The sequence below is a fragment of the Shewanella sp. SM32 genome (assembly GCF_025654235.1).
Taxonomy (GTDB): domain Bacteria; phylum Pseudomonadota; class Gammaproteobacteria; order Enterobacterales; family Shewanellaceae; genus Shewanella; species Shewanella oncorhynchi.
The window spans coordinates 1-46,442 of the sequence record NZ_JAKKRO010000037.1 but is presented as its reverse complement, the minus strand read 5'-3'; the positions used below and the strand labels follow the sequence as shown (position 1 = coordinate 46,442).

Genomic DNA, 46,442 nt, shown 5'->3' with positions numbered 1-46,442 from the left:
TTCGCGGTTTACTCAAGCGGCGTCAGGCCAAGACCGAACCTTTAGATATAGTGCCAGTGGTGAAAGAAGCTTTAGCTCTGTTGCGGCGCGAGCTAGACCGCGCCAATGTGCAAGTGAATGTGCGAGTGCAGGGTGAGCCCTTTGAACTGATGGGCGATAGCGTTGGTTTAAGCCAAATGTGGGTCAATTTAGTAAAAAATAGCTTAGATGCGTTAGAAACCTGCGGCGATAATCGTGTGCGTCAATTATGGATCGATATCTATTATCATCCAAATGAAATCAAAGTGTTAGTTATTGATAATGGCGAAGGGCTACAGGGGCAGGCGAGTGAGTTGATGGCATCTTTTGCCTCAACCAAAGATGCGGGATTAGGGCTTGGCTTAGCCATCTGTAAGGATGTGGTCACCCGCCATCACGGCAGCATTCAAATCGAAAACTGTCAGCAATCCACGCAAGCGTTACTCCCTTGGCAACAGGGCTGTGTGGTGACAGTCGTTCTTCCCAAGGAATAGGGTTATACACTTATGAGTAACCCTTAATGTGCGCATTAGCCCGGAGCATCCGACAGCTTTTATTGGTTAGCGGTTAATATTAATAAAAGCATCATTTTCATAATAATATTTTGCTGCACTAATTAATTCATTTAACCCAGCTTCAGAATTTTGTTGCAGCAAATTACTCTTAATACTTTGCAAATCTGACACACTTAAGAAGCTTTTATAACCAATAGATGTTGGGTAAATTGGTTCATCATCAATACCACGATCTTCTTCTGTGTCATCGTCAAGTACAAGACATAATATCGAGTCATTAATTTCTTTATTAGAAGGTATATATACATCCCACTTCCAATCTAAAGATTCAATTTTATCCAACATGTTCTTGAGAGTTAATTCTAAACGCATTACGCACCTTTTGTGATACAGCGAGTCATTCCCGCGCCTTATTTGCGGTTAGTTTTGGGATGGAAAAGCCTTCGCTTGATCTCTGATCCACTTCATTCATAACTGTAGATATTTACCAAAATATTCATCGACAGTTTTATGGCAGTATTTATCTTCACCTCGCCAATACTCAGCGAACACCCAGTCATTTTTGCCTTTAGAAGGGCGATTGTAGCTCCTTGGTCGTAACACTCCAATACTGGCTAAAATCTCTATTAATACCTGCCTTTCTGCTTTACTGGACTTTACGACCTTAGCCAATCTTTTTTCAAGGGCACTGGGATAATCAGTAGGTTCCGAACTTTCGATAGTGTTTAATATTTCTTTGAAACAATTTAAGTCTTCATCAGTTGGGTCAGGGATATCCGTATTTATAAATTGGTTTAAGTCAAAATATGTATATAAAATATCGCCATGACGGACACCACCCCATTTGATACGCTCGAAATTCAATACGTTTATATCTGTGTTGTTATAGTTGTGACTACCCCTTATCCCGTATTTGCAGTCTCGGCATACACCGCAGGTGTAGGAGTGTGAAGTTGGTTTTCCGTCGGAATATGAAGTGCCGGATATAACGGGTGTATATTTATGCTCTGGGATATTTTTGGCAATTGAATAGGATGATAAAGAAGATCTTAAGTCTAAGCGGCGAGTTGTCAGGCTACTTAAAAAACCTTTAGCAATTTGTGCTCTGGATATTATTTTTACTACTTTTGCAATGGTATCTATGCAGTCATCGTGAGAAATCGAAATCGGATCAAACATCAATCCTTGTGACTTTGCGTACTCAAAATCTCCATCAGATAAGAGTCTATCTTTTGAGTCTATCCATCCATTCTTCCAGTAGGTGGAGAATAATATTTTCTTCGCTTTCTTATCCATATTTGAATTTATGCTTTCACTTAACGTTTGAGTATTAATGTGTAGCGTTGTTTGCGAGACATAAATCACTTGTTCGACTTGGCTACTACGACGATGTTAATTGGTGTGAATGATGCTATAGGAATTTGTTTTGACAGGGTAGTGGTTTTTATACAACTTTGGTGGTAATTGCTTGATATCGTTTTAGCTTTATCATTACGTTTGCATTATTAGTGACGTTGATTTCGAGTATTCTGGCCTTACATTTTGGTTGACACAGGTACTACATCATCTCAACGACATTAAACCTATAAGGCATATTTACTTTTAGTTTTCTATCATCTAGCAACGACTTGATGGTGGTTATTTTCTTCACATGACCACTTGTTTATCGTGGTTTTCTATTAGGATACTTTGGACGTTTGTAATTTAGGGCAGTGGATAGTTTTGGGAGAACTGGCTGAGCTTTTCTACTAAAAACTCTATGGTGCGACGGATCTTATGGCTGGGATAATCGGTTTGTAGGTATACCAATTGCAGTGGGATCGGCGGGGCTATTTTATCGGCTAGCACTAAGTGGAGTCTGCCTTCGGTCACATCTTGCGCCACATCGAGCCAACTCTTATAGGCAATTCCACGACCTGAGAGTGCCCAGTCGCGGATCACTGCGCCATCGTTACAGAAACGTTGGCCTCTGACTTCGATTTCAACGGGCGCGCCGTTATGACTTAACTTCCATTTCTGCCACGGCTCACCGCCGCGATTTAAGATCAGTACTGCGTGTTGGCTCAGTTCATTTAGCGTGCTTGGTGTGCCGTGTTGTGCCAGATAAGCGGGTGAGGCGACCAGTACCCTTGGGGTCATGGCGAGCTGACGCCTTTTAAGGTTTGAGTCGTCAAGTTGGCCATAGCGCAAAGCCAAATGGATATTTTGGTCGATTAAGTCTGTCATATGATCGCCAAAATACAGCTGCACTGTCAGTTCTGGGGCGCAGTCCATTAATTCATCGAGCCAAGCACGGATCTGGCTGCGACCAATATCCGAAGGTAAGGCGAGGCGTACTTCGCCCTTAAGCTCACCCCTGTGTTCGGCTAAATTGGCGCTGGCGGTTTCGAGAATCGCCAGTGCGGGTTTCGCAGAATCGAGAAAAATCCGCCCTTCTTCTGTGAGCTGTAAGCGCCGCGTCGAGCGAGCAAATAGCTGACATCCTAGCTTTTTCTCTAATCTTTGCAGCGCGGCACTTGCCGCTGCCGGCGTCATGCCTATTTCTTTACTGGCTGCCGAGAGACTTTCTAAGGCTGCGATACGCAGCGCTAATTGCAGATCGTTTAAATGATACATATCAAATTATTTTTGAAAATGATTTTAATAATAGCCTGATTATCAATATAGATTAACTAATGCACAATTGCACCACTGATGTTTCATCTTAATTTCTGGTTCGGAGTGTGTATGAGTCTATTCATGTCTTACAAATTAGCGTCACTGGCATTAAACAATCGCATTGTGATGGCCCCTATGACTCGGGCGCGTACTACGCAGCCAGGCAATATTCCTAATGATCTGATGGCGCAATATTATGCCCAGCGCGCCTCGGCGGGGTTAATCATCACAGAAGCGACACAAATATCCGATGACAGTCAAGGCTATTCATTTACGCCGGGCGTGTATACCGCGGAGCAAATTGAGGGCTGGAAAAAAGTCACCGCGGCAGTGCATCAGGCTGGTGGTAAAATCTTCAATCAAATTTGGCATGTTGGCCGTGTATCGCACCCGATTTTTCAGCAGGGTAATGCCCCGATTGCGCCATCAGCTATTGCGCCCGTTGGCACTAAAGTATGGATTGTGGATGAAGCGCATCCTGAAGGGCAAATGGTGGATTGCCCAGAACCTAAGGCTATGGTGCAAGCGGATATCGACCGCGTTGTGGCCGATTTTGCACAGGCGGGAGTGAATGCGGTTGCGGCGGGTTTTGATGGCATCGAAATTCACGGTGGCAATGGTTATCTAATTGACCAGTTTTTACGCACCAATTCAAACCACAGAACTGATGCCTACGGCGGTACTCAGGAAAATCGCATTCGTTTTTTACTCGAAATTGTCCAAGCCGTGAGTGCGAAAATTGGTGCCAATAAAGTCGGGGGTCGCCTCGCCCCTTACGTGACGTTTAAAGATATGGCGTGTCCTGAAATTGTAGACACTATTCTGTTAGCTGCTAAGCATTTATCGGCATTGGGCGTGGCATATTTACATCTTTCAGAGGCTGATTGGGATGATGCGCCGCAGGTGCCAGAGTCCTTTAGAGTCGAGCTGCGTAAAGTCTTTAAGGGCAGCATTATTGTTGCGGGTCGCTATGATGTGGCGCGTGCCAATGAAGTGATTGATAACGGTTATGCGGACTTAGTTGCCTTCGGTCGACCTTTTATTGCAAATCCTGATTTGCCTTACCGTTTAATGCATCAATTGCCTTTATCTGCATTCGACAAAGGGCCCTTGTTTGGCGGTAGTGCAGCGGGTTATACAGATTATCCTACACACAACGAAGCATTGAGAGCCGTCATCCGCTCCGCTGACGATGAGGTGGCATAATGGATCGGGTTAACACTTTGTATGTTCAGCGCTTACCCGCTTGGCTCAGTTTAAGTCTATGGTTTTCAGGCTTTATAGGTATCGCTATTGTGGGTTTTAGCTTAGCAAGTCTGAGCATGGATGCGTTAGCCGCTCAAGGGGCAACAACACAGGATAGTGCTAAAGTGCGAGCGGCGTTAGTGCCAAAAGTGGCGGCAATGGAAACGATTTCTGATCAATCACCGCAGGCACAAGCTATCGCCCGCGCCGCTTTGTTATATGCCAGTTTTTGGCACACGGGCGATGCAAGTTTTGCCCACGGCGCATTGGCGACTGGTTTTATCGACCGTACTCTGCCCGCTGGCCGCGCACAGGGAATCACGGGTCCACTCGAAGCCTCAAAGGCATTTAGGGCAGCGGTCCCCGATCTCTCTGTTTCAGTTGAGCATTTGCTAGTCGTTGGCGATCGTGCAGTGGTGCGTCTGCGTTTTAATGGCCGCTTCACTGGTGTCTTTGGTGAGCAAAAAGGCCAAGGGCAGAAAATCGATTTTCGTGCTGTTGACATGTATCGAGTACGGGATGGTTTCATCACAGATAACTGGCACCTCGAAGATTATCAAACGCTATTTTCTCAATTAGCTGCAGGGACTCAATCATGAATCAACGTCGACGATTTTTAATGGCAGGTGGCGCCATCGCTGCTGGGTTCGGCCTAAGCCAAACGGCGCTTGCTATTGGTTTACCATCATTAGATACCTTAGAAAATGACTCCAAAAGTTCAGGTGGCAGTGGTATGAACAAAATATTTTGGCCAAGTGGTGAGCAGTTAGTGATTTCAATCTCAATGCAGTTTGAAGCAGGTGCTCAAGATAAAAATGCCGAAGGGCCGTTTCCGCCGATAGAAAAGGGCTATCCAGATACCATCACCCCGACTTGGTACGACTACGGTATGAACGAAGGCATTCCAAGGCTGCTGCGCTTGTGGCGTAAGCACAATATCAAGGTGACTTCTCACATGGTTGGGCGCGCCGCTGAGCTACATCCTCAACTTGCCAAACAAGTTGCAGATGAGGGGCATGAGATTTCGGGCCACGGACAAACGTGGACGCCACAATACAGCATGTCGCCAGCAGAGGAACGCGCCTCCTATGTGGCGAGTATTGAGACGCTGCAAAGGATCACAGGTCAGCGCCCCTTAGGTTTTAATGCCTTTTGGATGCGCCACAGCACTCAAACCCTCAATATTTTGCAGGACTTAGGTTTTATTTATCACATTGATGACCTATCGCGGGACGAACCTTCAATTATCCCAGTAGGAAATAAGCCTTTTGCGGTTGTGCCTTACACTTTACGTAACAATGATATCGGACGTTTTGGTGGCAACACTGCTATGACGGCCACGGCCTTTTTGCAGGAACTAAAGGATGAGTTCGATATGCTCTATCAAGAAGGTTCGACGCAGCGACGGATGATGTCGATCAGTGTGCACGACCGTATTGGTGGCGCTCCTGGACTTGTGACCGCTTTAGATAAGTTTATTCAGTTCGCTAAAGGTCACACTAACGTAGGCTTTATGCGTAAAGATGCCATTGCTAAATGGGCGCTGGCGCAAAAGGACACACCGACCAATCCTGCAAGAACATTTTAGCCTGCTGTAGCTTTGTTAGAAGAGGTTTGAATGGTTAACAAAAAGCGCGTTGTTTAACGCGTTTTTTGTTTTTGGGAACCCTTATTACTGCGAGTCGGAAGCGATTAACGCATGGCCAACATGGCCCAAGTTCGGCGACCTTGCTCCAGAATTATCCCCACGGCAAGTCCCGCAGCGGCGTTGATAGCGAGGCAAGTCACCGCGGTTGATAAAATCACAAAGATACAGAAGGGCTTACCATCGATTAAGCGTTTCGACCATGCTAATTGCAGCCCCGCAGTGGTCAGTAAACTGCCGAGGATTGCCATAGGAATAAGGCTTAATAGCCAAGCGATATTAGTACCCCAGCATAGGGCTATCATTAAGCATGTACTGCCAAAAATTAACGGCGCCAGATAAGTGCGAGCACCAAAATGGTATTGCACCGCAAGTCCGCCCGCACCGTGGCACATGGCCGAGGCACCAAAGGGCGCGAGCAATAAGTTGGCAAGACCTGAGCTAATGGCGAAGTTTTTGGGTGTGAGTTTGGCGGCATCTTCAGGGAATTTCTCCTGTGCCATTACAGACGTGGCAATGACCGCATTGGTTAAAGTTAATGCCAGTTGTGGCAAAACCAACAAAAGGGCGGCAGAGGTCCATTCAACTGATGTCGGCCAAGCCAATTGAAATGGCGCTGTCACTGCTTGAATATCAAAGTTAGTGGCTAAATTAGTTTGTGTACTTGCTTGCCAAATCATCCCCGCTGCTATGACTAAGGGCATGGCAAGGTAGCGCAGCGGCAAAAATTTACTGATAAATAACAGTACAAATGCCCCCACGCCAACCAGCCAAAATTCACTCATCATCTTAGTGCCCATCCACATCAGTTGCAGACCTATGGCGAGTTGAATGCCAACACTCACAGCTTGTGATAACTGTTTGGCTAACCAAGTGATGGCGCCGCTAAAGGCGAGAATTAACAGGATAATGCCCATTAACATGGCGCTTGCCTGCAACATGCCTGGGGTTAAGCCCTGAGCGATCACCAGTGCAGCGATGACTTTCATCGGTTGTACCGGAATCGGGCGACGGTAAAACAGCGCGCTGAGAATAGCGAATAGACCAAACCCCAAAAATATCCCTTGGGGCGAAAATTGATTGAGGGCAATTAGCCCTAGCACTAAAGGTAAAAAAGTGCCTAAGTCGGCAAAAGCGCCACTGGTTTCACCGAGTAAACGGTTGAATGAAGGATTGGATACTGTTTGGGAAATTTTGCCCGAGGTCATACTGATTGCCGTAATTGAACACACTATGACTACGCAAAATAAATGCCATAAAAATCAGATGATTTGGGGGGTAAACGGAGTCAAACTACCGTATTGAGTCACTCAATGAGACAAACTGGGGCAAGGCCGAAGAATGGCTGAGTCTAATTGTCTTTTTGGGTGAGAGTAACAAGATAATAAAAAAAGAGAGCTTAGTAAAAACTAAGATCTCAAAGGGTATTACCGGGAACTCGATTTGGTTCATCAGTTGTGTTCACTTCGATGCCTTACTAAAAGTAAGATATCTGTGATGCTCAAATCAGTGAACGATTCAATCAAGGCTGTTTGTGTTTTGGCCCTTGTTTATTTTTCATCGGGTCACCTTGATAACCTAGGGCTTGCCAATCGAGTCTTGTGCCTTTGTTATGGCAGTCGTTACAATTTAATGCTTGCTCCTTTGGTGACACCATATGGTTTATCCGCCACCACATTTCAGTGGCTGCAAAGTCATATTCACCACTATATTTGATACCTTTCTCAAGCATAGTCGTGTTCGCTTCCATTCCTAGTTTTGCCGCTAAGTTCCAATCAAACTCGCTCCAGAATCCCCCATTGCCATAGGTTTTCGGTGTGATAAAAATATTGAGTTTTTTATCGTAAATCTGTTTACCCGTGTGCACCTTGAAAGGATAGATTTTTGCTTTGGCATCATTTATATCCCCAATGGGATAGGTCAATTTAGTGACTGTACTCGGATCCATTTTATCTCCTGCCATATAAGCATTGGCTGTGCCGTTGTACCAAGCGTATTGGGGTTTGACCATTTTTTCCCAAACAAAATCTCCTTTTTTCTTTTGGTAGGTATGCTTACCGTATTGGTCGAGTGCTTCTTTTTTATCATCTCCAGCCGTTGACCAGTCCCAGCGCATTTTTGTCGGTTCGTTTTTAGCAAAATACGGAATATGACAGGTTTGACAGGCAACTGCCGCTGTATGAGTATTGAGTTTTTTGTTCGCGTGCGGTGCTGATTCGTGGCAGTTTTCACAGCCAATATGGTCGACACCACCGGGTGAAACCCCCATAGCATTACCTGAGATCATGTGTTTCTCAGTGGTGTGGCAGTTCTGACATTGAAAGTCATTACCGTCGCTATCCATATGCACATCCGTCGCTTTGTCTGGATAAGACATGGATGAGTCTAAGTCCCCATGTTTTACCGCGTCACCACCGCCACCATAGAAGTGGCAACTACCGCAGTTATCCCGTACAGGTTCGCCAACGTTTTGAGCTATTTTAGTCAGATCGAGTTTTGCCATAGGTTCACCTGCGCCAGCGGGATCTTTAACATAAGTTCCTGTGGTGTCGTGACAAACTAGGCAGTCGACTTTGGTTTTATCTTTAAAGTCAAAGTTACTGTCTTTCCAACCATAACCCGCGTGACAACTGGTACAGCGGGGTTCATTACTGGAAATGGCAACGCAGAAGTTATTAATGCTGTTTTTCTTACCTCTTACGACTGTCCTACCGGGAAGTTTTTGTTCTAACTCCCAAGTCCAGTGGGAGGTTTTCATCACGTCAGTCGCTTGATTTTCATGGCAGACTAAACATTGTGTGGTCACCTGTGAGCCAGTGGTAAACGGGCCTTTAAGTGCCTCTTTATGGGGATTAGCGGCGTAGGCATTTAATGTCATGCCCGCTAAGGCAATGAGGATGAGCTTATTCATTTTGTACTCCCGCCCTCGATGTAACCGAGGGCTGATCGTTGTTATCAATGACGGATTAGAAGTTGATGGTGAGTGAGGCGTTGACATCAAACGCGGTATCAACCACTGGCAACATGGAATAAGCAGAGCCAGCTAGCACATCGTCGATTTTTTGTGGAGCACCCACAGGTGTACCGCTGCCTGTGTACTCGTAGTCGTAATAGAGGCCAGCAAGTTTGATAAACATTTTGGGGTTAATATCAAAGATGTAATAGGCTTCTGCTACATGTCCTCGGGTAGCTAACTTACTACCAATAGGGTCATCCTGTGCTTGGGTAAAAGGCGTCCAATATTCGGAGCCGTAGTTATATTCCAGACCCAATTTGCCGTAGGGAGCAGGAATTTGTACGCCGACATAAATACCATAACCGTCTTTGGCTTCGGTATCGTCACTGGTTTTTGGCACCATAATAATCTCAGTACCAGTGCTGTTTAGCTCGGCTTCAAATATGGCATCGGATAACATGCCGCCAAACATGCCGGCGTTACCGTTAGGCTCGGCGCGAGTCCAGCCAAATGATGCAAACCATTTGATATCGTTTGCCTCTTCGCGCGCAAAACCAATTCCTCCTAGATACATGTCGCCGATAGCCCCGCTGGGTTGTACTCGGGTAACAAAGTTAAAGTTGTCGAACTTTTGCATATCTTGATACATGGTGGGGGCAAAAATCCCTGCCAGTTGGGTAGGGAAGGCCATGGTGCCTTTAAAGCCGTCGTTCACGTCTTTGGCGCCAAACAGGGTGAACTGGAGGAAGTTGGTGCCATCGTTGATCGCATCGATATTAAAGCCACCAAGGTGAGTATCCTTGGTGACAATATCACCAAACATTTCGCCATTTCCCCATTGTGATTCAAATCCTTGGCCGTAACAGAAACGGACGACTTGGCCTTCGATACCTGTGATTTCGCCTAGGTTGTAGCCTAAGGTGGCGCCATCGAAGTTGAAGTTAACTAAATGTCCTGAAGGTGTGCCGCCACGCATTTCATTCTCGCGGTAGTGACTGGGTGGACCATAGGTGGAAGGGCGACGACCTATGGAGAGATAAAACTCTGATCCATTAATGTTTTTCCAATCGAAATAGGCGCGTTCAACCCGCAGCCAGTCACCACTGGTATTGCCGCTACTGGTACCATCCATAGTGAAAGACCGCCAAGAATCAAATACTTGAACTCCGGTAGAGTCACCCCAGTTTTTATACATACTGAGGCGGCCAGCAAAACTGACGTTATCCCATACCTTAGCTTTCAGATTTAACCGCAGGCGAGTGGTGTAAAAAATATCGTTATCTATGTCCTGTACACTTTTGGGCGCGAGCACATAGGGCATAACACCTTGTAACATGCCATTTTGGAAGGCTGCAGCAAGGTCTGGATTAGCTTGCATCATTTTCCCTAGTGGGGAGTTGAGATCGTTGGGCATACCGAAAGCGCCGGACATGGCTTTGGCACCAAAGTCGTTGAAATTGACTTTGATGGCCGGATTCCAGACAACATCGCGGTAATGTAGTGAATGAGCTTTAGTGCGGAAATCACCTGTAATTTCAAGGCGGTCTAACGATGTGTGCCGCTCGGTTTTGTCGACGCGATTATTGAGATCATCCAATTGCTCGGTAATATCGGCAAGCTTCTGTTTTAACTCGGTAATTTTTTGATTTTCCTGTTGCACATCATTAGGTGTAGCAAAAGATTGGCCTGACATAAACAAGGCATTGGCGACGAGGATTGAGATAAGAGTACGCATAAGGTTTCTCCCAGAGTTGTTCTGTTGGCATGATTGCGCTAAGTGCATTTCGCCAAATTTACCCAATAGGAGTCCCTGAGGTGTGTTCCCCATTTTTCTCGAATTGGTTTTTTAATTTTTAATTCAATGTGTTAGTGAGCAGTTGCAGGGGAGCTCTCTACCATTGTCTTAGGCCATAACGTTGGCAGAGATCAACCGCAGGTTTGGGGTTGGTCCGAGTCGGCGGCGTGGTCATACAAAAATTGCTGTATATCCTTGAGGTCTTGCTCAGAGAGGCCATTGAATACCTCTGGTTTGAATTTGTGCTTATCTTTATCAAAGAAGCGATCCCACTGGCTCATCGTTTTGGCCATTGGCGTGAGTTCACCACCTTCACCGCCTTGGCTATGGCAGGCTTTGCATTCTTTTTTGTACAAATGTTTACCTTTCTTTGGATTACCTCCCTCTGCGGCATACGCATTAATACTCAAGCTGCCGATCACTGCCATGGCAATTGCTATCTTAGTTGACGTTTTCATCATCTCATTCCTTACTTTTCGTGATCATTTACATTTATTTGTTGGTTAAGTGTTTTTATTGATTCCACTTTGTAAATTAATTTATCAAATCCTACGGTGTGTAAATTTGAGGTATATCACTTTCATTAAGAAAATCTAATTGATAAAAAGTTCATTGATAAAAATCTAATTGATAATGTTATAGAAGGGTGTGATTATTTTTTTTATTATTTAAAAACAATGAACTAGTCAACGTGCTAAATTAGCGCTGATAACTTTGAGTTTCGAGTTTTGCGCCTAAAGCACAAAAAATGGACTGTGATTAAGCTAACACTTTGTAAAATATGCACTCACTAAAGTAGTGATGTTGAAACTTAGCAGCTGTTTGGCAGGCTTTATTGGGAAGTAAATAATGCCAGAGTTGACTCTGGCATTATTGATTTTGGGGATAGGTTTGGTTGTCTTTCGAAGCAAGATAACTTAGATAAAAGTAGACTCAGAACGGATTAAGGTTGCTGGCGCGTTGGTGCTAGAACGATTTCGCGTACGCACACATTTTGCGGTTGTTGCCATGCAAACAGTGCAGCAGCGGCGACGTTTTCAGGGGCGATAACGCCGCCCATTTCTTCTTTCCAGTCATGGTAACCCGCTTGGTATGGCTCAACAACTCGGTTTCTACTGCGCCGGGGGCGATAGTGATAAGGCGTACGTCATCCATGGCGACTTCTTCACGAATGTTTTCTGTTAAGGCGTGCACGGCAAATTTAGTAGCGCAGTAAGCGGCGTGGTTTGGAAAGGTTTTACGCCCCGCCACTGAGCTGACATTAATGATAGTGCCAGTTTTGCGAGCTTTCATGTCGGCTAATACCGCATGAATACCATTAAGCACGCCCATCACATTGATATTGAGCATGCGGCTCCATTCGTTGGGATCTTGCACATCGATTTGGCCCAGTAACATGACTCCCGCGTTATTGATAAGACAGCCGACCGGGCCAAATTGTGCTTCTGCTTGGGTTATGGCGGTTTTAATAGCTGCGCCGTCGGTGACATCGACGCTGATAGAAAGGCTGTTTGGTAATTCAAGCGCTTGCATTGCTTCAACTCGGCGTGCCAGTAATAGCAGCGGATGGCCTGCAGCGCTAAAGCTTTTAGCCATAGCGGCGCCAATACCCGATGAAGCGCCTGTGATGACAACCAGTGATTTAGTAACTTGATTCATTAGTATTTCCTATTAATTGGAGCCAATGTAAGCCGTAAACAAACTGTTGTTCGGCGTCTTGAACTTGTTAACCAGTATAGTCTGGGGATTTTCAGTCGAAAAATACTTATTCCAGCTGGATATGATAGGCTCAGCCTATGGCACTATTGTTGAAATTTGTGCTGAACTCGTCGGTTGTCGGAGAAGATTAAATGGTCGATTTGCGTTTGCTGCGTTTCTTTATCGCAATTTTTGAAGAGAACAATATTACCTCGGCGGCTAACCGTTGCTTTGTGAGCCAGCCTTCACTGTCTGCTGGGTTAAAGCAACTCGAAGAAGAGCTTGGTGGTCAGTTATTTGAGCGCAGCAAAAAAGGCGTTAAACCTTTGGACAGCGCGCACTATCTATACCCTTTGGCGGTTAAATTAGTCGAGGAGGCGAGTAAGTTACCAGGCTTGTTTATGGCGAAGGCAAGCCGGCAAAAGCTACGTTTGGCTGTGATGCCAGACTTAAGCCAGCGGCGTTTGGCAGGATTTTTACAACAGGTGAATCAAGCCATTGATAAGCTAGATCTGGAGCTGGTGGACTATCAAAGCCCTGCAGATTGCCATTTAAGCATCGACAGCTTGCGCCATGAAGATGAAGTATTTTTTCCGCTGTGGGAGGAGGATTATGTGCTCTGCGTCCCCAAGGATCATACCCTCGCCCAAGTAGATAGCCTACGCCCCGAGCAGCTCAATGGCTTTGACTTTATTGAGTGCCCACCCTGTGAAGCCCATCAGCAAACGATAGGTTTATTGGCGTGCAGCAATATGTCGCTTAATTTGGTCGCTAAGGCCGAATCTAAGTCTCTCGTGATGTCGCTAGTGTTAGCCGGATTTGGCGTGAGTTTTTTACCCGATGGTTTGATTGAAGATGAGCCTAGGCTCAAGCAAGTGAAATTTGATGGTCCGAGAATGTTCCGTCGTATTGGTTTGTGTTATCCCTCCCATCAGGCAGTTGCGCCAACACTGGCGACCTTGTTACGGCATTTAGCCGCTCGATCGAATTAATTCCAAGTTAGTTTTGGGTTATCAGCATTCAGATTAGTGAGTTGCTAAGGGCGATTCAGTGAGATTAAGTGGAGGCTCGACGCCGTAGGATTTAAATAGTTGAGTAATTTCACCTGAGGTACGCATGTCGTCGACTATCTGGTGAACTTGCTTGGCATATTGATGCTGCGGCGACATGAGCGGAATACTGAAATAGCGGCCATTTTTGCTGATATCTACGTATGCCATCTGTTTGAGTTGGGGATCTTTGGCAAAAAATTGCATCTCATGCTGTTCGGAGGTGATGGCTAAATCGATACGCTCAGCCTTCAACATATTGATTAACTGACCGTTATCATTAACAAAAGACACTTTTAGTTGGTTTTGATTGTCATTAAACTGCGGACAGTAAAAAGCGCCTCTAAGTGCGCCAATGATATGAGGTTTTAGTTCATCGAAATGTTTGACTTCAAGTTGTCTATTCGCAAGGGCAAAGTAATAGACGTAGCGCTTGTCGTATCCCAGCAGCATAGGGTCTAGAAAATCGTTGCGCTCTGGCGTCATCGAATGGACAGGGATTAGGTCGACTTGTCCCATTTCTCCCACTTTAATTGTGCGTGCCCAAGGCACATTACTCCAATTTATCTTGTGACCTAGGCGGGCGATGACTTCATTGATGACAGCTGCACCTGGGCCTTTGCACTCACCATTTTCGACATAAATAACAGGATGCCTATCGCGGCAGTGTGCTTGCCAGACAACGGCAGAGGTTTCTGCCCTTGCTTGGGGCAGAAATAAGCATGAAATGACAATGATCAGTATCAGCCTCATACATCTTGCCTATTAAAATGGTCAGTTTTAATTTAGGGCTGGGCAGTTAACCTGACTATATTTTATTTTTGAGTCGTTTAGCTGCGCAGGTTTGGTCAATAATTGATTGTAGTGCTTATACATCCACTGTGCTTTTTAAGTAATTATAAATTCACTCTATTTTGTAACCAAACGGTTTGGCCTGTTAAATCTGACCAAACCTTTTCTGGGGCTCATTCGCTGCTAGGAAACTTACCTATCCGACTCAAGATAGGGCGTTAATTGGGTTTCAATAGCCTCAATTTGAGTTTCGGCGTAGGCAAGTTCGGATTTGGTTAAACATGATTTTGCGGTGTTTTGATGGAGTCGTTGAGCGCTATTCATCCCGTATTTACCAAAATGACGTAGCAATAAACTAGACCAAATAAACATTTGTATAGGTTTATTTAATTGTTCTGCGCCGTAAATATTGACCAGTTCCCGCATAGCAATTTCATGACCTAGCTCTGCCGATTTGACGTACCAAGCTTCTGCCGCTTGTAGAGCCTCTTGAGTGGGTTTTTCATCACTTAAAAATGATGCAGCCTTATAGATATAAAAATATTGTTGTTGCTCAGCGGGGATTGGATGCTGATGCAAGAAACTGTCACGTAGACGCTCAGCCTCTCTTATCTCTAAGGTACCTAGTTGCTGACTGAATCTGGCTAATTCTTTTAGATGATCGGCTCTATTGCTCATGGCCGCGAGCTGGTAATACATTAACGCTTTAATTGGTTGGCGACTCACGCCTAAACCTTGCTCATAAATCTTGCCTAAGCCTAGCAGTGCGTCTTCATTCCACTTAAGTGCGAATTCTTCAAAGTCAATTTTAGCCTGTTGGTAATCACTTTCATTTTGTGGCGCTTTCAGTAAAAGATGAGCAAATTCAATCTTAGCGAAGTCATTACCTCTAGCGACAGATTGGCTTAACCAATGGCGCGCCTTGTCATAGTCGACAGCAAAATCTTCACCGTAGAGGAAACGTTTACCAAGATAATACTGGCGGAAATCATCGTCTGCGGCGCGCTCGCTAAGTAATGCCTCTGCACGCGCTAAATCTTTAGGTCCACCTTGGCCTGCAGCAAGCATATGCCCTAGATCATCTTTTGCTAATTCATAATCAGCGGCTGCGGATTTCTCAAAGTATTCACGTGCTTTGATATAGTCCGAAGTGACGCGCTCATCATGCCAGTAGAGTGTGGCTAAATGGTAATAGGCTCTTTGGTTTTCTTGTGCGGCGGCTTTTTCGAACCAGTAAATTGCTTGGCTAGCATCGGGATCGAGAAAGGGCTGGCTTAGATACAAGTAAGCAAGCTCATATTGAAACTCGGCTTGACCCGCTTCGGCATTAGGTTTGAGCTGTTCTGCCTGTGCGATTAACTCATCGAGTGTTTGCGACTCAGAAGAGAGCAAATTAGGTAGTGTGAGCATGGGTAAATATTGAGGCTCTATTTCGGCGGCTTTTTTATACCAATCGTTAGATGCCTTGGGATCGGCGGGAACTTGTGGGAATCGACCGGAATAAAGTTCGGCCATAGCAATGGCGGCAACGGCTAAGCCTTTATCGACTGCCTGCTGAATATAATCTAGGCCAGAGTTGACTTCGCCTTGGTTAATCAGTGTTAAGCCATGATTGAGTAGCGCAGTAGGATCACCTGCGGCAAGTGCTTTAGCTTGCACTTGTTTTTTTTGATATTTAGCGAAAAAAATAAACAGTACAATAAAAGCAATAATTATGAGTATCAACAACATAGTAGTCCATCACTATCGATATTTGGGAGTATAGTAAACGTAAATTTTTACAAGAATGCAAGTTTACAATTTGGGCTAGGCTGATCGACCAATCCCATGGGCATTAACGTTATTTATCTTGCAGATGGATCTCTCTAATGGGGCAGGCAATCTCGATTCCTGCCTGCTTAAGGGCGTTATAAAGAGCGAGGTTCACCTTATATTTATGTTGAAAATAGCTTTGTGTGGGCACCCAGTAACGAACCCCCATTTCAATCCCAATAGCATTAAAACCATTGATGCCGATATTAGGTGTGGTCTCTTGATAAATATAGGGATTATTGCTTAATAACTCAGTAATCACACTAATGGCTCGTTCGGGATCTGTGTTGTAACTGAGATTGAACTGGGTTTCGACTAGCTTATTGCTAAAGGAATTATGCAGGATCTCACCGACGATATGCTTATTAGGAATGCTGATTTGCTCGCCTTCCTCATTGGTGAGTATGGTCATGCCTAAGTGGATACGTTTAACAACGCCGCTTTCCCCTTTGATTTCGATAGTATTGCCTACCAAAAAAGGGCGGGTGACGATAATAGTCACGCCTGCGGCATAGTTCGCTAGCATACCTTGTAAGGCTAAACCTGCGCCGAGGGAGGCAGCACCAATTGCTGCAACCATAGGGGTAATACTGATGCCGATTTTGCCGAGGGCGATAATCCCGACCATGACTATGATCAAAATGCGGATAAGATTGCTGACAAAATTGCTTAGGGTGATATCGATATTGTGTTTGTCGAATTGCTTAGCGACTAAGCGTGATACTTTACTGGCTACCCATAAACCTAACAAAAAGATCAGCAAAGCACCTACGAGTTGAAAGCTATAGGTGACTAAAAACTCGGTGATGAGTTGATAAACGCCTTGTAGTTGCTGCAATTCTTGATCGAGTCCAGGTGTTATCATTATGATATCCTTGTAATAAAGTTAACTGTGCGATTCTAGCGTAGAAATTCCACCAAATACTTTTCGCCCTTCATGTGTGAAGCGTATCATGTAATCGTGGTTGGTTTAATGAGTCGATAGGGGGAGTCAGGTATGCTGTTCGCCTATCCAATAATGGAGTCGAGTGTTTATGAAAACGCTGTTGTTATGTTTGTCTTGTCTGTTAACCCCAATCTGGGCGTATGCTGCGAGTTATGTTGCCGGAGATGCGATTAATCCCATTTCACTTCTCGACCAAAATGATAAAACCATTAATGTGACTGATGAGACTCAAGTGCTGCTCTTTAGTCGCAGCATGAAAGGCGGTGATGTGATAAAGGATGCACTTACTCCCTTGAGCGCGACTCAAATGCCAACGGGTTTAGTTTATGTTGCCGATATCAGTGGTATGCCTTCTTTGATCGCTAAATTTGTGGCTGTGCCACAGATGCAAGATTTACCTTTTGCGATTGGGTTAGATAGGGATGGTGAGATCAGTCGTTTATTACCTGATAACAAAGATATGGCCACTATGATATTGCTCAAGCAGCGTAACATTTTGGACATTGCCTATTTTGATTCCAGTGAAGCCTTGAACCAAGCCCTCGCAAAACTCAATCAGCCGCAGTAACAACTCGATTTAACGGACGTATTTTAAGGCATCCATTAGTCTTCTTTTCGCTGTGTAATTGTTACTTCAAGATAACTGTTTTTAGATGGATATTTTGGCTCCAGCCAGTCTATCCATCTCCCTTCCGATAACGTCGTAAAAAATTCACTTTTTATTCTGATAATGAACACAAATTTACCTTAGGGTTTGTGTGCATAATTATTTGTTTTATCGCGCCTTTTTTTGATGGTTCAGTTCTTTAAAGAGTTGTGGAATAAAAAGTTATTAATACAGCATAAAAATTCGTTGCGTAAAGCGAAAAAATATCGTTTACTGCGCACGTTTTTACTACATCACACTTACTGTTATCTATCTGACCCAAAGGAGACTCTGGCCCAATGAGCCAATTTCAATCTATTGATGTTGCTGACTATTATGATATGGACACATTCAAGCGTATTGAAGCGTTTGCCAAAGACAAAGCAACCCCGTTCGTCGTGATCGATACCAGTATCATAGCGAAACAATACGATGACATGGTTAATAGTTTTCCTTACGCCAACGTTTATTATGCAGTTAAGGCAAACCCCGCGGCCGAGATCTTATCTTTACTAAAAGATAAAGGATCAAACTTTGATATTGCCTCGATTTATGAGCTAGATATGGTCATGAATGTCGGTGTGACAACCGATCGAGTCAGCTATGGTAATACGATTAAAAAGCGTCAAGATGTGCGTGCATTTTATGAGCGTGGCGTGCGTATGTATGCATCTGACTCAGAAGCCGATTTGCGAATGATCGCTGAAGAAGCGCCGGGTTCACGTATTTATGTGCGTATTCTGACCGAAGGTACAGATACCGCTGATTGGCCGTTATCCCGTAAATTCGGCTGCCAAAACGAAATGGCCTATGAGCTATTAGTATTGGCACAGGAATTAGGCTTAGAGCCTTTTGGTATTTCTTTCCATGTGGGTTCTCAGCAACGTGACATAGGTGCTTGGGATTCCGCTATTGGTAAAGTGAAAAGTATTTTTGACCGTCTACGTGATGAGCACAATATCACCTTGAAGATGATCAATATGGGCGGCGGTTTCCCTGCTAACTATATTGATAAAACCAATCAATTGGGTGTGTATGCCGAGCAAATAACTCACTTCCTGAAGGAAGATTTTGGTGATGATTTACCACAAATTATTTTGGAACCAGGTCGTTCGTTGATCTCTAACGCGGGGATTTTAGTGTCTGAAGTGGTACTGATCAGCAAAAAATCTTACACAGCGTTAGAGCGTTGGGTGTTTACCGATGTGGGTAAATTCTCTGGCTTGATTGAAACGATGGACGAGGCGATTAAGTTCCCGATTTATACTGAGCGTCAAGGCGAGCTGGATAAATGCGTGATTGCCGGCCCAACCTGTGACAGTGCAGATATCATGTATGAGCACTATAGCTATGGCTTACCAAATGACTTAGCCATTGGCGACCGTATGTATTGGTTAACCGCAGGGGCTTATACGACGACGTATTCAGCAGTATGCTTTAACGGTTTCCCACCGCTGAAGGATTACTATCTGTAAGCGATTGTGATGACATTAATAAGGGCGCTTAGGCGCCCTTATTTGTCTTTAGAGTAATAGTAGGATTACTCGTGGGATTTGAGGATCTGATAAATTTCCTCTTTTAAGTGTAACTTTCTGCTTTTGAGTTCTTTCACTGTCGGATTGAAATCACTGGCGACACGTTTTTCCAGTTGTTTGATTTCCTCGTCTAACTGATTATGCTCATTAAACTTACGTTGAAAATGAGCATCTTGGGTTTTCAGGGTGGAAATTAATTCTCTGTACTCTGGAAACATCGGCATTCTCCTTGTCGTCATTTACTACACTTCAGGTTACGCCTTAACCCTAACCTTATACCAAGTCGTTAAACGTGACTTAGATCACTTTTAGCGGTCACTTAGATTAATACTAATGGATGATTTATTTTAATCTATTTTAAATCAGTATCTTAGGTGTTTGTTGCCACAGCCTCTGGCATGAGTTCAGGATCTGGTTCACACTTTGTTTGGTATAAATCAGACTGACATTCGAAATATGGGCAAATTTGCTATCTTGTGAGCAGATGCTGGTGTAGTTGGTAATTTCATTACGACTAAACAATTACTTCTTGCCGATAATTCTGTGATCAAGTTAACCTTCACCGCTTCGATACTAGGTTAAAGTCGATTTTATAAGAATTTAATTATCAAAAATGAAAGGGGTTTTCACAATGGCTGATGTATTTCATTTAGGTTTGACCAAAGCGATGCTCGATGGTGCAACCTTAGCAATCGTTCCTGGTGATCCAGAGCGTGTAAAACGTATTGCCGAACTAATGGACAATGCGACGTTTCTTGCTAGCCACCGCGAGTATACAAGCTATTTAGCGTATGCCGATGGCAAGCCAGTAGTAGTGTGTTCGACCGGTATCGGTGGTCCATCGACTTCTATCGCAGTAGAAGAACTTGCACAATTAGGTGTGAATACCTTCCTGCGTGTAGGGACTACAGGCGCAATCCAACCTCATGTTAATGTGGGTGATGTGATTGTGACTCAAGCTTCAGTGCGTTTAGATGGCGCAAGCTTACATTTTGCACCTATGGAATATCCAGCGGTTGCAAACTTTGAATGTACCACTGCTATGGTTGCAGCGTGTCGCGATGCTGGTGTTGAGCCACACATTGGCGTAACAGCTTCTTCTGATACTTTCTACCCAGGCCAAGAGCGTTATGACACTGTCACAGGCCGTGTAACGCGTCGTTTCGCGGGTTCAATGAAAGAATGGCAAGATATGGGCGTACTGAACTATGAGATGGAGTCTTCCACTTTGTTCACTATGTGTGCTACTCAAGGTTGGCGTGCAGCCTGCGTTGCAGGTGTGATTGTAAACCGCACCCAACAAGAAATTCCTAATGAAGCCACAATGAAGAAAACTGAAGTGAGTGCGGTTTCTATCGTGGTTGCAGCAGCGAAAAAATTGTTAGCTTAATTTTTAGTAAGCTAAGCAACACTCCCCTGCAAAGTGAGTGCTCAGAATAGAAAAGGTGCCAATGGCACCTTTTTTGTTGCTTTAAAACTATGCCGATACCGATTAGAAATGGTATTGAGCAATCACAGAGTAAGTGTCTTGATCGACGCCTTTCACACCGTATTTATTGGTCCACAGATCGTATTCGATACCCACCAATAATTTATTGGCTTGATGATCACCGAACAGGCTCTTACCGAGATCGTATTTTAGCTGTGGGTTGAAATGGAAGTTTTCCTCGTAGCCGTTATCGTCGGTGGCAAATACCCAGTCGATAAAGCCATCGAGTACTATGTTGGCAGATCCAACAGGGATATCGATACGAAATACAGGAGTGAACTGCCAGCCGTCACTATTGTTACCAGTGCTCATACCATCGCGGCGATAGGTATTAAAGTTAAGATAAGTGAAGTATGGTACTGCTACGTCAACCCCTAAACCGTAAAGTAGGCTGTGGACTGGGCCTTCACCTTCTTCATAGGTTAACGCTAGAGACAAGTCTGTTATTGGGCCAAAGACTATTTTTTCGCCAAGAATTTTACTGGCACTAAAACGTGGCGAAATTTCACCATAGGTAGTGCTTTCCATGCCCGTGTCGTTACCTTTGAAATAGATAAAATCTTGGAAGGCAAACCAATCACCGTATTTCCAACCGCCAGCTGTTTCCAATGTGATAGTGGCTTGTTTATCCGATGGCGCTAAATCGTAGTCTTCGCCATAGAGGGCTGTTGCACTGAAATCCCACCACTGTACTAAGTCACCCGCAAATGCTTGAGGAGAAAGCATTAGTGCTAGGCATAGGCATGTTTTTTTCATTGTTATTTCCTGTTGTATAGGTCGAAGTTAATTCGTGTCTTACTCAATCCGCTCTCTGACCTATGTCATGGTTTGATGGGTAAGTTCAAACCTAGCGCGAGTGTACGTCAAAGGACTTGCTCAAAAGTGGGGGCAATATATGCAAAAATTTACATTTATTCAAAGTTTTTATCGAATGTTGTTGTCAAAATCACATAATCATTAGTGAGGGATTTTATTTTTAGATAATTGATTTTTAATGTTTTTTATTTTTATTGCTCCGCTTGTGGATTGGGGGCTTGCTATCTTTTTGAATTGATTATGCTTAATTTTAAAACAACCTAACGGCTTTCGTGGGCGGATATGGGAGAATGAGGATTAAGTCATAGGTGATTGAGTGTGCGTTTTGACAGGGTAAATTTTGACATATTATGTCGATTATCCGAAACTCTGCTGTTATAGTGCAGTAAAGGACACTCTCATTTCAGGGGGAAATATGGAGTTTTCAAATCCGATTTTAGTGTGGGCAGTGGTTGGTTTAGTGTTAATGCTCGCCGAAATAGTGGTTCCAGGTGGCATAATAGTGTTGCTGGGTGCGGCTTGTTTAGTCGTGGCAGGTGCGTTAGGCATAGGACTGGTCGAAGGTGTCGTGCAGAGCATGACTCTGTGGTTTATCTCTGCCATTGTGTTGTTATTGGTTTTCAGACAAGTCACTCAGAAGCTCGTTGGTGGTGATTCCCATGTGGATAACACGGATGAAGCAATCGAACTATACAATCAAATTGTTCGCGTAAAGCAGACCATAGGTCCTGGGCAAACACCCGGGCGGGTGGAGTTTCAAGGTAGTGAATGGCCAGCGCTTGGCGATGGCAGCATTATTGAGGCGGGTACCGCAGTCAGAATTATTTGTCGTGAAAATATCGCTCTAGTCGTTGAGCCTATTTCAATAGAAGCTTCCAAAAACTAAAGGATGGAATCTATGTTTGTATTTACCTTAGTCATTTTATTTATCTTTTTTATTCTTTATAAGTTGATGTTAATTGTGCCGATGCGTGAAGTGCATGTCATTGAGCGTCTTGGCAAATTCCGCGCAGTATTAGACCCCGGATTTCATATTTTGATCCCTTTTTTCGATCGCGTCTCCTACCGTCACGATACCCGTGAGCAAGTATTAGATGTGCCGCCACAGAGTTGTATCTCCAAAGATAACACTCAACTTGAAGTGGACGGCTTAGTCTACCTAAAAGTGATGGATGGCAAATTGGCGAGTTATGGTATTGAAAACTACCGTAAAGCAGCGGTGAATTTAGCCCAGACCACTATGCGATCTGAAATCGGCAAGCTGAGTTTGAGTGAGACTTTCTCTGAACGTGATAGCTTAAATGAATCAATAGTGCGGGAAATAGATAAGGCTTCCGAGCCATGGGGGATCAAGGTATTGCGCTATGAAATTCGTAATATCACGCCTTCACGCCATGTGATCCACACTCTTGAGAAGCAGATGGAAGCTGAGCGTCGTAAACGTGCCGAAATTACCTTAGCGAATGCCGAAAAAGCCGCGATGATCAATATGTCTGAAGGTGAGCGCCAAGAGGCCATTAACCTGTCAGAAGGTCAAAAACAGAAACGGATTAATGAAGCTAAAGGTACAGGTCAGGAGATCGCTATCATAGCCAAAGCAAAATCCGAAGGTATGGCAATGATCTCGCAAGCATTAGCCGTCAATGGCGGTACAGATGCGATGAATATGCTATTAAAAGAACAGTTTATTGCTCAAGTTGGCAAGATCCTCATTGATGCACAAGTCTCTGTTGTTCCCGCTGAAATGGCAAAACTTGAAGGTTTCTTCGAAGGCATGGAGCAAGTCACTCAGACTATGAGTGGCCAGAATAATCTTGGCAAAGGAGCGCGATAATGAATATTCCAGTAGATACAGATTTGATTGTGATGGCGATTTGGGGCCTGATATTTGCCATTTTTGTGATTAAACTATTTCAATCGATCCGCCTAGTACCCACTAAATCGGCTTTTATTGTTGAGCGTTTAGGTAAGTATCACAGTACGTTAGATGCAGGGTTCCATACCTTGATCCCCTTTGTGGATAAAGTGGCTTTTATTCATGATTTGAAAGAAGAAACCATTGACGTACCACCGCAGGAATGTTTCTCGAGCGACGAAGTAAACGTTGAAGTGGATGGGGTGATTTATATCTCTGTGACTGACCCAGTGAAGGCCAGCTATGGTATTACTGATTATCGTTATGCAGCAATTCAGTTGGCGCAAACGACGACACGCTCTGTCATCGGGACACTTGATCTTGATCGTACGTTTGAAGAGCGTGATGTGATTTCAGCCAAGGTAGTGCAAGTCTTAGATCAAGCGGGTGCCCTGTGGGGAATACGCGTGCATCGTTATGAAATTAAAAATATTACACCACCTGAAACCGTTAAAAATGCCATGGAAATGCAAGTAAATGCCGAGCGTGAGCGCCGTGCATTATTGGCTAAGAGTGAAGGTGACAAACAGAGTAAAATTAACCGTTCTGAAGGGGTTAAAGCTGAAACGGTAAACCGTTCTGAAGGTGAGATGCAGCGCCGGATTAACGAAGCCGAAGGTAAGGCTGAGGAAATTTTAACCATTTCCCGCGCAACGGCAGAATCGATTGAACGTCTCGCCTCTGTTATTGCCGCGCCGGGTGGTCACAATGCCCTGCGGATGCAACTCGGTGAGCAATACTTTAAACAGCTCGATGGCTTAAGCCAGAAGAATAGTCGAGTCGTATTGCCGGGTAATATGGTGGATTTCGATTACTGGATGAATAGCATAGGCTTAACGGAAGAAAAACCGAGCTAAGGCTGTGGTTAAAATCTGAAACTAGCTAGTTCATTAAGGTCAAATACTCAGGTGTTTGGCCTTATTTTTTGGCTGAAATTTGATTCTGTGTGATGGAGAGTGGGTGGGTTAGACAGCTTCTGTTGAATGAACCGCCAGAAGCTGCAGTTGGGCATAGTTAAATTTTTCATTGAATGGAAGGCTAATAAGCTAGGCGTTCATGAATTTGGGAATGGGCGTGGGTTTCAATGAGCTTGGCAATTTGGTTTTGTTCTAATTGCTGAAGTGCAGAAATTTCGTCATAAATCTTGTCTTGAACATCCAGTGGCATGCGCACATGTTCCATAAACATCCTAATTCCCAGCATGTCGCCACTCTTGAACAATTGGCTGAATTCGGTGGCTTCTATCTCGATTAATGCATTCATAATACTTCACCCTGAGGTTGGATTTGACACAGATACAGCGGTCTTGCTGTTAATTAAGAGATACGCCTAAGTTTGATCTAGGTCAATTAAACTGCATATTAATCTTTCTTAATAAAGGATTTTGTTGTTTATAAATAATGGGTTATAAATTTAGTAGATCAGCAAATTTGAAATGAGTTGTTGTTTAAAACTGAGTTTTTATGGGCGGGCAGAGTCAATGCGTGAGTCATGTCATACGGATAAAAAAATAGCGACGAGCGATAAAACGCTAGTCGCTATTTATTCTTAATAGTCTATCAGGAGTAGGCTAAAGCCTTATTTAGGAATCGCCAGAATCTGGCAACCATTAATCCCCGCTTTTTGCAGTGTATGACGTTTACGCTCTGCATCACGTTTACGCTCGAAGGGGCCTAAAGCAACCTTGTACCATACGCCAGTCGTACCTTCGACTTGTCTCACTTGCGCCTCTAAACCTTGGAAAGCGATGACGGCTTTCATCTCGTTCGCCTGTGATTCTTGGCGGAAAGAAGCACACTGCAACTGATATTGCATCGGTGTTCTGCTCGCAACAATATCGGGAATATCGACCTCAACATGCTTATTTTCAAGCTCGTTGAGATAGGTCCATTCTTCCTTTGGTTGTGGTGGCAGAGCATTAGGATCCTTCTTTGGCGGAACAATAAGCTCAGCAGTTTCAGTTGTCTCTACTGGGATAACGACCGCTTGGCGTTCAGGTTCTTTGACCTTAGGAGTAAGCACTGCTGTTTCTTGAGGCTTAACTTGTACTTCCGTTTTCTTGGCTGGAGCGGGTATCGGCTTCACTTCTTGCTTAGCATTATCTTTAATGCTTGACAGGAAATAGACGAAACAACCCACAGCGAGTATGACAAAGCCTATCAAGGTCAGCGGCAGCTTCTTACGCGGCGCCGATTTAGATTGTGAAGGCTTTGCTCGAGTTGGGCGCGCGCGGATTGGGCGCGGTTTAGCGCCCGACTGCGGCCTTCTATTGGCATAATCGCGATTACTCATGGCTTACATCCGCTCTAAGGTTTCAATACCGAGTAGATTTAGGCCTTTTTGTAACGTACGAGCCGTCAGTTGCGCGAGTAATAAACGGCTGTTCTTTTGCGCGTCATTATCGGCGGCAAGCACTGGACAAGCTTCGTAGAAGCTAGAGAAAGCACCTGCTAATTCATATAAATAAGCACACAGTACGTGCGGCTGACCTTTATCGACAACACGATTGAGGATCTCACCGAACTGCGCCAACTTATTACCGAGATCTTTCTCTTTTTCATGCTCAAGCACGATTGTCGCTTGGCTGAGATCCAGATCGGTTACTCGCTTGAATATGCCCGCAACGCGGGTGTAAGCGTACAGTAGGTAAGGTGCGGTATTACCTTCGAAGCTGAGCATTTGTTCAAAGCTGAAAATGTAATCGCTGGTGCGGTTTTTCGACAAGTCAGCATATTTAACGGCACTGATCCCAACGACACGGGCGATTTCAGTTAGTGTGGCCTCATCCATATCAGGATTTTTGCTACGAACGAGTTCTAGCGCGCGCACATTGGCTTCTTCTAACAGGTCAACTAATTTAACGACACCGCCGCTACGGGTTTTGAATGGACGGCCATCTTCGCCGTTCATAGTGCCAAAACCTAAGTGTTCTAACGACATATCTTCACGGACAAACTTAGCCAGTTTCGCTAGGCTAAAGACTTGTTGGAAATGCAGTGTCTGACGTAGGTCAACAAAATACAGGACACGATCGGCCTTTAACACGTTCGAGCGGTAGCGCATTGCCGCAAGATCTGAGGTGGCATACAAATAGCCGCCATCGGCCTTTTGGATGATAACAGGCAATGGCTCACCTTCTTTGTTGCGGAAGGCTTCTTGGAATACGACTTTAGCGCCGTTACTTTCGGTTAATAAACCTTGGGCATCTAAATCTTTAACCACTTGCTCGAGATCGGCGTTATAAGCACTTTCGCCGTGTACATCGGCGCGGGTCAGGCTCACACCTAAACGGGCGTAGACTTCATGGCAGTGGCTTAACGAAATGTCGTTAAATTCGCGCCACAGTTTGTTGCAATACTCGTCACCAGATTGCAGTTCGACCACTAACTGACGAGCGCGGGTTGCGAATTCTGCTGATTCGTCGAAACGCAGTTTAGCGGCACGATAAAAGTTTTCTAAATCAGACAGTTCAAGTTGAGCTTCTTCACCATTTTTGGCGCGCAGCTCTTCCATATAGGCCAGCAACATACCAAATTGTGTGCCCCAGTCGCCCACATGGTTTTGACGAATAACCTTGTGGCCTAAAAATTCTAACGCACGCACAACACTGTCACCAATGATGGTTGAACGTAGATGGCCTACATGCATTTCTTTGGCGAGGTTGGGTGAAGAGTAATCGACAACAACGGTTTGTGGTGTCGGTAACTTAATGCCTAAATGCTCATCGTTGACGGCATTTTGCAGTTGATCTGCTAAGGCGCTGTCGTTGATGAAAAAGTTGATAAAGCCTGGTCCTGCAATTTCAACCTTAGCCACAAAAGCCGAAGCCGGTAAGGTATCTATGATCAGTTGGGCTAATTCGCGTGGATTCTTGCCTGCGACCTTGGTTAGCATCATGGCTAAGTTGGTTGCCAAGTCGCCATGACTCTTATCCTTGGTTCGATCTACCTGAATGCGTGCTTCAAAGTCAGCAGGCACAATACCTTGTTGTTTAAAGGATTCTAGAGTTTGTTCAAGTAATGATTGGATATGTGATTTCATGGGTTCTAATCGGCACTAACTTTAAGAGTGAATACAGGGAATAACCGCATATTTTAGCCGTTTGTGGTTAACAATTGCTATCTTCCCGATGATTTTTTATCAAATGGCGCTTAAATACTTATCAAATACTCGACTCAGAGGAGATCCTGTGGATCTCTGTCTAAGCTCCATCGGCAGCGTTTAGCTTCGATAAGTTGCTCTACAAGCGGATGAATACGTTCAAACTCTTGCTGCAAGCGATTGCGGTTTTTAGCTTGGAATAAGAGTTGGCGGCGGAACTTGCCAGCTTTTTTATCTAAGGGTGCAGGCATAGGGCCAATCACCTCAAATTCTTTATCTTGGGGCAAGAGCGCGGCGAAGGCGTTGAGAAAGTTATCGGCATCACTGGCTAAATGCGCTTCGGCACGCACCAATACCATATGCCATGCTGGCGGCAGCAGTGCCTGTTGACGCTCTTTGAGCTGGCTGCGAGCAAACTCGCCATAACCGCGGTGCAGCAAATCCCGCAAAATGGGATTGTCGCTCTGGTGAGTTTGCAATAATACCGTGCCGGGTTTACTGGCGCGCCCTGCGCGCCCTGCAACTTGGGTATAGAGTTGCCCAAAACGCTCGGGCGCGCGGAAGTCGGCGCTAAATAAGGCGCCATCGACATCGAGTAACCCAACAAGTGTGACATCAGGGAAGTGATGGCCTTTAGCCAGCATTTGCGTTCCGACGAGGATTTTATATTCCCCCTTATGAATCGCATTTAAGTGGGTTTCTAATGAGCCTTTTAGGCGGGTCGTATCACGGTCGATGCGTACTACTGGATGTTTCGGAAACTCTTGTTGCAGCGCTTCTGCGAGCTGTTCTGTGCCTATGCCTTGGCCCATCAACATAGTGCTGCCACATTTGTGACACTGCTTGGGGATAGCGTATTGATTGCCACAATGGTGACAGCAAATTTCGCCAAGGGATTGATGTACTGTGAAAAACGCGTCGCAGCGGTCGCATTCGTGTAAGTGCCCACACTCGTGGCAAAGCAGGGCTGGTGCGAAGCCGCGGCGATTGAGAAACAACAAGACTTGGTTGCCTGCGTCTAAATGCAAGCGGATTTCGTTCAGTAACGGCACTGACATACCGGCTTTCAGCGGCATATTTTTAATATCGATAATGCCTTGGCGCACTTTTTTAGCTGCACCTGCGCGTTCACCCAGTTGTAAATGATGGTAACGGCCGCTTAAGGCATTTTGTAGACTTTCGAGTGAGGGCGTCGCTGTGCCCAAAATCACCGGAATCGCTTCTAAATGGCCACGCATGACTGCCAAGTCGCGGGCATGATAACCAACGCCTTCCTGTTGTTTGAAGCTACTGTCGTGTTCTTCATCGAGTATGATGATGCCGGGATACGCCATAGGTGTGAACAAGGCTGAACGCGTGCCAATAATGATTGCAGCCTGACCACAGCGGGCTTGGCGCCATGCTTCGAGTCTCTGATTGTCAGTTAACCCTGAATGCAAAATGGCAACATTGACTTTGAAACGGCGCTTAAAGCGATTGATTGTCTGAGGTGTTAAGCCGATTTCAGGCACTAAAATTAACGCTTGTTTGCCTTGCTTGAGGATTTCTTCGAGTACAGCAAGATAGACTTCCGTTTTACCCGAACCGGTAATGCCTTCTAATAAAGTACAGTGATATCCTTGTTGCAGATTTAAAGTGGCAACGGCGACGGCTTGTTCTTTATTGAGTTTATGTGGCGTTTCGTCCATTTCGAGTGTGGTGCGCCAGTCGAGGTTAAGCTCGGCAATTTTTTCATGGCGTGCCACCCAGCCTTTATCCTCTAGGGCTTTAAGCGCCGCTTTACTGATGTCTAAGCTGATAACCTCTTCTTGGGTTAAGCTGGCGGTTTTGAGTAACTCGAGTAGTTTTTTCTGTGCGGGTGCGCGTTTAACCGCTTCGGGCGCAATATTTTGGCCTATTTCAGTTAATTGCCAGAATTGAATCTTTTGTGGCGCGGCATCGAGCCCTTTACGCAGGGCCACAGGTAATGCTTGGGTTAGCATCTGCCCTTGGCTGCAAAAATAGTATCTCGCAGCCCAAAGAGTTAATTTATAAAGTGATTCAGGCAGTAAAGGTTTATCGTCGATAAACTCGAGCACAGACTTAATTTGCTTTGGGGCTAAGCTGCAAGACTCAGTGATACCAGTGACTAACCCGATCAATTGTTGACGACCGAAGGGAACTTTAACGCGCACACCTATTTGCGGTGTACTAGGATAGGATTCGGGTACGCGGTAGCTAAAGGTTTGCCGCATAGGCACAGGTAACGCAACTTCGACAAACAATGACATATGCAGGCAAGTCTTAGACAAGAATGTGGTTTAGTGTACTCAGCGCGGCTGGCTAGGGCTAGCCCTAATGATGGTTTACCAAGGATAGTTGAGAGTAAATAAATGGCTAATATAGTGAAATCATTAGGTCTACTTGCTTTGGTGTGCAGCGCACCTTGCATGGCACAAGTCTCCCATGTGAGTATTAATAGCCGGATGTTTGAATTAGGCGCTTACCCTAAACTCAGGGTGAATGTGATCGCAGACAATCAAGATATGTCGCGCTTAGAGTTTGTCGTGCAGCAAGCTAGCGGCGAAGAAAGGTTAATGGTTGAGGAGATTAATCGCTTTTTAGTTTTACTCACTGGCGTTGAAGATGTGAAGGATAGCAGCGCTAAACTCTTAGTGAGAGAGTATCGCCTTGACCGATGGTATGACGTCAAAAGTATTAATTTATTCGGCGCGGCTAAACCTGCCTCTGCCACGTTAACGACAAAAGCGGTTCCGGACACTAAAAATACCACCACAGCGGGCGCCCCAAAAAGTGCGGATAAAGTGGGCATTAAGCCTGTAACAGTGGTGGCAGAATTAAAGCCACTTGTAGAGGTAACGCCCGCAGTGACTGTTGCTACTGCTGCAAATACCCAATCCAAAGTACCAACGGTAGAAGTGGTGACTGGCTTTAAATTTCCTGAAGCCGCGAATAAACAAAATACGTCTGCTACTGAGATAAACGCCTTCGCTAAAACCTCTGAGACGATTGCTGTTGAAAAAGGGGCTGTTGAAAACGCTGCAACTGAAACTGTGGTTCTAGAAATAGTGAAAACGGCAAATAATGAGCAAAAACAGAATATTGCTGAAACGGCCTCACAGACGCCCGAACATTGCCAGTTAACGTATCTTGCTGGCGAGACGTTGTGGCGTATCGCCAATCGATATGCCAAGGATTGGGATGTGAGTGTATATGGCGCTATGTTGGCGATTTACGAGGCAAATCCTGTGGCTTTCTCGAAGAATAGAATCAATGCACTCAAGAGCAATGCGGTGCTATCTTGTCCTTCGAAAATGATTTTGGATCAGCATTCTGATGCTAAAGAGGCGCGGGCGGTATTTGAGGCTAAAGAAGCGGGAAAATAAGCCGCTTAACTAAAGTCAAAATAGACACAGATTAACCGGCAAACGCTCAGATAATCTACTTGTATCCCTTGTAGGTATGCTGTACCATTCTGCGCCCTAAACATATTGTTATTAACATGCATGTGGTGTCCGACTACGGGTTGGAAGAGCGACATGGCCTTACACTTTTGAGGTAACCCCAATGAAACCAGGTATCCACCCAACATACGCTATCATCACTGCAAACTGTACTTGTGGTAACGTTATCAAAGTAAACTCTACTGCTGGTAAAGATCTGCATTTAGACGTATGTGGTGCTTGTCACCCATTCTACACTGGTACACAAAAAGTTGTTGATACCGGCGGTCGTATCGACAAATTCAACAAGCGCTTCGCAGTGCTTGCAAAGAAATAATTGCGATTGCAATGTTTCTAGAAAAGGCGCCTATGGCGCCTTTTTGCTTTTTGTTATTCGTCGATTTTCTTTATTCCGCTTATTCTACATATCTAGCTGGTACGACTTCACTCAATAAATAGTCAACTTATTCTGTATTGAGAGTTCAAGTGTATAATTCGACTTATTTATAGCAATTAACTATAAGATAAATATGCTAGCCGCCATATATTGTAATTTAACCAACATTTTTGAGATTAAGTCGCTACAACTAGCGCAGTAACTACAAAATATATGTTTGTTTCCTACAAAACATATTAAGAAATGCAGCTTTATTATAGGAGATAAGTTTATAAAACTAAGCTTAGAGGGTCTATTTGGCGGCTAAAGTGAAATTTATGAATCTCTTATTTATAAATTCCCCTTATTGGCGTATCTTACCCCGACCAGCCAGACTATTAACATCACCCTTTGGTGAGACTAGATGTGTGTTGGTAGGTCTTACTCTCATAAATTATAAATGTCGCATTTCAGGATTTTAAAATGTCAGATATTCGTCAACAAGCACTCGATTATCATGAATTTCCCATACCAGGCAAAACCGCAGTTTGCCTTACCAAACCCGCCGAAACGAGTCACGATCTCGCCCTAGCTTATAGCCCTGGTGTGGCTGAGCCAGTACGCGAAATCGCTGCAGATCCTGACAATGCGTATCGTTATACCAATAAAGGTAATACGGTTGCCGTGATTACCAATGGTACGGCTATCTTAGGTTTAGGCAATTTGGGCCCTTTGGCTTCTAAACCGGTAATGGAAGGTAAAGCATTATTGTTCAAGCATTTTGCGAATATCGATTCGACAGATATTGAGATTACGCATAATACGCCTGAGGAATTTATCAATACTGTTGCTGCGATTGCTGACACTTTTGGTGGTATCAATCTTGAAGATATTAAAGCGCCCGAATGCTTTGTTATCGAACGTGAATTGATTGCTCGTTGTAAAGTGCCAGTATTCCATGACGATCAACACGGCACCGCAATCGTGACTGCGGCGGGTATGATCAATGCGCTGGAAATTCAAGGAAAGTTGATAAGCGACGCGACTTTTGTGTGTATGGGCGCGGGTGCTGCTGCCATCGCTTGTATGACTATGCTGGTAAAATGCGGTGCGAATCGCGCCAACATTTACATGCTAGACACTAAGGGTGTTATTCATTCTGGTCGTACAGATCTTAATGAATATAAAGCACTCTTTGCGAATGATACCGAAAAACGCACGCTTCTTGATGTTATTAAAGGTGCAGACGTATTTTTAGGTCTATCAGGTCCTGACGTCATTGGTGCAGAAGAAGTCGCGCTGATGGCCGATAAGCCAGTGATTTTTGCATGTTCTAACCCAGATCCTGAAATCAAACCTGCACTTGCTCATGCAACGCGTAGTGATTTGATCATGGGTACGGGTCGTAGCGACTATCCAAACCAAGTGAATAACGTATTGTGTTTCCCGTTTATTTTCCGTGGTGCATTGGATGTGCGTGCGTCTTGCATTAATGATGAGATGAAAATTGCGGCAGTTCATGCAATTGCTGCACTGGCGAAAGAGCCTGTGCCTGCGAGTGTATTGAAGGCTTATCCTAATGTGACGTCGTTGAGTTTTGGCCCTGAATACGTGCTGCCAAAACCTATGGACCCACGTTTATTGCCAAATGTCGCCCGTGCGGTTGCACAAGCGGCTATCGACTCTGGTGTGGCTGCTATCACCACTTTACCTAAATACGCCGACTAGGCTAAAAGTGGTAAAAACATTAAAAAGAGGCTAATTAGCCTCTTTTTTGTTTTTAAGTGGACATTAAAGTCACAGCGTCTTAGTTGCCTTTTAGGTTATGCTACTGAATAATCAACGGACAACTTTTGTTGAACTTCTGTTAAAATCGCACAAATAATTATAATAATCCTGCAGGATAGCGGATAGATGAAATTCACCCGAATGTTAACTACAAAATTAACCAGCTTTTGGTTAATGTCATTAGCCGCTATCGCCTTCGTATTTTTGCTGAGCGCTATGATGAGTTTCGTGCAACTGACCTATAAATTTCAGCAGCAAAAAGTCGCTGAACTCGAAACTATGTTAGTGGATCAGTTCCAACACCAACCTGATTGGGAGCTAGAGGCCTGGCTACCGCCCATGCTGCTTGCTTACAATGCCGTTAATTTTCGGTTGACCTTGAAAGATGAAGTATTATTTGCCTATGAAGGCAATCTGACTACGCAAAATGCCATGGTGTATGACCATGTGCTAGAGCCGACATCTGGCTTGCGTATGCAGTTAACCTTGACTCAGCCCTTTGAACATTACACTTTCAGTTGGTATGAAATTCTGATTTTGTTGGTCGGTATCTTAGCCGTGGCTGCCTTAGTGCGTTTTGGTTATTTATGGTTTTCACAGCAGCTCGATGGCATTGAAGAATTAGCCTTACGCAGTCGATTGATTCTGCAAGGTAAGCATGAGCAAGCACTCGCTACCCCCGGAAATGGTAAACCAAGGCTGATTAACCGTGCTTTGACTAAGTTGTTAGAAGAGTTACAAGACGCCCAAAAGGAGCGGGGGCGTTTCGACAAATTCATCCGTTCTAATACCTTTCTCGATGCGGAAACTCGCATTGGTAACCGACTCTTTTTGAATAATCGTCTCGACGCCCTTAGTCATAATCAGGCTATGCTTGCCCACGGGGTAATCTATTTATTAGAAATGGATGATCTGGATTTATTGCAGCAATCCCAAGGTGAAGCCGTGACGAAAGAGCTATTAAACTCGACAGTTAATGCGATAAGTCAATTGCTGCAAACTCAAGCTAATAGTATTTTTGCCCGTCGCTCCCATAATCAATTTGCCATAGTCGTGCCGCAAATCTCCTTAATTGAAGCGGATCAATTTGCCAGCAAATTACTCAAGATATGTCTAAGCCAGCCTTTGCCTGATGTTGAGAATCGCGATAACTTTTTCCACCTCGGATGCGCTTATTTTACCGCAGGCGATAATGCGGCTCAGTTAATTGAAGAAGCCGATATGGCTTTAAGGGCGGCACAATTACAGGGTAATAGTAATTGGTTTATGTATGACAAAGGCGCGATTGATGAAGAATTTGCCAAAGGCTCAGTGCGTTGGCGTAGTTTTTTAGAAAATGCGTTAGTGCAAAGGCGATTCTTCCCCTTTAGCCAGCCGATAATTGATTCAGATGGTAATGAACACCATAAAGAGATATTTACGCGGGCTCGGGATAATCAGGGGGCGTTAATCCGTGCCACACTGTTTATTCCAATGGCGAATAAATGTGGCTTAATGCCACAGGTTGAACGGCAAATTATTGAGCGGGTATTGTTATTATTGTCGAATGAATTAGCAGACGGCGAATCGAATGCTCAAACAGTTAAGAAATCAGCGCCGCAGATATACAGTATTAATCTGAGTTTGGATTCGCTAATGAGCCGAGCCTTCACTCAATGGCTAAAAACGACGCTATTAGAATATCGCCATCTCACCACGCGACTGATTTTCGAAGTGTCTGAAGATATCGTTATTCAACATCAAGAAAAGTTGCAGCCTAAATTAGATATGATCCGTAAAATGGGCGCGAGATTATGCGTCGATCATGTGGGTCAGCAGGTTGTCGGTACTTATTACATTCGCGAATGCCATTTTGATTTAATTAAGTTACACAGATCCATCGTGCGTCATATTCATTTACGACCAGAAAACCAATTATTTATCCGCAGTTTGATTGGCGGTTTATATCGAACGGAAGTACAAGTCTGCGCCGAAGGGGTAGAAGTCTTTGAAGAGTGGCAGACACTGCAAATCCTCGGTGTTGGCGCAGCGCAGGGAATGTATTTCAGTGAACCCATAGAGGCTAAGTAAGGGAAGTTCAGTGTTTGGGTGATTAATATCGTCTTAGAGACAAATAGATCCTATTATTCACGTATTTATCTATAAAATACGAGCGTTTGCGGCTAAACTAGCCAGTGCCAAAAATATGACGTTTGCGGTTTTTATTCTGTATCGAGCAGGTCATAGGTCAAGGAGCACTGGAGAGTGGAGTGACAGGAAGTTTGTGCGAAAGAGACTACTCAAGCTTTTAAATTCAGTTGGTTATAGGCATCTTTATGGAAAAAAGTCTTATAGGTCGATTAGCCTTTTGGCAGAAGAGAACAGAACCGACTAGCCTTGGTGTCTATGTCTGCGCCGATAAATTATGGGTTTACGCACCTGCCCAAAAAGAAAATGCTGAGCAGTGGTTACCCTTTGAGCTGAAAGATGAGCACTGGTCATTGGCGTTTGCTGCTGTGGCTAAATCCTTTCCTAATGCACAGTTACAGCTGATTTTGGCTTCCGGCCTTTATCAATTACTGCTGACCGATAAACCGAATGTCGATACTGTCGAGTTATCCCAAGCTTTGCTGTGGTCAATTAAAGACATGGTCACGCTACCTGTACCGCAAATCCATTTGGATTACTTTGAGTCACCCATTCCGAGTAATAAAATCAATGTTGTGGTGGTGGATAAAGCTAAGTTAGTGAGCATGGTGCAGGCCATTCATGAACAAGATTTACAACTTTTCGGTATTAGTATCGAAGAGTTAGCCGTAACTAACCTATTTAATGATGACAACCAAGCGCGTCTGGTAGTAAGCCATAATCCCGGTCAAGAATTGCTACTGACTGTGGTTAAGCAAGGTCAGCTGTATATGCAGCGTCGCGTGCGCGGATTTACTCAATTGGATAAGACTCAAGCGGATGAGTTAAGTTATGGCATGGCAGACAATTTAAGCTTAGAAATTCAGCGTTCTATGGATTATTTTGAAAGTCAATTGAGACAGGCTCCGGTATCTTCTATCGAACTCCTCGCCGATGGTGCCGTGGATGCTTTAGCTAAGTTAGTCTCGGCAAACTTCAATCAAGCTGTGAATGTCATTGATAAAAGCTGTGTTGGCGCGCGAATGGCGGGATTAGCCTTTGCTGAATTTTATCGAGGTACTGAGTGATTAAATACCGAGTCAATCTTTACACTCCTTCATTATTACCCCCGAAGCAAAGATTAACCTTTGCGCGTTTAAGTGCTTACGCCTTGGTTTTTGCGATCTTATTTGCGGTTTTAGGTGGTTATAGCTACTGGCAAGTCAGTGAGTTACAACAGGCCCAGCAGTTGGCTGCCCAACAAAAGCAGCAATTCGATACCCAAAAACAGGCATTAGAAGCACAAATTGCTGCGCGTAAACCCGATGCCGATCTTGTTGCGCGAGTCGATTTAGCGGCACAACAGTTAGAGCTTAAGCAATTACTCATGGGAGAATTGAGTCTTAGGACTTCTTTAACCAGTCGTGGGTTTGCGCCAGTTCTTAAAGATTTAGCCATCGTGTCGGATGCGAGTGTTTGGCTTAGTCATATCGTTATTAATGAGCAAGATTTTATGTTCGAAGGTTTTGCCGACCATCCTCAAAGCATTCCGCAGTGGATTGGCAAACTCAAAACTACGCAGACTTTAAAGGGGCAAGCTTTCTCGTCGATGAGCATGGATCGCGGTGAAGATAAACCTTTGGCCTTTACCTTGAAAAGCGATAACAAGGAGGAAGCCGCGCAATGAAGCAAAAGTTAGCCCAATTAGGACAACAGTTTGATGCGCTAAGTCGCCGTGAGCGAGTGTTGATCTCAGTCGCCATTCTAGCCGTGGTCGGCATGCTGAGTTATTTACCTTTAGAGTCCCTGTGGAAAACCCATGTGGCTGTTTCACAACAGCTAAAAGCCTTAGAGCAGGAAAACGCGATTTCGGCTCAGCAGATTGACTTGTATCAGCAACGTTTAGCGTTAGATCCCAATCAAGATTACCAACAGCGTTTAGTGCTGTTGCAGCAACAGAATCAAGCCCTAGATGCCCAGCTCGATGAGCAGATGGTGGATATGGTGCCGGCAGACTATATGCCGCAGTTGCTGGGTAATTTACTAGGACAAGTGCAAGGGATTAAATTAATTAAGTTTATGTCGATAGCGCCCATCCCTTTATTACCTGTGGGTGAAGAGAAAAAACTCAATCTATATAGTCATGGTATTCGTTTGAGTCTAGAGGGTGATTATTTTTCTGTGTTGCGCTTTGTGGAAGCCGTTGAGGCCATGCCAGATAAACTTTATTGGAAGCGTCTCGACTATAAAGTTGCGGAATATCCAAAAGCGACCGTTGAGATTGAACTTTATACCTTGAGTATTAATAAGGACTTTATCAGTGTTTCTAAATAAGTCTTATATTATCAGTGTGTTGTTATTGGTTAGTAGCACTATGGTGTCTGCTGAATCGCTGCGCGATCCGACTTTGCCCGGTAAAGGCTTTGCTGTGCAGAGTAATGCGAGTCAAACGCAGGATCAGGCGCTTGTACTTAACAGCATAGTAAGCTCAGGAAACACGGCTTATGCTGTGATAAATAACAAGATATTGTCTGTTGGCGACAGCGTTCAGGGGCTGAGTATCGTTAAAATTACCCCCACTTATGTATCGCTGTCCGATGGACGGAAATTGACATTGTTTCAAGCAATAACAGAGAGATAGGGAATACACCTCAGATGAAAGCGATTAAATACTTTACACCTCTGCTCTCACTTTGCCTTGTGGCGTGTCAGACCACAAATAGGCCACAGCCGGAGGCGAGTAAGGCGGAATTAGCGGCCTCAATGGCGACGGCAACGGCATCAACGACGCCACCGCCTGCGACTATGCCGGACGCGGTTCAGCGGGAATTGAATTCAGGCGCATTGCTATCAGGTTTGACCCCCACATTGGAAACTGAGCGTCGTTTCGATGTATCAGCCCACGATGTTGATGCTAAAGTATTTTTTCCAAGCTTAGTTCAAGGTACACCACTGAGTGTCGCCGTACATCCTGACGTGCAAGGTACGATCTCATTATCCCTTAAAGGTGTGACGTTAACTGAAGCAATTCAAGTGGTTGAAGATATCTACGGCTACGAAGTGAGTCGCGAAGGGCGCATCCTAAGAGTGTTTCCTGCTGGGATGCGTACCGAGACGTTTCCGCTGAACTATCTCTATATGGAACGCGATGGCTTATCTGTGACGTCAGTGAGTTCAGGACGGATTTCGGATAGCAATAATTCCAATAGTAATTCGAACAATAACAATTCAAACAATAGCGGCTCGAATAATAACAATAATTCGAACAGCAGTAATGGCAATAACTCGAGCAGTAATAGCGGTAGCGATAGTAGCAACGGTACTTTTATCCGTTCGCGTACTAAGACAGATTTTTGGGGGGACTTGAAAGAGACATTATCCTCGATAATCGGCGAAACAGGTGGCGGTCGTCAGGTTGTTGTTACGCCGCAGGCGGGTTTAGTGACCATTCGTGCTTTTCCTAGTGAATTACGTCAAGTGCGTACTTTCTTAAATTCCGCAGAAAGTCATTTGCAGCGCCAAGTGATTTTAGAAGCGAAGATCCTCGAAGTCACCTTATCCGATGGTTATCAGCAAGGTATCCAATGGGATAATGTTCTGGGACATGTTGGCAATACGAATGTGAATTTTGGAACATCAGCGGGCCCTGGTTTAAACGATAAAATCACCTCGGCGATTGGTGGTGTGACCTCGCTGAGTATTAAAGGTTCTGACTTTACGACCATGATCAATCTGTTAGATACCCAAGGCGATGTGGATGTATTGTCTAGCCCAAGGGTGACTGCATCGAATAACCAAAAAGCGGTGATCAAAGTCGGTACTGATGAGTACTTTGTCACCGACGTTTCATCGACCACAGTTGCGGGTACAACGCCTGTGACCACTCCACAAGTCGAGCTTACGCCATTTTTCTCGGGCATTGCCTTAGACGTTACGCCGCAAATTGATAGTGACGGTAATGTGTTATTGCACGTGCATCCATCCGTTATCGATGTGAAAGAGCAGACTAAAGACATCAAAGTGAGTGACGCTTCGTTGGAGCTACCGTTAGCGCAGAGTGAAATTCGTGAGTCTGATACTGTCATCCGCGCCGCCTCCGGTGACGTAGTCATCATCGGTGGCTTGATGAAGAGTGAAAACATTGAAGTGGTATCGCAAGTGCCTTTGTTGGGTGATATTCCTTTCCTCGGTGAATTGTTTAAAAACCGTAGTAAGCAGAAGAAGAAAACCGAGCTTATTATTCTGTTAAAACCTACGGTAGTTGGTGTTGATACCTGGAAAACTGAGCTACAACGTTCTAAGACCTTATTAGATCGTTGGTATCCGGAGACAAAGTAAGCTTCTATGTATCAGAAGCATTTTGGCCTAAGCCAACCTCCATTTTCACTGACACCGAATACCGGATTTTTTTTCGGCCTGTCGCCACACGTGGAAGCCTTGCAAGTGTTGCAAACCGCGCTGCAAACGGGCGAAGGCTTTATCAAGGTGACAGGGGAAGTGGGGACAGGTAAAACGTTGATTTGCCGCAAGCTTATCAACGAATTGCCGAGTCAGTTTCATTGCGCATATTTGCCTAATCCTTATCTCACTCCAGCTGAATTACGCTGGGCGGTAGCGAGTGAGTTGGGCCTTAAATACACCAGCAATATCGACCAGCAGCAACTCACTGGACTTATTCAACAGCAGCTTTTAGCCTTGAGCGCCCACGGGCACGCCATCGTATTGGTACTCGATGAAGCGCAGGCATTGCCTGACGACAGTCTTGAGGCGCTGCGGTTATTCACTAATCTGGAAACCGAGACACGCAAATTATTACAGGTAGTGTTATTTGGGCAACCCGAGCTCGATGACAGGCTTAAACGCCAAGAATTTAGGCAATTAAGACAGCGGATTACTTTTAGCTACAACCTTCGCCCACTAACATGGGATGAAACCGACGCTTATATTCGCCACCGATTAGCTATCGCTGGGCGTGCGGGCGAACCACTCTTTACATCACGGGAAACACGTCAGATAGCTTATGCGTCCCGAGGGATCCCCAGATTGATCAATATTCTTGCCCATAAAGCCTTGTTATTGAGTTTCGGCGAAGGCGCTACTCGTGTGCAAACCTCCCACATTAAAGCCGCAATTCAAGACACCGAAGATGCAAGTGTTCGCCGATTATTATCGTGGAAATGGTTGCCTTTTTTCACTTTGATGACAGTGGCTTTCGGTTTGGGATTACAACACTTTTTCAGGGGTGTTGTATGAGCGTGATCAACAAGATGCTGCAGGATCTCGACAAGCGTCAGCAGGGGCATGAGCTCAGCAACGTGGCTCAGCCACAGGTGCAATATTTAGCTCGCAGGCGGGCTCCGTTTAACGGGCTGCTGCTCTGTGGTGTGTCATTGCTATTCGGTGGCGCTCTGGTTTATGGCTGGCAACTTTTCATGGCAAAGCCTGCTGAAGCGATTATTTCGGCTCAAACAAATGGGCAAAATGAATCTACTCAGACTCAAATCGAGCCTGTGCAGTCTCCAGTAAGCGTCGAAGTCGTCGAAGAACCGCTTAAAGTTGCGACTATGCAGGAGTTTACGACTAAGAATGAAGAGCTTGAACCCAGTGTCGACGACGTTGTACTTAATCAGCCGCAAGAATTTGAATCAGAAAACGAGGTTGAGCAAGAGTCACAACGGCAACAAGATGAGAGCTCAGCACTCGCAGATGACCTAGTCGATACGGTAAGCGAGCCAAGCCATTCACAGTCAAATCGTGTGACATCGAGTGTGCGAAGCGCCGAGGTCACTGCTGCCGCACCCTCTGCATTAATGATGTCAGAACGTGCCAGTGTTGCCGCCGATAATGAACTTAACGCGAGCAATGAGCTTAAAGTACAAGAAGTTAAAGCTGATGCAGGCACTAATCGACTCACGCCCCAACAGCAAGGGCAAATGGCGATTACTGAGGTGAAGTTGACCCCAAAGCAGCTGGCGCAGAAGCGGTTCACATTAGCGAGTGAGGCTGAAAGGGATGGCAAACTCAAAGATGCCATTAGTTATTATGAGCAAACATTAGGCTTTGATCCCAGTATGCATGAAGCGCGCAAGCAGTTAGCTGCGCTGCATTATGGGCAAGGTCAATTAGCCAAAGCCAGTGAAGTGTTACTGCAAGGCATGCTGTTATTCCCACAGCAGTTAGACTTTGCCTTATTGCTTGCTCGGGTTCAGCAAGCCTCTGGTCAGGCTGATCTCGCATTAGTGACGTTAGCCAACATACCTGACACGCATCCACTGGCGAGACAAAAGTGGATGGCACAATCGGATTTGGCGCAAAAGTTAGGACAGTTTTCGTTGTCAGAACAAGCCTATAGACAATTATTACAACAAGAACCTCAACAGGCTAAATGGTGGATGGGGCTGGCCTATGCGCTCGATTCGCAGCAGCAATTTCCCCAAGCACGCCAAGCCTATCGGACGGCTTTAGGCCATAGAGGCTTATCGGCGCAGGCGAGTGCCTTTATCGAACAACGTTTGACTCAGCTAGGAGATAGCCAATGAAACCCAGATTAAAAATGCGTTTGGGCGATCTGTTAGTTCAGGAAACCATTATTACTGAAGCGCAGTTGCAACAGGCGTTGGCAGAGCAGCGCAATACGGGCAAAAAACTGGGCCGAACCCTCATTGATCTGCAATCGATTACCGAACATCAGTTACTGCAGTTCTTGTCGCAACAATTGAATGTGCCTTTGCTGGATATCAGTAAAATGCCTATCCCTGCGGAAGTGGTGCATCTTATTCCTGAGGTGCAAGCACGACGTTTCCGCGCTTTAGCGGTTGAAGACCGGGGCGATAGCGTATTGGTTGCAATGAGCGACCCCGCGGATTTGCAGGCGCTCGATCACCTCGAAATGCTTATCGCACCTAAGCGTTTGAAGTTAGCGGTAGCGCCCGAGCAGCAACTGCTGCAAGCGTTTGATAACTTATATCGCCGTACAGACCAAATTGCTCAGATTGCCGGTAAACTCGAAGAAGAATACGCCGCCGATGAGATGTTCGATTTAGCCAGCCTCACGTCGGGCGACAGTGACAATGAAACCACAGTGGTTAAGTTGCTGCAGTCGATTTTTGAAGATGCGGTGCAAATGCGCGCCTCGGATATCCATATCGAACCCGGTGATAAAGCCTTACGTATTCGCCAGCGTATCGATGGTCAGCTACATGAAACGATTCTGAATGAAGTTAATATTGCCGCGGCTTTAGTATTACGACTTAAGTTGATGGCGGGTCTCGATATTTCCGAGAAACGTTTGCCGCAGGATGGTCGTTTCCATATGGAAATCAAAGGTCATCATATCGATGTGCGTATGTCGACTATGCCGATTTACCACGGCGAATCTGTGGTGATGCGTTTGCTCGATCAATCGGCGGGTTTATTGACCTTAAACGAAACCGGTATGCCGCCTGCTATTTTGGCGCGTATTCGTAAACAGATTAAACGTCCCCACGGCATGCTACTGGTCACAGGTCCAACGGGTAGCGGCAAAACGACCACCTTGTACGGTATTTTGAGCGAGCTTAATACCGCCGACCGTAAGATCATCACGGTCGAAGATCCGGTCGAATATCAATTGCCGCGGATCAACCAAGTACAAGTTAACCATAAGATTGGCTTAAACTTTTCAAATGTATTACGCACTACCTTACGTCAAGACCCCGATATCATCATGGTGGGGGAAATGCGTGACCAAGAAACCGTGGAGATTGGTCTTAGGGGCGCATTAACGGGTCACTTTGTGCTATCGACCTTGCATACCAACGATGCGGTCACCAGTGCGCTGCGTTTACTCGATATGGGCGCTGCGAGTTATTTAGTTGCTAGTGCCTTAAGGGTGATTATTGCCCAGCGTTTAGTGCGCCGTGTCTGCCATAACTGTGGGGTAGAGTATCAACCGACACCGCAGGAAAAAGCCTGGCTGAGAAGTGTGAGCCGCAAAGATTTTACCCATGCGAATTTTAGGATTGGCACGGGTTGCCAGAGTTGTAATGGCAGTGGTTATCGCGGGCGGATCGGTATTTTTGAAATCCTCGAGCTAGATGAAAAGATGATCGATGCTATGCGTACTGGTAATCCGCAGGATTTTGCCAGAGCCGCGTTGCAGAGCCCTAACTTCACCCCACTCGCTGAGTCAGCTTTGCAATATCTGAGCGAAGGCATGACGACGATTGAAGAGGTTGCTAAGTTGGTGGAAGACGTAAGTGAATCTCAGATACCTTTGTCGAAGGATATTATTAGCCAACAAGGCGTTGAGGCGTAATTATGCCAATTTATCAATACCGTGGACGCAGTGGTCAAGGTCAATCCGTTACGGGACAATTGGATGCCGCGTCGGAAAGTGCCGCTGCTGACATGCTATTGGCGCGTGGCATTATTCCCCTTGAAGTCAAAGTCGCCAAAGTGGCTAAGTCGTTCTCACTGACTAAGTTATTTGGTGGCAAAGTCGCGTTAGAAGAATTACAGATTTTTACTCGACAAATGTACTCCTTGACCCGTTCTGGCATTCCTATTTTGCGGGCAATAGCAGGCTTATCTGAAACGGCGCATTCCCAGCGAATGAAAGATGCGCTTAATGATATTTCTGAGCAGCTCACCGCAGGGCGCCCCTTGTCATCATCCATGAATCAACATCCCGATGTGTTTGATTCTTTGTTTGTTTCTATGGTGCACGTGGGGGAGAACACGGGTAAGTTAGAAGATGCCTTCATTCAACTTTCAGGTTATATCGAGCGTGAGCAAGAGACGCGGCGACGAATTAAATCGGCCATGCGTTATCCCATGTTTGTATTGATTGCGATTGCGCTCGCTATGGTGATCCTCAATATCATGGTGATCCCTAAGTTTGCCGAGATGTTTTCTCGCTTTGGCGCCGACTTGCCGTGGGCGACAAAAGTGTTGATTGGTACATCAAATCTATTCGTGAATTATTGGGCGCTGATGTTGGTGGCGCTGATTGGTACTATCATTGGCATTCGTTACTGGCACCATACGGAAAAAGGCGAGAAGCAGTGGGATAAGTGGAAGTTACACATTCCCGCCGTAGGGTCGATTATTGAGCGTTCGACGTTAGCCCGTTATTGTCGCAGTTTCTCTATGATGCTCAGTGCGGGCGTACCTATGACGCAGGCCTTAAGTTTAGTGGCCGACGCGGTAGATAATGCCTATATGCACGACAAGATAGTCGGTATGCGCCGTGGCATAGAGTCTGGCGACTCTATGCTGAGGGTATCGAATCAGAGCAAGTTATTTACGCCACTAGTGCTGCAAATGGTGGCTGTGGGCGAAGAAACGGGGCAAATCGATCAATTACTCAATGATGCGGCAGATTTCTATGAGGGCGAAGTAGACTATGATTTAAAGAATCTTACCGCGAAATTGGAGCCAATTTTGATCGGTTTTGTGGCCGTGATTGTCTTAGTGTTGGCCTTGGGGATATATCTGCCAATGTGGGATATGCTCAATGTGGTCAAAGGCGGCAAGTAAGCGATATGGATAATATTTATTTCCTATCTTATACGTGGGACTGAGGTTAAATGCAGACTCAGCAAAAGGCTGAAAGCGATCTATTACGTATCTATGGACGTATGATCGCCATTGGAATTGTATTGGTTATCATGGCGGTGATCGGAGCTAAGTACTTTTTTACGCTACCACAAATAGCGGCTCGTGGATTGGAAGTGGAACACGCTCGTTTTTTAAATGTGCTGGTGATGGTGCGTTCCCAGTGGTTGTCTTTGGGTAAGCCGGCGCAATTGCAGTTGAACTGGGAGATATTTGATAATCCCTCCCCAGAAACTGAGTCGAGTGTTGTCGATATCAATGATTTAGGATGGCCACAACCTAAGCACTTAAATGATCAAGGCTGCCAATATTTGTGGCAAGAGTTAATGGGCGCTGAAACTGATAATTTAGGTCTTGAGGCGGATTATTTGGCTAAGGATAATAGCTGCCACTATCGGTCTAAAAATGGCGATAGTTTAGGCTATCAACTGAACTCTGGCAGGGTCATTTTTTTGACTGCTCCGTAAAATATTGTTAACTCAATGGCTTTTTAAAATTGATTTAACTGTTAGAATAAAATTTCTGAGGTCTGGGGACATATATATGAAAACTAAGCAAACAGGGTTCTCATTAATCGAACTTGTGATTGTGATTGTGATTTTGGGTTTACTCGCCGCAACTGCGATCCCACGATTCTTAAATGTCACCGATGATGCTGAAGATGCCAGTGTTGACGGTGTTGCGGGTGGTTTATCGACTGCAGTCAGCTTTGTGCGTTCTCAATGGGAAGTCGATGGGCGTCAAAATAGCAGCGTTATCCTCGACGGTAACACAGTAAATGTCGATACACGTTTTGGCTATCCAACGGGAACTTCAGTAACCAGTGCGACAGCTATGACAAATGCCAGTTGCCAAGAAGTGTTTAACACTGTGTTGCAGAGTGCTCCACGTAACGTATTATTTAACCAAGATGCACGTAATCAACGTTATACCGCTCGTGTTATTAACGCCGCAGGCGGCAGTGCTAACTCAATTACTGGTGCAGTCGTCGCAGGTTTAGATTTATGTGTTTATCACCAAGTGGCTTCACTGGTGCTAAATCAAACGAATGGTGTACCCACTCCTGCTCCCGATTTAACAACGGTAGGTGCTAAGGGAATAGTGTATAACCCAGGCACTGGCAGAGTATTAAGCTTCACCCAAACACCATTTGTACCATAGACAGTAATTAATAGTTTTATTTTGTTCATGTTTTAAGTAGCTTAGTTTAAAAGTAATAGAGTCTAAAAGTGACTTAACTTAATTAGTACTCACACCAGAATTCAGATAATAACTGCGACACTCTAATCGAGGTGTAGAAGAAGCCAACTGCTGAAAAGTGGTACGCTTTATCTCGCCAAAGTAAAAGAGTATCACCATGAATTATCAACAATTGACCGAAGCAAGACGATACCAGATTTCCGTACTGTTAGAACAGGGCTTTTCGATAGCACACATAGCTAAATGCATTGATTGTCATCGCTCTAGTGTCTATAGGGAAGTTAAACGATGCCAAGGGCAA

The 46,442-nt window shown here is 45.0% G+C and carries 43 protein-coding genes and 1 pseudogene; 27 read left to right on the top strand and 17 right to left on the bottom strand.

Going from position 1 to position 46,442, the window contains the following annotated elements; translation table 11 throughout:
- Positions 1–512 (top strand): sensor histidine kinase (locus L5M10_RS15130; protein WP_263255500.1); only part of this gene is annotated, 512 nt, incomplete at its 5' end.
- Positions 513–578: 66 nt separating this feature from the next.
- Here L5M10_RS15130 and L5M10_RS15125 read toward each other — a convergent pair.
- The 3 genes from L5M10_RS15125 to L5M10_RS15115 all read right to left on the bottom strand — a co-directional run bounded on the left by L5M10_RS15125 (position 579) and on the right by L5M10_RS15115 (position 3,149).
- Entirely contained in the window at positions 579–905 is a 327-nt protein-coding gene (locus tag L5M10_RS15125; protein ID WP_263164299.1) for a hypothetical protein, read from the bottom strand.
- Positions 906–1,001: 96 nt separating this feature from the next.
- Entirely contained in the window at positions 1,002–1,829 is an 828-nt protein-coding gene (locus L5M10_RS15120) for a hypothetical protein (RefSeq protein ID WP_263164300.1), read from the bottom strand.
- Positions 1,830–2,237: 408 nt separating this feature from the next.
- Positions 2,238–3,149 carry a LysR family transcriptional regulator gene (locus L5M10_RS15115; protein ID WP_263237216.1) on the bottom strand — a complete coding sequence of 304 codons (912 nt, stop codon included), beginning with the start codon at positions 3,147–3,149 and terminating at the stop codon, positions 2,238–2,240.
- A gap of 111 nt (positions 3,150–3,260) precedes the next feature.
- On the opposite strand from L5M10_RS15115, the gene L5M10_RS15110 reads away from it, so the two are divergent.
- From L5M10_RS15110 to L5M10_RS15100, 3 genes are read left to right on the top strand one after another with little or no spacing between them, the layout of a single operon-like run.
- Positions 3,261–4,397, top strand: a complete 1,137-nt coding sequence (locus L5M10_RS15110; RefSeq protein WP_263255499.1) for an alkene reductase — start codon at positions 3,261–3,263, stop codon at positions 4,395–4,397.
- A complete protein-coding gene (locus L5M10_RS15105; RefSeq protein WP_198573044.1) occupies positions 4,397–5,035 on the top strand; it encodes an ester cyclase in 639 nt (212 codons plus the stop codon). Before L5M10_RS15110 ends, L5M10_RS15105 begins: the two co-directional genes overlap by 1 nt.
- Positions 5,032–6,024, top strand: coding sequence for a polysaccharide deacetylase family protein (locus L5M10_RS15100; RefSeq protein ID WP_263164302.1), 993 nt, complete (start codon positions 5,032–5,034; stop codon positions 6,022–6,024). Before L5M10_RS15105 ends, L5M10_RS15100 begins: the two co-directional genes overlap by 4 nt.
- A 104-nt stretch (positions 6,025–6,128) precedes the next feature.
- Here the strand turns inward: L5M10_RS15100 and L5M10_RS15095 are convergent, their stop codons facing one another.
- The 5 genes and pseudogenes from L5M10_RS15095 to L5M10_RS15075 all read right to left on the bottom strand — a co-directional run bounded on the left by L5M10_RS15095 (position 6,129) and on the right by L5M10_RS15075 (position 12,491).
- Positions 6,129–7,289, bottom strand: a complete 1,161-nt coding sequence (locus L5M10_RS15095) for a putative sulfate/molybdate transporter (RefSeq protein WP_263164304.1) — start codon at positions 7,287–7,289, stop codon at positions 6,129–6,131.
- 314 nt (positions 7,290–7,603) lie between these two features.
- Entirely contained in the window at positions 7,604–8,992 is a 1,389-nt protein-coding gene (locus L5M10_RS15090; protein ID WP_263255498.1) for a tetrathionate reductase family octaheme c-type cytochrome, read from the bottom strand.
- Between the two features lie 55 nt (positions 8,993–9,047).
- Positions 9,048–10,772: a DUF3373 domain-containing protein gene (locus L5M10_RS15085; protein ID WP_263237192.1), complete on the bottom strand. Its 1,725-nt coding sequence runs from the start codon at positions 10,770–10,772 to the stop codon at positions 9,048–9,050.
- Between the two features lie 191 nt (positions 10,773–10,963).
- The gene (locus L5M10_RS15080; protein ID WP_105251249.1) at positions 10,964–11,293 is read right to left on the bottom strand and encodes a c-type cytochrome; all 330 of its coding nucleotides are present in this window, start codon (positions 11,291–11,293) and stop codon (positions 10,964–10,966) included.
- Between the two features lie 482 nt (positions 11,294–11,775).
- Positions 11,776–12,491, bottom strand: a pseudogene (locus L5M10_RS15075) (SDR family oxidoreductase).
- A gap of 191 nt (positions 12,492–12,682) precedes the next feature.
- On the opposite strand from L5M10_RS15075, the gene L5M10_RS15070 reads away from it, so the two are divergent.
- Positions 12,683–13,522, top strand: coding sequence for a LysR family transcriptional regulator (locus tag L5M10_RS15070; RefSeq protein ID WP_263164310.1), 840 nt, complete (start codon positions 12,683–12,685; stop codon positions 13,520–13,522).
- Positions 13,523–13,555: 33 nt separating this feature from the next.
- On the opposite strand, the gene L5M10_RS15065 is transcribed toward L5M10_RS15070, so the two are convergent.
- The 3 genes from L5M10_RS15065 to L5M10_RS15055 form a co-directional block, all read right to left on the bottom strand.
- Entirely contained in the window at positions 13,556–14,332 is a 777-nt protein-coding gene (locus L5M10_RS15065) for a substrate-binding periplasmic protein (protein WP_263164311.1), read from the bottom strand.
- Between the two features lie 231 nt (positions 14,333–14,563).
- Entirely contained in the window at positions 14,564–16,102 is a 1,539-nt protein-coding gene (locus tag L5M10_RS15060; protein WP_263164313.1) for a tetratricopeptide repeat protein, read from the bottom strand.
- 109 nt (positions 16,103–16,211) lie between these two features.
- Entirely contained in the window at positions 16,212–17,048 is an 837-nt protein-coding gene (locus L5M10_RS15055) for a mechanosensitive ion channel family protein (protein ID WP_263237190.1), read from the bottom strand.
- 169 nt (positions 17,049–17,217) lie between these two features.
- Here L5M10_RS15055 and L5M10_RS15050 point away from each other — a divergent pair, with 169 nt between their 5' ends.
- Both L5M10_RS15050 and L5M10_RS15045 read left to right on the top strand, forming a co-directional pair.
- Positions 17,218–17,697 (top strand): hypothetical protein, encoded by a 480-nt coding sequence (locus tag L5M10_RS15050; RefSeq protein WP_105251255.1) that lies wholly within the window; start codon positions 17,218–17,220, stop codon positions 17,695–17,697.
- Between the two features lie 377 nt (positions 17,698–18,074).
- On the top strand, positions 18,075–19,250 hold the full coding sequence (locus tag L5M10_RS15045) for a type III PLP-dependent enzyme (RefSeq protein ID WP_105251256.1): 1,176 nt from the start codon (positions 18,075–18,077) through the stop codon (positions 19,248–19,250).
- Positions 19,251–19,315: 65 nt separating this feature from the next.
- Here L5M10_RS15045 and L5M10_RS15040 read toward each other — a convergent pair whose 3' ends face one another.
- Positions 19,316–19,528 (bottom strand): YdcH family protein, encoded by a 213-nt coding sequence (locus tag L5M10_RS15040; RefSeq protein ID WP_006083288.1) that lies wholly within the window; start codon positions 19,526–19,528, stop codon positions 19,316–19,318.
- Between the two features lie 413 nt (positions 19,529–19,941).
- Here L5M10_RS15040 and udp point away from each other — a divergent pair, with 413 nt between their 5' ends.
- The gene (gene udp / locus L5M10_RS15035; protein ID WP_105251257.1) at positions 19,942–20,700 is read left to right on the top strand and encodes a uridine phosphorylase; all 759 of its coding nucleotides are present in this window, start codon (positions 19,942–19,944) and stop codon (positions 20,698–20,700) included.
- A gap of 102 nt (positions 20,701–20,802) precedes the next feature.
- On the opposite strand, the gene L5M10_RS15030 is transcribed toward udp, so the two are convergent.
- Positions 20,803–21,555 (bottom strand): outer membrane protein OmpK, encoded by a 753-nt coding sequence (locus L5M10_RS15030; RefSeq protein WP_263237188.1) that lies wholly within the window; start codon positions 21,553–21,555, stop codon positions 20,803–20,805.
- Positions 21,556–22,030: 475 nt separating this feature from the next.
- Between L5M10_RS15030 and L5M10_RS15025 the strand changes: the two genes are divergently transcribed.
- From L5M10_RS15025 to L5M10_RS15015, 3 genes are read left to right on the top strand one after another with little or no spacing between them, the layout of a single operon-like run.
- A complete protein-coding gene (locus L5M10_RS15025; RefSeq protein WP_263255497.1) occupies positions 22,031–22,501 on the top strand; it encodes an NfeD family protein in 471 nt (156 codons plus the stop codon).
- 12 nt (positions 22,502–22,513) lie between these two features.
- Positions 22,514–23,449 carry an SPFH domain-containing protein gene (locus tag L5M10_RS15020; protein WP_263237184.1) on the top strand — a complete coding sequence of 312 codons (936 nt, stop codon included), beginning with the start codon at positions 22,514–22,516 and terminating at the stop codon, positions 23,447–23,449.
- Positions 23,449–24,387, top strand: coding sequence for an SPFH domain-containing protein (locus L5M10_RS15015; protein ID WP_168825701.1), 939 nt, complete (start codon positions 23,449–23,451; stop codon positions 24,385–24,387). The genes L5M10_RS15020 and L5M10_RS15015 overlap by 1 nt, the downstream gene beginning before the upstream one ends.
- 181 nt (positions 24,388–24,568) lie before the next feature.
- Here L5M10_RS15015 and L5M10_RS15010 read toward each other — a convergent pair whose 3' ends face one another.
- The 4 genes from L5M10_RS15010 to priA all read right to left on the bottom strand — a co-directional run bounded on the left by L5M10_RS15010 (position 24,569) and on the right by priA (position 29,901).
- On the bottom strand, positions 24,569–24,793 hold the full coding sequence (locus L5M10_RS15010; RefSeq protein ID WP_006083282.1) for a hypothetical protein: 225 nt from the start codon (positions 24,791–24,793) through the stop codon (positions 24,569–24,571).
- A 315-nt stretch (positions 24,794–25,108) separates the two neighbouring features.
- On the bottom strand, positions 25,109–25,822 hold the full coding sequence (locus tag L5M10_RS15005; protein ID WP_263255496.1) for an SPOR domain-containing protein: 714 nt from the start codon (positions 25,820–25,822) through the stop codon (positions 25,109–25,111).
- A gap of 3 nt (positions 25,823–25,825) precedes the next feature.
- Positions 25,826–27,571, bottom strand: coding sequence for an arginine--tRNA ligase (gene argS, locus L5M10_RS15000; protein WP_263186528.1), 1,746 nt, complete (start codon positions 27,569–27,571; stop codon positions 25,826–25,828).
- Between the two features lie 134 nt (positions 27,572–27,705).
- Positions 27,706–29,901: a primosomal protein N' gene (gene priA, locus L5M10_RS14995; protein ID WP_113940093.1), complete on the bottom strand. Its 2,196-nt coding sequence runs from the start codon at positions 29,899–29,901 to the stop codon at positions 27,706–27,708.
- Positions 29,902–30,003: 102 nt separating this feature from the next.
- Here priA and L5M10_RS14990 point away from each other — a divergent pair, with 102 nt between their 5' ends.
- From L5M10_RS14990 to L5M10_RS14915, 16 genes are all read left to right on the top strand, one after another.
- The gene (locus tag L5M10_RS14990; protein WP_263186527.1) at positions 30,004–31,017 is read left to right on the top strand and encodes a FimV/HubP family polar landmark protein; all 1,014 of its coding nucleotides are present in this window, start codon (positions 30,004–30,006) and stop codon (positions 31,015–31,017) included.
- A gap of 181 nt (positions 31,018–31,198) precedes the next feature.
- A complete protein-coding gene (gene rpmE, locus L5M10_RS14985; protein ID WP_063883331.1) occupies positions 31,199–31,411 on the top strand; it encodes a 50S ribosomal protein L31 in 213 nt (70 codons plus the stop codon).
- Between the two features lie 522 nt (positions 31,412–31,933).
- On the top strand, positions 31,934–33,178 hold the full coding sequence (locus L5M10_RS14980) for a malic enzyme-like NAD(P)-binding protein (RefSeq protein ID WP_168825695.1): 1,245 nt from the start codon (positions 31,934–31,936) through the stop codon (positions 33,176–33,178).
- Positions 33,179–33,364: 186 nt separating this feature from the next.
- Entirely contained in the window at positions 33,365–35,308 is a 1,944-nt protein-coding gene (gene csrD, locus L5M10_RS14975; RefSeq protein ID WP_263255495.1) for an RNase E specificity factor CsrD, read from the top strand.
- Between the two features lie 245 nt (positions 35,309–35,553).
- On the top strand, positions 35,554–36,432 hold the full coding sequence (locus tag L5M10_RS14970) for an MSHA biogenesis protein MshI (protein WP_263142551.1): 879 nt from the start codon (positions 35,554–35,556) through the stop codon (positions 36,430–36,432).
- Positions 36,429–37,031: a fimbrial assembly protein gene (locus tag L5M10_RS14965; RefSeq protein ID WP_263196575.1), complete on the top strand. Its 603-nt coding sequence runs from the start codon at positions 36,429–36,431 to the stop codon at positions 37,029–37,031. Before L5M10_RS14970 ends, L5M10_RS14965 begins: the two co-directional genes overlap by 4 nt.
- A complete protein-coding gene (locus L5M10_RS14960) occupies positions 37,028–37,678 on the top strand; it encodes an MSHA biogenesis protein MshJ (RefSeq protein WP_131523452.1) in 651 nt (216 codons plus the stop codon). The genes L5M10_RS14965 and L5M10_RS14960 overlap by 4 nt, the downstream gene beginning before the upstream one ends.
- Positions 37,665–37,985, top strand: coding sequence for an MSHA biogenesis protein MshK (locus tag L5M10_RS14955; protein ID WP_263255494.1), 321 nt, complete (start codon positions 37,665–37,667; stop codon positions 37,983–37,985). Before L5M10_RS14960 ends, L5M10_RS14955 begins: the two co-directional genes overlap by 14 nt.
- Before the next feature lie 14 nt (positions 37,986–37,999).
- Entirely contained in the window at positions 38,000–39,682 is a 1,683-nt protein-coding gene (mshL, locus tag L5M10_RS14950; protein ID WP_263164324.1) for a pilus (MSHA type) biogenesis protein MshL, read from the top strand.
- A gap of 6 nt (positions 39,683–39,688) precedes the next feature.
- On the top strand, positions 39,689–40,597 hold the full coding sequence (locus tag L5M10_RS14945; RefSeq protein WP_263164325.1) for an ExeA family protein: 909 nt from the start codon (positions 39,689–39,691) through the stop codon (positions 40,595–40,597).
- Positions 40,594–41,883 (top strand): tetratricopeptide repeat protein, encoded by a 1,290-nt coding sequence (locus tag L5M10_RS14940; protein WP_263255493.1) that lies wholly within the window; start codon positions 40,594–40,596, stop codon positions 41,881–41,883. The genes L5M10_RS14945 and L5M10_RS14940 overlap by 4 nt, the downstream gene beginning before the upstream one ends.
- A complete protein-coding gene (locus L5M10_RS14935; protein WP_263255492.1) occupies positions 41,880–43,640 on the top strand; it encodes a GspE/PulE family protein in 1,761 nt (586 codons plus the stop codon). The genes L5M10_RS14940 and L5M10_RS14935 overlap by 4 nt, the downstream gene beginning before the upstream one ends.
- Positions 43,641–43,642: 2 nt before the next feature.
- Positions 43,643–44,863, top strand: coding sequence for a type II secretion system F family protein (locus L5M10_RS14930; protein ID WP_126491075.1), 1,221 nt, complete (start codon positions 43,643–43,645; stop codon positions 44,861–44,863).
- A 50-nt stretch (positions 44,864–44,913) separates the two neighbouring features.
- Positions 44,914–45,408, top strand: a complete 495-nt coding sequence (locus tag L5M10_RS14925) for an MSHA biogenesis protein MshF (RefSeq protein ID WP_263255491.1) — start codon at positions 44,914–44,916, stop codon at positions 45,406–45,408.
- Between the two features lie 76 nt (positions 45,409–45,484).
- Positions 45,485–46,102, top strand: a complete 618-nt coding sequence (locus L5M10_RS14920) for a prepilin-type N-terminal cleavage/methylation domain-containing protein (protein WP_105251278.1) — start codon at positions 45,485–45,487, stop codon at positions 46,100–46,102.
- 196 nt (positions 46,103–46,298) lie between these two features.
- A partial coding sequence (locus L5M10_RS14915; protein ID WP_263179145.1) for a helix-turn-helix domain-containing protein occupies positions 46,299–46,442 on the top strand: 144 nt, incomplete at its 3' end.

Excerpts from the sequence above, each read along its gene's own strand:
- csrD (WP_263255495.1), top strand. The coding sequence starts at position 33,365 with ATGAAATTCACCCGAATGTTAACTACAAAATTAACCAGCTTTTGGTTA.
- L5M10_RS14930 (WP_126491075.1), top strand. The coding sequence starts at position 43,643 with ATGCCAATTTATCAATACCGTGGACGCAGTGGTCAAGGTCAATCCGTT.
- L5M10_RS15030 (WP_263237188.1), bottom strand. The coding sequence starts at position 21,555 with ATGAAAAAAACATGCCTATGCCTAGCACTAATGCTTTCTCCTCAAGCA.
- L5M10_RS15040 (WP_006083288.1), bottom strand. The coding sequence starts at position 19,528 with ATGTTTCCAGAGTACAGAGAATTAATTTCCACCCTGAAAACCCAAGAT.
- priA (WP_113940093.1), bottom strand. The coding sequence starts at position 29,901 with ATGTCATTGTTTGTCGAAGTTGCGTTACCTGTGCCTATGCGGCAAACC.
- L5M10_RS14960 (WP_131523452.1), top strand. The coding sequence starts at position 37,028 with ATGAAGCAAAAGTTAGCCCAATTAGGACAACAGTTTGATGCGCTAAGT.
- L5M10_RS15050 (WP_105251255.1), top strand. The coding sequence starts at position 17,218 with ATGAAAACGCTGTTGTTATGTTTGTCTTGTCTGTTAACCCCAATCTGG.
- L5M10_RS15060 (WP_263164313.1), bottom strand. The coding sequence starts at position 16,102 with ATGTTGTTGATACTCATAATTATTGCTTTTATTGTACTGTTTATTTTT.
- udp (WP_105251257.1), top strand. The coding sequence starts at position 19,942 with ATGGCTGATGTATTTCATTTAGGTTTGACCAAAGCGATGCTCGATGGT.
- L5M10_RS14945 (WP_263164325.1), top strand. The coding sequence starts at position 39,689 with ATGTATCAGAAGCATTTTGGCCTAAGCCAACCTCCATTTTCACTGACA.
- L5M10_RS15045 (WP_105251256.1), top strand. The coding sequence starts at position 18,075 with ATGAGCCAATTTCAATCTATTGATGTTGCTGACTATTATGATATGGAC.
- L5M10_RS15115 (WP_263237216.1), bottom strand. The coding sequence starts at position 3,149 with ATGTATCATTTAAACGATCTGCAATTAGCGCTGCGTATCGCAGCCTTA.
- L5M10_RS15125 (WP_263164299.1), bottom strand. The coding sequence starts at position 905 with ATGCGTTTAGAATTAACTCTCAAGAACATGTTGGATAAAATTGAATCT.
- L5M10_RS14990 (WP_263186527.1), top strand. The coding sequence starts at position 30,004 with ATGGCTAATATAGTGAAATCATTAGGTCTACTTGCTTTGGTGTGCAGC.
- L5M10_RS15005 (WP_263255496.1), bottom strand. The coding sequence starts at position 25,822 with ATGAGTAATCGCGATTATGCCAATAGAAGGCCGCAGTCGGGCGCTAAA.
- L5M10_RS15020 (WP_263237184.1), top strand. The coding sequence starts at position 22,514 with ATGTTTGTATTTACCTTAGTCATTTTATTTATCTTTTTTATTCTTTAT.
- L5M10_RS14980 (WP_168825695.1), top strand. The coding sequence starts at position 31,934 with ATGTCAGATATTCGTCAACAAGCACTCGATTATCATGAATTTCCCATA.
- L5M10_RS15065 (WP_263164311.1), bottom strand. The coding sequence starts at position 14,332 with ATGAGGCTGATACTGATCATTGTCATTTCATGCTTATTTCTGCCCCAA.
- L5M10_RS15110 (WP_263255499.1), top strand. The coding sequence starts at position 3,261 with ATGAGTCTATTCATGTCTTACAAATTAGCGTCACTGGCATTAAACAAT.
- L5M10_RS14920 (WP_105251278.1), top strand. The coding sequence starts at position 45,485 with ATGAAAACTAAGCAAACAGGGTTCTCATTAATCGAACTTGTGATTGTG.
- L5M10_RS15095 (WP_263164304.1), bottom strand. The coding sequence starts at position 7,289 with ATGACCTCGGGCAAAATTTCCCAAACAGTATCCAATCCTTCATTCAAC.
- L5M10_RS14970 (WP_263142551.1), top strand. The coding sequence starts at position 35,554 with ATGGAAAAAAGTCTTATAGGTCGATTAGCCTTTTGGCAGAAGAGAACA.
- L5M10_RS15080 (WP_105251249.1), bottom strand. The coding sequence starts at position 11,293 with ATGATGAAAACGTCAACTAAGATAGCAATTGCCATGGCAGTGATCGGC.
- L5M10_RS15085 (WP_263237192.1), bottom strand. The coding sequence starts at position 10,772 with ATGCGTACTCTTATCTCAATCCTCGTCGCCAATGCCTTGTTTATGTCA.
- L5M10_RS14935 (WP_263255492.1), top strand. The coding sequence starts at position 41,880 with ATGAAACCCAGATTAAAAATGCGTTTGGGCGATCTGTTAGTTCAGGAA.
- L5M10_RS15120 (WP_263164300.1), bottom strand. The coding sequence starts at position 1,829 with ATGGATAAGAAAGCGAAGAAAATATTATTCTCCACCTACTGGAAGAAT.
- L5M10_RS15070 (WP_263164310.1), top strand. The coding sequence starts at position 12,683 with ATGGTCGATTTGCGTTTGCTGCGTTTCTTTATCGCAATTTTTGAAGAG.
- L5M10_RS15090 (WP_263255498.1), bottom strand. The coding sequence starts at position 8,992 with ATGAATAAGCTCATCCTCATTGCCTTAGCGGGCATGACATTAAATGCC.
- L5M10_RS15010 (WP_006083282.1), bottom strand. The coding sequence starts at position 24,793 with ATGAATGCATTAATCGAGATAGAAGCCACCGAATTCAGCCAATTGTTC.
- L5M10_RS14925 (WP_263255491.1), top strand. The coding sequence starts at position 44,914 with ATGCAGACTCAGCAAAAGGCTGAAAGCGATCTATTACGTATCTATGGA.
- rpmE (WP_063883331.1), top strand. The coding sequence starts at position 31,199 with ATGAAACCAGGTATCCACCCAACATACGCTATCATCACTGCAAACTGT.
- L5M10_RS15100 (WP_263164302.1), top strand. The coding sequence starts at position 5,032 with ATGAATCAACGTCGACGATTTTTAATGGCAGGTGGCGCCATCGCTGCT.
- L5M10_RS14940 (WP_263255493.1), top strand. The coding sequence starts at position 40,594 with ATGAGCGTGATCAACAAGATGCTGCAGGATCTCGACAAGCGTCAGCAG.
- L5M10_RS15015 (WP_168825701.1), top strand. The coding sequence starts at position 23,449 with ATGAATATTCCAGTAGATACAGATTTGATTGTGATGGCGATTTGGGGC.
- mshL (WP_263164324.1), top strand. The coding sequence starts at position 38,000 with ATGAAAGCGATTAAATACTTTACACCTCTGCTCTCACTTTGCCTTGTG.
- L5M10_RS15055 (WP_263237190.1), bottom strand. The coding sequence starts at position 17,048 with ATGATAACACCTGGACTCGATCAAGAATTGCAGCAACTACAAGGCGTT.
- argS (WP_263186528.1), bottom strand. The coding sequence starts at position 27,571 with ATGAAATCACATATCCAATCATTACTTGAACAAACTCTAGAATCCTTT.
- L5M10_RS15105 (WP_198573044.1), top strand. The coding sequence starts at position 4,397 with ATGGATCGGGTTAACACTTTGTATGTTCAGCGCTTACCCGCTTGGCTC.
- L5M10_RS15025 (WP_263255497.1), top strand. The coding sequence starts at position 22,031 with ATGGAGTTTTCAAATCCGATTTTAGTGTGGGCAGTGGTTGGTTTAGTG.